Origin of the sequence: Aquibacillus sediminis (genome assembly GCF_005870085.1) — a bacterium.
In the GTDB taxonomy this organism is placed as follows: domain Bacteria; phylum Bacillota; class Bacilli; order Bacillales; family Amphibacillaceae; genus Aquibacillus_E; species Aquibacillus_E sediminis.
Genome location: NZ_SZNM01000025.1, coordinates 1 through 56,441, shown reverse-complemented (window position 1 = coordinate 56,441; position 56,441 = coordinate 1). Strand labels below are relative to the sequence as shown.

48 protein-coding genes and 2 riboswitches are annotated in these 56,441 nt (G+C 37.2%); of the genes, 43 read left to right on the top strand and 5 right to left on the bottom strand.

Annotation, left to right across the window (positions count from 1 at the left end; genetic code table 11):
• Together FCI53_RS17610 and FCI53_RS17605 are read right to left on the bottom strand one after the other, a co-directional pair.
• Positions 1-259: hypothetical protein (locus FCI53_RS17610; protein ID WP_138420357.1), on the bottom strand; the 259-nt coding region annotated here is incomplete at its 3' end.
• A 213-nt stretch (positions 260-472) separates the two neighbouring features.
• Entirely contained in the window at positions 473-2,635 is a 2,163-nt protein-coding gene (locus tag FCI53_RS17605) for a beta-glucosidase family protein (protein WP_138420356.1), read from the bottom strand.
• A 413-nt stretch (positions 2,636-3,048) separates the two neighbouring features.
• Here FCI53_RS17605 and FCI53_RS17600 point away from each other — a divergent pair, with 413 nt between their 5' ends.
• From FCI53_RS17600 to FCI53_RS17435, 34 genes are all read left to right on the top strand, one after another.
• Positions 3,049-3,789, top strand: a complete 741-nt coding sequence (locus FCI53_RS17600; RefSeq protein ID WP_138420355.1) for a ZIP family metal transporter — start codon at positions 3,049-3,051, stop codon at positions 3,787-3,789.
• Between the two features lie 724 nt (positions 3,790-4,513).
• A complete protein-coding gene (locus tag FCI53_RS17595) occupies positions 4,514-5,158 on the top strand; it encodes a CAP domain-containing protein (protein WP_138420354.1) in 645 nt (214 codons plus the stop codon).
• Between the two features lie 245 nt (positions 5,159-5,403).
• The gene (locus FCI53_RS17590) at positions 5,404-6,267 is read left to right on the top strand and encodes an ROK family protein (protein WP_138420353.1); all 864 of its coding nucleotides are present in this window, start codon (positions 5,404-5,406) and stop codon (positions 6,265-6,267) included.
• A 151-nt stretch (positions 6,268-6,418) separates the two neighbouring features.
• Positions 6,419-7,171 carry a threonine/serine exporter family protein gene (locus FCI53_RS17585; RefSeq protein WP_138420352.1) on the top strand — a complete coding sequence of 251 codons (753 nt, stop codon included), beginning with the start codon at positions 6,419-6,421 and terminating at the stop codon, positions 7,169-7,171.
• 19 nt (positions 7,172-7,190) lie between these two features.
• Positions 7,191-7,634, top strand: a complete 444-nt coding sequence (locus FCI53_RS17580) for a threonine/serine exporter family protein (RefSeq protein ID WP_138420361.1) — start codon at positions 7,191-7,193, stop codon at positions 7,632-7,634.
• Positions 7,635-7,669: 35 nt separating this feature from the next.
• On the top strand, positions 7,670-8,572 hold the full coding sequence (locus tag FCI53_RS17575) for an AEC family transporter (protein WP_138420351.1): 903 nt from the start codon (positions 7,670-7,672) through the stop codon (positions 8,570-8,572).
• 227 nt (positions 8,573-8,799) lie between these two features.
• A complete protein-coding gene (locus tag FCI53_RS17570) occupies positions 8,800-9,108 on the top strand; it encodes a PTS sugar transporter subunit IIB (RefSeq protein ID WP_138420350.1) in 309 nt (102 codons plus the stop codon).
• A gap of 25 nt (positions 9,109-9,133) precedes the next feature.
• Complete coding sequence (gene celB, locus FCI53_RS17565; RefSeq protein WP_138420349.1) at positions 9,134-10,474, top strand: PTS cellobiose transporter subunit IIC; 1,341 nt, start codon at positions 9,134-9,136, stop codon at positions 10,472-10,474.
• Between the two features lie 99 nt (positions 10,475-10,573).
• On the top strand, positions 10,574-10,879 hold the full coding sequence (locus FCI53_RS17560) for a PTS sugar transporter subunit IIA (RefSeq protein ID WP_138420348.1): 306 nt from the start codon (positions 10,574-10,576) through the stop codon (positions 10,877-10,879).
• A gap of 19 nt (positions 10,880-10,898) precedes the next feature.
• Positions 10,899-12,287: a glycoside hydrolase family 1 protein gene (locus tag FCI53_RS17555; RefSeq protein ID WP_138420347.1), complete on the top strand. Its 1,389-nt coding sequence runs from the start codon at positions 10,899-10,901 to the stop codon at positions 12,285-12,287.
• Positions 12,288-12,368: 81 nt separating this feature from the next.
• Positions 12,369-13,691, top strand: a complete 1,323-nt coding sequence (locus FCI53_RS17550; RefSeq protein ID WP_425457194.1) for a 6-phospho-beta-glucosidase — start codon at positions 12,369-12,371, stop codon at positions 13,689-13,691.
• A gap of 318 nt (positions 13,692-14,009) precedes the next feature.
• Positions 14,010-15,947 (top strand): BglG family transcription antiterminator, encoded by a 1,938-nt coding sequence (locus FCI53_RS17545; RefSeq protein WP_138420345.1) that lies wholly within the window; start codon positions 14,010-14,012, stop codon positions 15,945-15,947.
• Positions 15,948-16,596: 649 nt separating this feature from the next.
• The gene (gene argC, locus FCI53_RS17540) at positions 16,597-17,634 is read left to right on the top strand and encodes an N-acetyl-gamma-glutamyl-phosphate reductase (protein ID WP_138420344.1); all 1,038 of its coding nucleotides are present in this window, start codon (positions 16,597-16,599) and stop codon (positions 17,632-17,634) included.
• Positions 17,635-17,648: 14 nt separating this feature from the next.
• A complete protein-coding gene (gene argJ / locus FCI53_RS17535; protein ID WP_138420343.1) occupies positions 17,649-18,890 on the top strand; it encodes a bifunctional ornithine acetyltransferase/N-acetylglutamate synthase in 1,242 nt (413 codons plus the stop codon).
• Positions 18,891-18,902: 12 nt separating this feature from the next.
• Complete coding sequence (gene argB / locus FCI53_RS17530) at positions 18,903-19,706, top strand: acetylglutamate kinase (RefSeq protein WP_138420342.1); 804 nt, start codon at positions 18,903-18,905, stop codon at positions 19,704-19,706.
• Positions 19,699-20,880, top strand: a complete 1,182-nt coding sequence (locus tag FCI53_RS17525; RefSeq protein ID WP_138420341.1) for an acetylornithine transaminase — start codon at positions 19,699-19,701, stop codon at positions 20,878-20,880. The genes argB and FCI53_RS17525 overlap by 8 nt, the downstream gene beginning before the upstream one ends.
• Positions 20,881-20,923: 43 nt before the next feature.
• Entirely contained in the window at positions 20,924-21,823 is a 900-nt protein-coding gene (gene purU / locus FCI53_RS17520; protein ID WP_138420340.1) for a formyltetrahydrofolate deformylase, read from the top strand.
• A 451-nt stretch (positions 21,824-22,274) separates the two neighbouring features.
• Positions 22,275-22,320: riboswitch (PreQ1 riboswitch) on the top strand.
• Between the two features lie 84 nt (positions 22,321-22,404).
• A complete protein-coding gene (queF, locus tag FCI53_RS17515; protein WP_138420339.1) occupies positions 22,405-22,902 on the top strand; it encodes a preQ(1) synthase in 498 nt (165 codons plus the stop codon).
• Between the two features lie 48 nt (positions 22,903-22,950).
• Positions 22,951-23,586 carry a queuosine precursor transporter gene (locus FCI53_RS17510; RefSeq protein ID WP_138420338.1) on the top strand — a complete coding sequence of 212 codons (636 nt, stop codon included), beginning with the start codon at positions 22,951-22,953 and terminating at the stop codon, positions 23,584-23,586.
• A 597-nt stretch (positions 23,587-24,183) separates the two neighbouring features.
• Positions 24,184-24,819 carry a hypothetical protein gene (locus tag FCI53_RS17505; RefSeq protein WP_138420337.1) on the top strand — a complete coding sequence of 212 codons (636 nt, stop codon included), beginning with the start codon at positions 24,184-24,186 and terminating at the stop codon, positions 24,817-24,819.
• A gap of 61 nt (positions 24,820-24,880) precedes the next feature.
• Positions 24,881-25,645, top strand: a complete 765-nt coding sequence (locus FCI53_RS17500) for a C40 family peptidase (protein WP_138420336.1) — start codon at positions 24,881-24,883, stop codon at positions 25,643-25,645.
• Between the two features lie 50 nt (positions 25,646-25,695).
• On the top strand, positions 25,696-26,709 hold the full coding sequence (locus tag FCI53_RS17495) for an NADPH:quinone oxidoreductase family protein (protein WP_171038222.1): 1,014 nt from the start codon (positions 25,696-25,698) through the stop codon (positions 26,707-26,709).
• A gap of 60 nt (positions 26,710-26,769) precedes the next feature.
• Positions 26,770-27,111, top strand: coding sequence for a YckD family protein (locus FCI53_RS17490; protein ID WP_138420335.1), 342 nt, complete (start codon positions 26,770-26,772; stop codon positions 27,109-27,111).
• 1,021 nt (positions 27,112-28,132) lie between these two features.
• The gene (gene araD, locus FCI53_RS17485) at positions 28,133-28,825 is read left to right on the top strand and encodes an L-ribulose-5-phosphate 4-epimerase (RefSeq protein ID WP_138420334.1); all 693 of its coding nucleotides are present in this window, start codon (positions 28,133-28,135) and stop codon (positions 28,823-28,825) included.
• Between the two features lie 12 nt (positions 28,826-28,837).
• A complete protein-coding gene (locus FCI53_RS17480) occupies positions 28,838-30,529 on the top strand; it encodes a ribulokinase (protein WP_138420333.1) in 1,692 nt (563 codons plus the stop codon).
• Between the two features lie 13 nt (positions 30,530-30,542).
• Positions 30,543-32,027, top strand: a complete 1,485-nt coding sequence (gene araA / locus FCI53_RS17475; protein ID WP_138420332.1) for an L-arabinose isomerase — start codon at positions 30,543-30,545, stop codon at positions 32,025-32,027.
• A 109-nt stretch (positions 32,028-32,136) separates the two neighbouring features.
• Positions 32,137-33,261 carry a GntR family transcriptional regulator gene (locus tag FCI53_RS17470; RefSeq protein WP_138420331.1) on the top strand — a complete coding sequence of 375 codons (1,125 nt, stop codon included), beginning with the start codon at positions 32,137-32,139 and terminating at the stop codon, positions 33,259-33,261.
• Positions 33,262-33,599: 338 nt separating this feature from the next.
• Positions 33,600-35,108: an arabinosylfuranosidase ArfA gene (arfA, locus tag FCI53_RS17465; protein ID WP_138420330.1), complete on the top strand. Its 1,509-nt coding sequence runs from the start codon at positions 33,600-33,602 to the stop codon at positions 35,106-35,108.
• Positions 35,109-35,179: 71 nt separating this feature from the next.
• The gene (locus FCI53_RS17460) at positions 35,180-36,511 is read left to right on the top strand and encodes an ABC transporter substrate-binding protein (RefSeq protein WP_138420329.1); all 1,332 of its coding nucleotides are present in this window, start codon (positions 35,180-35,182) and stop codon (positions 36,509-36,511) included.
• 67 nt (positions 36,512-36,578) lie between these two features.
• On the top strand, positions 36,579-37,526 hold the full coding sequence (locus tag FCI53_RS17455) for a carbohydrate ABC transporter permease (RefSeq protein ID WP_138420328.1): 948 nt from the start codon (positions 36,579-36,581) through the stop codon (positions 37,524-37,526).
• Complete coding sequence (locus FCI53_RS17450) at positions 37,527-38,366, top strand: carbohydrate ABC transporter permease (RefSeq protein ID WP_138420327.1); 840 nt, start codon at positions 37,527-37,529, stop codon at positions 38,364-38,366. It abuts the gene before it with no gap.
• 32 nt (positions 38,367-38,398) lie between these two features.
• Positions 38,399-39,028 (top strand): YesL family protein, encoded by a 630-nt coding sequence (locus FCI53_RS17445; RefSeq protein ID WP_138420326.1) that lies wholly within the window; start codon positions 38,399-38,401, stop codon positions 39,026-39,028.
• A gap of 61 nt (positions 39,029-39,089) precedes the next feature.
• Positions 39,090-40,259 (top strand): sn-glycerol-1-phosphate dehydrogenase, encoded by a 1,170-nt coding sequence (locus FCI53_RS17440; protein WP_138420325.1) that lies wholly within the window; start codon positions 39,090-39,092, stop codon positions 40,257-40,259.
• A gap of 71 nt (positions 40,260-40,330) precedes the next feature.
• Positions 40,331-41,068, top strand: a complete 738-nt coding sequence (locus FCI53_RS17435) for an NAD-dependent protein deacylase (protein WP_138420324.1) — start codon at positions 40,331-40,333, stop codon at positions 41,066-41,068.
• 319 nt (positions 41,069-41,387) lie between these two features.
• Here FCI53_RS17435 and FCI53_RS17430 read toward each other — a convergent pair whose 3' ends face one another.
• Entirely contained in the window at positions 41,388-41,789 is a 402-nt protein-coding gene (locus FCI53_RS17430; protein WP_138420323.1) for a secondary thiamine-phosphate synthase enzyme YjbQ, read from the bottom strand.
• A 112-nt stretch (positions 41,790-41,901) separates the two neighbouring features.
• On the opposite strand from FCI53_RS17430, the gene FCI53_RS17425 reads away from it, so the two are divergent.
• The 3 genes from FCI53_RS17425 (at position 41,902) to FCI53_RS17415 (ending at position 44,804) form a co-directional block, all read left to right on the top strand.
• A complete protein-coding gene (locus tag FCI53_RS17425) occupies positions 41,902-42,276 on the top strand; it encodes a RidA family protein (protein WP_138420322.1) in 375 nt (124 codons plus the stop codon).
• Between the two features lie 121 nt (positions 42,277-42,397).
• Positions 42,398-43,735: a purine/pyrimidine permease gene (locus FCI53_RS17420; protein ID WP_246050143.1), complete on the top strand. Its 1,338-nt coding sequence runs from the start codon at positions 42,398-42,400 to the stop codon at positions 43,733-43,735.
• A gap of 514 nt (positions 43,736-44,249) precedes the next feature.
• Positions 44,250-44,804, top strand: coding sequence for a hypothetical protein (locus tag FCI53_RS17415; protein WP_138420321.1), 555 nt, complete (start codon positions 44,250-44,252; stop codon positions 44,802-44,804).
• Positions 44,805-45,110: 306 nt separating this feature from the next.
• On the opposite strand, the gene FCI53_RS17410 is transcribed toward FCI53_RS17415, so the two are convergent.
• Positions 45,111-46,301 (bottom strand): MFS transporter, encoded by a 1,191-nt coding sequence (locus tag FCI53_RS17410; protein ID WP_138420320.1) that lies wholly within the window; start codon positions 46,299-46,301, stop codon positions 45,111-45,113.
• 648 nt (positions 46,302-46,949) lie between these two features.
• On the opposite strand from FCI53_RS17410, the gene helD reads away from it, so the two are divergent.
• The 4 genes from helD (at position 46,950) to FCI53_RS17390 (ending at position 52,921) form a co-directional block, all read left to right on the top strand.
• On the top strand, positions 46,950-49,307 hold the full coding sequence (gene helD / locus FCI53_RS17405) for an RNA polymerase recycling motor HelD (protein WP_138420319.1): 2,358 nt from the start codon (positions 46,950-46,952) through the stop codon (positions 49,305-49,307).
• 393 nt (positions 49,308-49,700) lie between these two features.
• The gene (locus tag FCI53_RS17400) at positions 49,701-51,263 is read left to right on the top strand and encodes a BCCT family transporter (protein ID WP_171038221.1); all 1,563 of its coding nucleotides are present in this window, start codon (positions 49,701-49,703) and stop codon (positions 51,261-51,263) included.
• 152 nt (positions 51,264-51,415) lie between these two features.
• On the top strand, positions 51,416-52,255 hold the full coding sequence (locus FCI53_RS17395) for an aldo/keto reductase (RefSeq protein WP_138420318.1): 840 nt from the start codon (positions 51,416-51,418) through the stop codon (positions 52,253-52,255).
• 426 nt (positions 52,256-52,681) lie between these two features.
• Positions 52,682-52,921, top strand: a complete 240-nt coding sequence (locus FCI53_RS17390) for a ferredoxin family protein (RefSeq protein WP_138420317.1) — start codon at positions 52,682-52,684, stop codon at positions 52,919-52,921.
• 130 nt (positions 52,922-53,051) lie between these two features.
• Here the strand turns inward: FCI53_RS17390 and thiW are convergent, their stop codons facing one another.
• Positions 53,052-53,549, bottom strand: coding sequence for an energy coupling factor transporter S component ThiW (thiW, locus tag FCI53_RS17385; protein ID WP_138420316.1), 498 nt, complete (start codon positions 53,547-53,549; stop codon positions 53,052-53,054).
• Between the two features lie 67 nt (positions 53,550-53,616).
• Positions 53,617-53,733, bottom strand: a riboswitch (TPP riboswitch).
• Between the two features lie 122 nt (positions 53,734-53,855).
• Between thiW and FCI53_RS17380 the strand changes: the two genes are divergently transcribed.
• Complete coding sequence (locus FCI53_RS17380) at positions 53,856-54,824, top strand: ring-cleaving dioxygenase (protein ID WP_138420315.1); 969 nt, start codon at positions 53,856-53,858, stop codon at positions 54,822-54,824.
• Positions 54,825-55,262: 438 nt separating this feature from the next.
• Positions 55,263-56,051 (top strand): SDR family oxidoreductase, encoded by a 789-nt coding sequence (locus tag FCI53_RS17375; RefSeq protein WP_138420314.1) that lies wholly within the window; start codon positions 55,263-55,265, stop codon positions 56,049-56,051.
• Positions 56,052-56,441: the final 390 nt, after the last annotated feature.

Genomic DNA, 56,441 nt, shown 5'->3' with positions numbered 1-56,441 from the left:
ACATCATCCAGCGCATTTTCTCTAGATTCTGCGTATTTAGGGATTTTTCATACATCATCCAGCGCATTTTCTCTAGATTCTGCGCATTTAGGGATTTTTCATACATCATCCAGCGCATTTTCTCTAGATTCTGCGTATTTAGGGATTTTTCATACATCATCCAGCGCATTTTCTCTAGATTCTGCGCATTTAGGGATTTTTCATACATCATCCAGCGCATTTTCTCTAGGTTCTGCGTATTTACGACTTTCTCACGCATTATCCAGCGATTTTTCCCTTAATCCGTGTATTTTGGAAAATCACTGACTTCTGTAGTTAAATTAGTTAAGGATTTGTGCACATAATACAACTAATATGTAATAAATAATAGGTAATTCGTGTGCCGTTTTATTTATGATTTTATAAAAGACAAAAGGATTGAATCCTATACGGACTCAATCCTTTCTTGATGCTTTTATCCAGTTAGATGCAATTAGTCAACGACTACCGTCTCTTTATAAGGAGTGTCTTCGCTGGATGTACCAAGATATACTGTATACTCTCCAGGTTTCACAACAAAGTCGTGAGCGTAGTAATCCCAGACACCCATCGGATGGTTCGTGGCTTGTGGATCAATGGTTATGGTAACCTTACGTGACTCATTAGGCTCAAGAAATACTTTTTGGAATCCAACAAAACGCTTAGCTGGTTGTCCTTTTACAGGGATACCTAGATAAACTTGGACAACCTCAGCTCCAGCTACCTTACCTGTATTGGTCACAGTTACGTTAACCGTGATAGGAGACTTACCGTCTGACTGGTTAGGCGTCACTGAGAATCCAGAAAGTTCAAATGACGTGTAAGATAAGCCGAATCCAAACGGGAATAGTGGCTTGATATCCTGGGACTGGAACCAGCGGTACCCCATGTTAAGGCCCTCAGAGTAACGTATAACAGGGAAGCCATTGCCTTCGTCAGTACCAGGATAGCGTTCTGGATGCCCGGTGTACAAGAGATCATCTTCAGACGCTGCGTATGTGGTTGGTACTTTTCCGGATGGATTGACAACACCGAAAAGCAAGTCAGCAACAACGTGCCCGTCTTCCGTACCTTGGTTCCATGCTTCTAGAACCGCTGGGGCCTTGTTGATCCATGGCATCATGACCGGACTACTGTCTTTCATAACTAGAACTGTTTGCTGGTTAACTTCCAAGAGTTCGTCAACCATTTGATTTTGATCATGTAGCATGTTCGGATTAGGTAAATCAGCACCTTCAGTTGCAACCAATCCAGCCATTAGAATAACCAAGTCAGCTTTTGTGGCAACAGATTTCGCTTCTTCTAGGTTTGACAAGTCCTTGTCAACGGTGAACTTGCTGACCTCAGCATTGGATCCTAGGTCACGAAGAACATCCTGCATACCCTCTACAGGTGGAACAGTATAGAGCGGAGTAACCTTCGATGAACCACCACCTCCATTGCAGGCATCATCCACGAACTCAGATTGGCCAATTATCACGATAGAATCATGAGCTTTTGGATCAAGCGGCAATATCTCGCCATCGTTTTTCAGCAATACGGCTGTCTGGGAGCCGATTTCTCTAGAGATTGCACCATGTCTTTTTGCATCGATTGTACCTGGATTATAAGGGCGCTCAAACTGGCCGAAACGGAACATCTGAGTAAAGCGACGAACCAATGCCCGGACTACGGTCTGAATCTCAAGGCTGGTGTCCTCAAGCGCATTTTTGACGTTGGTCTCGTTAAGCCACTTAGCATCTGGCATTTCATGGTCCATGCCTGCGTTCAGCGACCCAGCGCAAGAGCGACAAGACCAAAAATCGGACTGCACATACCCTTCAAATCCCCACTCATCACGAAGGATATCATTCAATAGGTAGCGATTTTCGGTAGCGTAAACACCACGGACGCGGTTGTAGGCGCTCATGATTGCAGCGATGTTAGCGTCTTTGACCAACATTTCAAATGGCAATAGGTAAAGCTCACGTAGGACATGCTCGTCCAATTCAACATTGGTACGGAAACGTTCGTATTCTTGGTCATTGACTGCATAGTGTTTACCCATGGCAATAACACCATGTTCCTGAATTGCCTTGGTTACCTCAACACCCATCACACCAGAAAGGTATGGATCTTCTGAGAAATATTCGAAGTTACGGCCAGCAATTGGGGTTCGGTGTAGGCATACGCCAGGCCCCTCAAGTACATGTTGACCAAGTGTTGCGGTCTCGGAACCGATGATGTTGCCGTATTTACGAGCAATCTCAGGGTCAAAACCGGCAGCCAAACCAATGGTCATAGGTAATGCGGTCGCAGGTGGACTTGGATGCCCGTCGCCCATACCAACACCAACTGGGCCGTTTGTAATCCGAAAGCGTGGGATACCCAGCTCTTCCATTCCCTTTACATGACGCTCGACTTGAATCTGAGCCATGAGTTGTTCTTGATCTTCCTGACTCATAGCATTTATTTCTTCCATCGATGGCAGGGCATAAATGTTAATTGTCTCCATTGCACCGTGTAGTTGGGCAATTTTTTGTTCTAGGGTCATTGCAGCAACAAGCTTTTCGGCACGCTCACGGGGCGATAGCGATTGGTCAAACCATGGAAAATCTTTAGATTGTTCATTACTCATTTTAGAAACACCTCACACAATATTTTTATTAACAGAATAGTTACGAGTTCGTATACACTCCTATCTACTACTCTTTTCTTAAAAATTTAAATCGCTTACATATGTTATCGTGAAAAAAGTTCGAGCTTCTGTTATGAATCCATTATAGGATATTCTTTATCTTTTTTATCGTATTATTTTTACTAAGTTAGTATAAATTTGATTAATCCGTTCACTTATTATCTATCTTTAATGTGGAGTTTTTAAATTCCACTATATGAAAAATTAAAGCTTTCCTGGAAGTATTAGAAGTGATACTGATAAAAAAAGGAAATGCTTTACTACCGACTCTACCGGTGTTACTGAGTATATTTTTATTCGATTAGAGGACGCTTATATAAAGAAACCTTTTATAAAAAGGGAGGGCTCTTCACATGTGGAATGCTATTCTGTGGGGTACTATTGCAGCTTCCGCAACGATGCTAGGTGCACTAATTGTACTTAAATTTTCCATTCCCAAACGAATCATTGGTTTTATTATGGCATTAGGTACAGGTGCGTTAATTGGTGCAACAACATATGAATTGCTAGAGGATGCCTTAGAGTATAGTGGCTTTAAAGATATAGCCCTTGGTTTCCTTGGTGGTGCTTTAATTTTTACTATCTTAGATATGTTGGTTTCCCGTAAAGGTGGTCAGCAAAGAAAAAAATCGACTGATAGAAATAAATCAGAAAAATCATCTGAATCGACGTCTGGTTTAGGCATATTTATAGGAACAGTTATGGATACATTGCCTGAGTCGGCAATGATTGGTATGAGCCTGATAGGCGGCGAATCGGTTAGTTTGGCGCTTGTTATTTCTATTTTTATTAGTAACTTACCCGAAGGCATTTCAAGTACTGTTGGGTTGCAAGATAGTGGTTATTCAAAAAAGAAAATTATCATCCTGTGGGCATTCGTTGTGTTTTTTTCTGCATTAAGCTCTTGGGGTGGCGTTCTACTAGAATCAGCTTCAGATAGTATTAAAGCCATTATGAGTTCTTTTGCAGGTGGCGCCATTATTTCCATGATTGCTTCGACTATGATGCCTGAAGCGTATAAAGAAGGAGGGCCAACGGTTGGCTTTATAACATCTATAGGGGTATTCCTTTCATTGTGGCTACATCACCTATGAGCAGTGGATCATCGTTTCTAGCGATGTTCATTTTTTTTTGCTGGGTTTATAAAGTTATGGTGTTTTCTAAAAGATTGTTGTTTTGTCACAATAACTATAGAATCCGACTAGATCAAAATCATTACTCATATTCACCGAAATTTTAAGCAGATGTGTACAATTAACTAGTGTCCGTCTATATTTGAGGCGAAATCCCCTTCTAATGTGCACGTTTCTTTCGTTTTCGTGTACATTGAGGTCAATTTTCAAGCTAGATGTGCACGTTTCTTTCGTTTTCGTGTACATTGAGGTCAATTTTCAAGCTAGATGTGCACGTTTCTTTCGTTTTCGTGTACATTGAGGTCAATTTTCAAGCTAGATGTGCACGTTTCTTAAGTTTTCGTGTACATTAAGGTCATATTTCAAGCTAGATGTGCACGTTTCTTAAGTTTTCGTGTACATTAAGGTCAAATTTTAAGCTAAATGTGCACGTTTCTTAAGTTTTCGTGTACATTAAGATCAATTTTCAAGCTAAATGTGCACGTTTCTTAGGCTTTCGTGTACACTAAGGTCAATTTTCAAGTTAGATGTGCACGTTTCTTGAGTTTTTGTCTTGTATCTACGTCGGAGTTTCTATCAACTCCGACACAAAAATGCAACAAATATATAAAAAGAATCGAAGTTTTGAATAACAATCGTCCAAATAGAGGAAAGTAAGAGTAATTAAACTACTCGAGGTGAGACCATGAAAAAATATCTAGTTTTATTCCTTTTATTGACAGGTTTCTTAGTAGCTTGTAATACGAATGATCCAGAACAAGCAGGTTCAGAAGAAGGTGTACTCAATACAGTTCGAAATGGACCTGTTGCCCATCAAGGTGGTCAGATACATGGTCAAGAAGAGGATGAAATACCAGTCAACCCTGGCCGTGAACAGAATATTTTTGAAGATGAACAAGGCACCATTCATCTATCTACCAATCAAGGCAATCGAACGGAAATGAATGGGGATCAGTCAATGGAAGAACTTAAAATACAACTTGTAGGATTAACAAATCAAGTGAGAAAGCAGCATGGTTTAAACTATTTAAAGCTTGATTCAAATTTATCAAGTGTCGCACAATTGAAATCAGAGGATATGGCAGTCAATCAACATGTTTCACATGATTCTCCACATGAAATGCTTCAAAAATTTGGAATAGATTATTCGGATGCCGCCGCTGAGAATATTGCCAATGGAGTTGACACACCTAAAAGAGTTTTGCAAAGTTGGATGGAGCAACCGTCCCAACGTCGTAATGTGTTAAATAAAGATGTTACACATATTGGTGTTGGTTATGAGGCGGATGGTCATTATTGGACACAGTTATTTATACGAAAGGATCAGTAAGTCCCGTAGTGGGGCTTATTTTTCATTACAGATAAGCTGTGTTGGAGTTGCTCAAGATGATAATTAAAGTAACCCCTTGCTTAATTCAGGTGGATCCTCATTCTGTTATAACATAGAATTGTCGATAAATTGCTCTTCCTATTTATGGTAAGTGACCTTATAATATGTGAGAAAGCAGGTTATGCAGGATATAAGTGTGTAATATAGGAAGTAGTTGTCCAATCCATCAACAAGGAGGAATTCAAATGTACTACGGAGCAATTGAAGCGGGCGGGACTAAGTTCGTTTGTGCTATAAGTAATGACCAATTAGAAATTATCGAAAGAGTTAGTATTCCTACTACCAAACCTGAAGAAACCATGGAGCAAGTTTTTGCGTTTTTTGACCAATACTCTCTACATTCTATTGGTATTGGCTCATTTGGTCCAATTGACGTTAATAAAAATTCTGATACATACGGCTATATCACAACAACTCCAAAATCTGGGTGGAAACAGTTTGATTTTGTTGGCACAGTTAAACAACGGTATGATATTCCGGTTGCTTGGACCACGGATGTGAATGCAGCTGCTTATGGAGAATATAAAAAAGGAAATGCCCAACATTCAAACAGTTGTATCTATCTAACGGTAGGAACTGGTATCGGTGGCGGTGCTGTTGTTGATGGTAAAATTCAACAAGGGTATGGGCATCCAGAAATGGGACACTTACTAGTTCGCCCACATCCGAATGATGATTATCAAGGCTTTTGTCCTTATCACCAAGGCTGCTTAGAGGGACTTGCAGCTGGTCCGGCTATTGAAAATAGATACAATAAGAAAGGACAAGAACTTGAGGAAGTAGATGAGGTTTGGGAGATGGAGGCTTTTTATTTAGCCCAAGCATTGGTGAACTATACGTTAATTTTGCGCCCTGAGAAAATCATTTTAGGTGGCGGTGTGATGAAACAAAAGCAACTGTTCCCGTTGATTCGAGAAGAATTTGCAAATCAGATGAAACAATATGTTGAAACTCCTGATCTAAATCAATACATTATTGATCCAGGCCTCGGTGATAATGCTGGAATTACTGGATGTCTTATTTTAGCAACGGAAGTTAGTGAATCGTAATAATCTAAACGGAAAAATAAATAGTAAGTTAGCGTATAATTAGGTGACTCTAGTTATACGCTTTTTTGCTAGGATATGGTTTTAATTATTTATTTTAAGGATGAAAGCCTTTATAATGACGTTATTAATGTAATATATCGGAGAGAGCGTAATGGATACAAGAAACAAAACAAATGACATTATAAAAGTCTGTATGTTGGCAGGGAAAGTGATGCTACAAAGTGGTGCTGAGACCTATCGTGTGGAAGATACGATGTTACGGATTGCCGCCTCTTTTGATTTAGAAAGTGCACAAAGTTATGTGACGCCGACAGGAATAATGTTTTCAACGAATGAAACGGAGATAACACACTTCGTTAGAATTGTTAAACGATCAACAGATTTACATAAAGTCGATATGGTGAATAGCATTTCTCGAAAAATAACAGCTAATGAATTAACATTAGAGGCAGCAAGTAATGAATTAAAAAGAATTGAAACGGAAGTCCATACATATACAATTGCCGTTCAAATCTTTGCAGCTGCCCTTGCAAGTGGCTGCTTTACGATTATGTTTCAAGGGACATGGCAAGATTTTCTTCCAGCATTTGTTATCGGTGGAATTGGGTTTTCTGCCATGATTTATTTCCATCGTATTGTAGAAATTCAATTTTTTGCGGAATTTTTAGCCTCTCTTATTATAGGTTTATTGGCCGTTTTGTCGATATGGCTTGGAATTGGTTATCAGCTAGATAAAATTATTATAGGTTCTGTTATGCCATTGGTACCGGGACTGTTAATTACAAATGCGGTCCGCGATTTAATGGCGGGTCATTTGGTGTCAGGACTATCAAAAGGAGCAGAGGCTTTCTTAACCGCATTTGCGATTGGAGCGGGTATTGCTAGCGTATTCTCATTTCTGTAGGAAAGGAAAATAGCCAGTGATTATAGAACAACTAGTTACTAGTTTTTTTGCTGCAGCGGGATTTGGTGTGATTTTTAATGCACCAAAAAAGTCACTCATTCAGTGTGGAACAGTTGGGATGCTTGGGTGGTTAGTATATACATTGTTAGTGAATCAAGGGGTTGATGCGGTTCCATCGACAGTTATGGCTGCAATGCTTGTAGCTATTTTAAGCCAAGTTTGTGCGAAATTTTTTAAAACACCAATCATCATTTTTAATGTATCAGGTATTATACCATTAGTCCCCGGTGGCCTTGCTTATGATGCAATGAGAAATTTTGTCCTAAATGATTATAATGTAGCACTTCAGTTAGCAGCAAAAGCATTTCTGATTTCAGGCGCTATTGCAATTGGTCTTGTATTCTCTGAAATTATTAATCAAGTAATAAGGAAAACAAAGTTAAATCGTCAATCAGTTCGATAGAGTCTTGTCTTAGGTTATATATTAAGGTGGTGCTTATGAATTTTTTTGAAGTTCTAATTCCAATCTTTGGTGTGTTTCTTATTGGGTATCTGGGTGTAAAGTTATTAAAGGTTGAGGTAAAACCAATTGCCACAATGGCACTTTATCTAATGTCGCCTTTTTTAGCTTTTCAAACGTTTTATCAACATGCAATCAACCTCGATTATGTTTATTTAGGAATCTATTTATTGTTATTGTGTATTATATCCTTAGCAGTCTGTTATGTGATAGCCTATTTCAACAAGTGGGATCGTTCAAATACAAGCGGGTTTATGTTAGCTACTTCCTTTATGAATAATGGGAATTATGGAGCGCCTCTAATACTATTAGTGTTTGGGGAAACAGGCTTTCAATATGCAGTGATTCTAATGGTATTACAACAGTTGATTATGTGTACGATTGGGATCTATATTGCAGCTAAAGGAAGTGAAACGAAAGGTATTAAGGTTTCACCACTTAAGGAAGTGGTGAAGGTCCCAATAGTCTATGGTGCTATTTTAGGAATAGTGTTCAACCTGTTTCAATGGAATATTAATGAACAGTGGATGGTTGGTATTAATATGGTAGCAGATGCGACAATCCCAACCGTGATGATTATTTTGGGGATGCAATTAGCTAGTATATCAGTAAAAAAACTAGAAGTAGGGAAGCTATCTATTGCGCTAGTGATTCGCCTTGCGATCGCACCAGTAGTTACGTATTTTGTTACCCTTCCTCTACCGTTAGATGAAATGGTAAAAGATATAATGGTAGTCATCGCTGCGATGCCCACAGCTGCAAATACAACGATGTATGCCTTGCAATTTAATGCAAAACCATCTTTTGTATCAAGTGCTACATTAACGAGTACATTGCTAAGTGTGATCACGCTCCCTATTATACTAGCACTTATTCTTTAGAAAGCTGCTATCTACAGTTTATTGTTTTTTATCGTAAACGCTCAGATTAGTCTGAGCGTTTTTTGTTTGATTAATGCACTTCTCCGTTAAATTTAGGGGCATGTAATTAACTATTTCCGTTATGCAACGGAAAAACAATGCGTTTAGTTGTAAGCGCTTTTACCATACAATGAAATTAGATCAAATAAACAGATCAAAAATTCATCACTACCAAGGAGGAATTATAAATGAAACGTATTTTATTAGCTTGTTCAGCAGGAATGTCAACTAGTCTTTTGGTATCAAAAATGAAGGAAGCGGCACAGGCGAGAGGCGTAGATGTAGAAATCTGGGCAGTTGCGCAAGATAAAGCACCAAAAGATATGGAAAAGGCTGATGTTCTTCTAATTGGTCCTCAGATGAGATTTATGAAGAAGAAATTTTCAAAAACAGCAGAAGAAGTAGGCATCCCATTAGATGTAATTGACCCAATGGCATACGGACGTGTGGATGGTGAAGCTGTTTTAAATAAAGCTTTAGAACTAATAGGTGACTAAAATTTAAAAGAAAGTAGGGGAAGTCATGGATAAGTTTATGGAAACATTAGAAAATGTGCTGATGCCTATAGCTGATAAGTTAAATAACAACCGTTATTTAACAGCACTTCGTAACGGTTTTATGGTGGCGTTACCATTCATTATTTTTGGATCCATTTTTGTAGTACTTGCTAACCTTCCGTTTATTGATCAGTGGGTTGGCGAGGAAGCTTGGGCAACTTACCAAGATGCACTTGGACCGGCCTCGGCTGCAACGTTAAGTATTATGGGTTTGTTTGTTATTATAGGTATAGGTTATAAGCTGATAGAAGGATATGGTGGCGAATCCATTTATGGTGGTGCTGTAGCCATTGCATCGTTTCTAATTTTAACACCGCAAGTGACAAATTTTGACCTTGATGGTACTGTCCATGAAGTTGGTGGAGTTATTCCAACCAATGTAATGGGTGCAGAAGGTATGTTCTTAGGAATTTTCACAGCATTTTTTGCAGCAGAACTTTATAATTACTTTGTAAAAAAAGACTTAACAATTAAAATGCCAGCCGGTGTACCGGATGCAGTATCAAGGTCGTTTAGTGCACTTATTCCAATTGCTTTAACACTTACAATATTTTTAGTTGTTCGTATAATCTTTAGTTTCACGCCATTTGATACGGTGCAAAACTTTATTTATACATTGATTCAAGAACCATTAACAGCATTAGGTAGTGGATTGCCAGCAACCATTATTGCTGTACTATTAATTCAATTATTCTGGTTCTTCGGTTTACATGGACAAATTATTGTAAACTCTGTATTTGACCCAATTTGGTATGCATTAAATGACCAAAACCTAGCAGCATTCCAGGCTGGAGAAGAACTGCCTAACATTGTTACAAAACAATTTATGGATACCTTTATCGTAGGTATCGGTGGATCTGGTATGACATTGGCAGTTATTCTTGGGATCTTCCTAATTGGGCGAAGTAGACAATTAAAAGAGTTAGGTAAATTAGGTGCTCCAGCAGGTATCTTTAACGTAAACGAACCAATTATCTTTGGGCTACCAATTATCATGAACCCGTTAGCACTTATTCCTTGGTTATTAGCGCCAGTGATTGTTGCATTGGTAACCTACTTCTCTATGGCGGCAGGAATTGTGCCAAAACCAGCAGGTATCATTGTTCCTTGGACAACACCGGCTATACTGAGTGGGTTCTTGGCGACAGGTAATAGTATAATGGGTGGTTTATTACAACTAGTAAACATTGGAATCGTATTTATAATATGGTGGCCATTCCTAAAAATTATGGATAACCAATATTACAGTAATGAAAAAAAGGCAGATAAAGAAACGAGTAACACTGGGAATCGTAACGTAAATTAACACTTACATTCATGGGTATCCGTATCTTTCAACTAATGAGTAAAGATACGGGTTCCTTTTCACTCATACTTTAGTTCACTATCAGGGGGTACAATCATTATGGACAACATGACAGAAGTAGCTTTTCAAATAATTCTATATGCTGGTAATGGTAAATCAAGTGCAATGGAAGCGATACAGGAAGCAAAAGAAGGAAACTTTGAGGCGGCTGATAAAAAAATAGAAGAGGCTAGCGAAGAGTTAGGCAAAGCTCATGGGTATCAAACCCAATTATTACAACAAGAAGCAAGCGGAGAGGGACAATCTGTTAATGTAATTCTTGTACATTCGCAGGATCATTTAATGACTTCCATGACGGTTAGAGATTTAGCAGTAGAGATTATTGAAATATATAGAAATAAATAGCAACAGGAGGTTGTTTGACATGGCAATTCAATACAAATTTCCAGAAGGTTTTTGGTGGGGAAGTGCAACATCAGCTACACAAATGGAAGGAGCAGCCTCTGAAGGTGGTAAAGGCCTTAATATTTGGGATTACTGGTATTCTCAAGAACCTAACCGTTTTTTTGAGGGGGTTGGACCAGAATCTACTTCTGATTTCTATCATACTTATAAACAGGATATAAAAAGAATGAAAGAAATTGGGCATAATACTTTCAGGTTATCAATCTCATGGTCACGTTTTATTCCCGGTGGAGAAGGGGAAGTGAATCAAGAGGCTGTTACATTTTATAATAATGTAATCGATGAACTTATAGCAAATGACATCGAACCATTCGTGAACTTATTTCACTTTGATATGCCACTTGAAATGCAAGAAAAAGGTGGTTGGGAAAGTAGAGAAGTCGTAGAAGCGTACACGACTTATGCCAAAAAAGCGTATGAATTTTTCGGAGATCGCGTTAAAAAATGGTTTACTTTTAATGAGCCAATTGTACCGGTGGAGGGTGGATATTTATATGATTTCCATTATCCTAATGTAGTCGATGCAAAACGTGCATTTCAAGTAGCATATAATACGATGATTGCCCATGCAAAAGCAGTAGAGGCATTTCGTACCTTTGATTATCCTGATAGCAAGATCGGTATTATTCTAAACTTAACGCCATCCTATCCGAGAAGTCAAAACCCTGCAGATTTAAAAGCGTCCAATATTTGTGATTTATTCTTTAATAGAAGCTTTTTAGATCCTGCAGTAAAAGGAGAGTACCCGAAAGAACTAGTTGACCTGTTAGAAGAGCACGGACAATTGCCAGAAATGGAAAAAGGCGATGCACAGTTATTAAAAAATAATACCGTAGATATTTTAGGAGTTAATTATTACCAACCTCGTCGAGTGAAGGCGAAGGAACATTTACCAAACCCGTATAGTCCATTTATGCCGGATTGGTTCTTTGATAATTATGAAATGCCAGGACGTAAAATGAACCCTTACCGTGGATGGGAAATTTATGAAAAAGGTATTTATGACATCATGATCAATCTTAAAGAAAACTACGGAAATATTGAGTCGTTTATTTCTGAAAATGGTATGGGTGTACAAAATGAGGAACGGTTTATTAAAGATGGACGAATTGAAGATGATTATCGGATTGAATTCATTCAGGGACATTTAGAATGGTTGCATAAAGCCATTCAAGAAGGGTGTAATGCGAAAGGGTATCATTTATGGACATTCTTAGATAACTGGTCATGGATGAATGCTTATAAAAATAGATATGGTTTCTTCTCTGTTGATCTCGAAACAAAAGAACGAACAGCGAAGAAGAGCGCCTATTGGTTTACAGAAGTATCTAAGAATAATGGATTTTAATAGAGTCCGACTAAAAGGTGTTTGTAGTAGGATCTACTACATTACACCTTTTCTGTTATACATCAGGAGAGGAGAATGACATTGTCCAAGCTTAAAGTTGTTACGATTGGTGGGGGTTCTAGTTATACCCCAGAGCTTGTTGAAGGGTTTATAAAGCGCTATCAAGAGTTTCCGGTTAAAGAGTTATGGCTAGTAGATATTGCAGAAGGAAAAGAAAAATTAGAGGCAGTTGGTGCACTTGCAAAACGAATGGTGAAAAAAGCAGGTGTTCCGATTGATATTCATTTAACACTTGATCGTGAAGAAGCACTAGTAGATGCTGATTTTGTTACGACGCAAATTCGAGTAGGTTTATTGGAAGCGCGCGCAAAGGATGAAAGAATCCCATTAAAGTATGGGGTAATTGGACAAGAAACGAATGGACCAGGTGGTTTATTTAAAGGATTGCGGACAATTCCTGTTATTTTGGATATTTGTAAAGATATGGAACGATTATGTCCTAATGCATGGCTAATTAACTTCTCCAACCCAGCGGGAATGGTGACAGAAGCAGTATTACGCTACAGTAACATAAAAAAAACGGTTGGGTTATGTAACGTCCCTGTAGGTATGCGAATGGGAGTTGCGGAAATGCTGGACGTGGATGCGGACCGTGTACAGATTGACTTCGCTGGTTTAAATCATATGGTGTTCGGTCTTGAAGTGTATTTAGATGGAGAAAAGATTACAGCTCAAGTAATAGATAAATTGTCTAGTGGTGAAAGTTATACAATGAAAAATATTGTTGACCAAGGGTGGGAACCAGACTTCATAAAAGGTTTAAAAGTTCTACCATGCCCATACCACCGCTACTATTTTCAAACTAATAAAATGCTAGAACAAGAAAAGACTGACTATAAAGATCAAGGAACACGAGCAGAAGTGGTTATGAATCTAGAAAAGGAACTGTTTAACTTATATGCGAATCCAGACTTGGATATCAAACCACCACAATTGGAAGAACGAGGAGGTGCCTATTATAGTGATGCAGCATGTAATCTAATGAACTCTATTTATAATGACAAGCGTGATATTCAACCTGTAAATACAAGAAATAATGGCGCGATTGCAAGTATTCCAAATGACTCAGCGGTTGAGGTTAATTGCGTTATTACAAAGGATGGGCCAAAACCAGTTAGTGTCGGTGATTTACCTGTTGCGGTACGTGGCCTTGTACAACAAATAAAATCGTTTGAACGTGTTTCCGCTGAAGCCGCAGTTACAGGTGACTATCAGCAAGCATTATTAGCCATGACGATCAACCCATTAATCCCTTCAGATACGATTGCAAAAGAAATACTTGATGAAATGTTAGAAGCGCATAAATATTATTTACCAAATTTCTTTACATCTGTTCAATCGTAATGTGATTGTGCATTTATTAACCTAAAGATTTAAAGGTTCTGGTTATGTGATCAGGACCTTTCTACTTTATTAACATGTATAGTGTCCTTTATGAAATTATCGAAAAATGTACATACTAATAAATTGATAAAGTGTAGTATAATTTTAGTAGTTTTTAAAAGTTAGAAAGAATAAAAAAGTTTGAAATAGATAAGTCATAACTAATAGTATAATAATTCACCTTTGTTTAAAAGGCTGTCCAGTTAATCAAGTTTTTAGTAGAACTTAAATTTTATAAAATGAGTTGTTTTGTTTTTAACAACAAGAGGTGATCCAAAAATGAACTTCCGGCATAAGCAAATTTTGCGTGAACTGATGTCATTAGAAGAGACATTGACAAGTACGTATCTGGCAAACATCGTTCAAGTAACTTCAAGAACAATTAGAGAAGATATTAAAGCACTTGACACCTTCCTGCAAACAAATGGAGCTGAGATAAAGTCAATAAGAGGAAAAGGATATCAATTAAATGTGTATGATGATCAAGCATTTCGACAATTATTAAATCAAGAATTCCAAAAGGACTCTTCATTTGAACAAGCATCACCAAGTTCACCAGAAGATCGTGTTAACTATTTGATCAAACGTTTATTATTGTCAAATGGTTATTTGAAGTTGGACGGTCTAGCGGATGAGATGTACATCAGCAAATCAACGATCCAGAATGATATGAAACAAGTAAAGAATATTCTAAAAAAGTATGATATTTGTCTTGAAAAGCGGCCAAATTATGGGTTGAAAGTAAAAGGCAGTGAAGTGAAAGTACGATTTGCAATGTCAGAGTATATTTTTGACCGAAGTTTAAATTCGGTTAATCCTGTCATTAATGAGCAACTGTCTGCGCTAATGGACAAGAAACAGTTAAACCAAATTTGGTCGATAATATTAGAGCAAATTAAACAAAATAGCCTAACTTTATCGGATATTGCCATTAATAATCTATTCGTACATATTGCAATTGGTTATAATCGCATAATGAATGGTTATCATGTTTCTCTTTATAAAAAAGAATTAAAAGACATTGAAGATCAAAAGGAATATCGAGTTGCTGAAAAAATAGTCGATCAAGTTGAAGAAGTACTTGCTATTAAATTCCCAAAAACAGAAATTGCTTATATAGCTATTCACTTATTAGGGACAAAGATGATTGAGCAAACGAATATGAGTGAGGAGCAAATAGAAGAGGTTATTGACGATGGTATCTATCAATTAACCTTTGCTATTATGGAAAAGATTGAGGATAAATTAAACTTAAAGTTAAAGCATGATCATGAATTAATCATTGGGATGGCCCTTCATTTGAAGCCCGCAATTAACCGTTATCGCTATGGGATGAATGTTAGAAATCCAATGTTAGAGGATATTAAGGCAAATTACCCTTTAGCGTTTGAGGCTGGTATTATTGCAGGTCTTGTATTAGAAGAAAGTGTGGGAGCTGCAATCGATGAAAATGAAATTGGTTATTTGGCGCTTCATATAGGTGCAGCGATTGAACGTAATAAACTACATGCTAGACCGAAGCGCTGTCTTATTGTTTGTGCTTCTGGACAAGGAAGTGCTCAATTATTAAAGTATCGAATTCAAGCTAAGATCGGAGAAAAATTACAAGTAGTTGATACAACAGAGTACTATAAATTAAGTCAAAAATCTTTTAATGGAATTGATTTTATCATAAGCTCCATCCCAATCACAATTCACCTTCCTGTACCGGTTATTGAGGTGAACACGATATTGAGTGAACGTGATTTAGACAAAATTGAAAACTTTTTAAATGGAAATACAAATGGATTATTAGACTATATAAGAGAGGATCTGTTCTTTCCTAAACATAATTTTTCAAGTAAAGAAGAAGTGCTAAAATTCCTTGCTCAACAGTTAAAGAACAAAGGACTGGTGGATGACAACTTCTTAAAAGCAGTCTATGAACGAGAAGAATTAGCACCAACTGATTTTGGGAATTTAGTAGCCATTCCACATCCTATTACTCCACAAACGACAACCACATTGTTAGCTATTTGTACGCTAGACAAACCGATTATTTGGAAAAATAAGCGTGTACAATTTGTTTGTTTATTATGTGTAAAGAAGGAGAGTAGTGAGGATCTTCAAATGATGTATAAGGTCCTAGGTGAAATCATTGAAGATTCAAGTCTTATCCATCAGTTAGTTAAAAGTGAATCCTATAGTATGTTTATGAAGCATTTATTACGGTATTAAACAAGCAGACTTCCCTATATAGGGACAGTCTGTTTTTTTGATAGGCATATATGTTAATTAGGTAGCGGAGGTGTGTTAAAAGATGAAGGATATGTAATGCGTAACTATTTGGTGCATGCATTTATAGGATGTTGTTTTTATGGTATTATTGTCCATAAATTCTCCTTATAGTTAGGGATATATAAAGCGTTACTAGTCCCTAATTATAAGTTTTTTTATCCTGGTGTAATCGTCTGTGAGACTCTCACTTCAAAACATGATATGTAACGGAAATGTATAAGTGGAAGTAAACTTTCAGTAACACCCCGATTGGTTCACCTAACATTCATTGTGGGAGATCAACAAATTCCCCACAATGAAGTTTCATTTATAAAGATGTATATGTATGTGTTTAGTTACAAAAGGTGGTACAATATTTAGTGTCCAATATTGAAAATTAGGCTGGTGTTATGTGCTTTTTTTATAAAATATACCAAAGTATGAATGGAAATTAATAATAAATAAACCCAATGATATAGAGGGTTGTATGGCAGGGGAATTAAGGAATTTATTTTTGAATAACCATTGTATAAAAATGCGCATTAATGTATAATAATGAATTAATTGAAAATAAAGAATTGATCGAACGACAAGGTTAGGGGTGAATGGTATGAAAGTAGCTATTGTTGGCGGTACAGGTTATGGTGCTTTAGAACTTATTCGTTTTTTAAATAATCATCCATATGCTGAATTAACAACTATTGTTTCTCATTCGCAAAGTGGAAGTAAATTATCTTCTATATATCCTCATGTGAGTCAAATTGTAGAACATACAATGGAATCTTTGGATATACCATCTTTAAGTGAAACGATAGACATTGTGTTTTTTGCAACACCGTCTAATATTAGTAAAGATTTAATTCCGAATTTTTTAGAAAATGATGTTCCATGTATTGATTTATCTGGTGACTTCCGTTTAAAATCACCCGTTGATTATGAGCAATGGTATCAGTCGACACCCGCAGATCAAACGTATGTTGATCAAGCGGTTTATGGTCTAAGTGAGATCTATCAAGAGGAAATTAAACATGCAAAGCTAATTGCAAATCCGGGTTGTTATCCGACAGCAACTTTATTAGCATTAATACCGTTAATGAAAAAGAATATAGCAAACAAGAAATCGATTGTTATTGATGCAAAAACAGGGGTATCTGGAGCAGGTAGAGGTTTATCGTTAAATGCCCATTTTTCAGAGATGAATGATAACTTAAAGGCCTATAAATTAGGAGAACATAAACATATTCCTGAAATTGAACAAGTATTGAAAGAAGAGAGTGGAGAAGACTTAGCGGTAACCTTCACCACACACCTTGCACCGATGACAAGGGGGATTATGAGTTCTATTTATGTAGATCTAAATGAAAATGTACGTATAGAGGACATTATTCAAATGTATGAACGTTTCTATGCAGATCACCCATTCGTAAGGATCCGACCAAAGGGTCAATTCCCAGCAACAAAAGAAGTGTATGGGAGTAATTTTTGTGATATCGGCTTCCACTATAATGAACGAACAGGAAAGCTTATTATCATTTCGGTAATCGATAATCTTGTGAAGGGTGCTTCGGGTCAAGCGATTCAGAACATGAATTTGTTAAATGGATGGGATGTTTCTACAGGACTAAATGTTATCCCAACTTATCCTTAGGAGGTATTGGTAAAATGGCAAAAGGTAAAGCGGATATAGCAATAGAAGAAAAGGTTCAGTTAGTACCAGAAGGGAGTGTAACAACGCCACAGGGCTTCGCTGCTGGCGGCTTACATTGTGGGATTCGGAAACGCAAATTAGACTTAGGTTGGGTGTATTCAGAATTTCCTGCCCAAGCGGCTGCGGTCTATACAACGAACCTTTTTCAAGCGCCTCCATTGAAGGTGACCCAAGCTAGTATAGCCGAAGAGAATAAACTTCAAGGAGTTGTGGTTAACTCAGGAGTTGCAAATTCCTGCACAGGAGACCAAGGATTACAAGATGCCTATGAAATGAGACGTCTATTTGCAGACAAAATGGGTATACCTGAACACTATGCAGCAGTAGTTTCAACCGGGTTAATTGGAGAACCTCTTCCAATGCAAAAGATTGACCAAGGAATTAAAGTCTTTGATGCACAAGAGAATCAAGGGGCTAATCGTTTTGAATCCGCAATATTAACGACAGATACGAAGGAAAAAGCAGTTGCTGTGCAAATGGAGATCGACGGTAAGACGGTATCCATTGGTGGCGCTGCAAAAGGGTCCGGAATGATCGATCCGAATATGGCAACAATGCTAAGTTTTATAACGACGGATGCAAATGTAGAGCAACAGGCGCTATCGAAAGCATTAAAAGATATAACGAACAAGTCTTTTAATATGATTACAGTTGATGGCGATACAAGTACAAACGACATGGTACTCGTTATGGCGAATGGTGCTAGCAATAACCAACAATTAAATGAATCGCACCCAGAGTGGAGTGTGTTTTTAGGCGGATTAAAAATTGTTAGTGAAATGCTAGCAAAAGAGATTGCAAGAGATGGAGAAGGCGCAACTAAATTAATTGAAGTACAAGTAGAAGGTGCTGAGACGAATCAAGCAGCTCAAATGATAAGTAAAGCAATTATTTCATCAAATCTTGTCAAAACAGCAGTTCATGGTGCGGATGCAAACTGGGGAAGAATTATTACGGCAATTGGTTATAGTAAACAAAACCTTGATCCTGACCAAGTGAGTATTTTAATAGGAGCAATACCAGTTGTGAAAAATGGTGTGCCTGTTTCTTTTGATGAAGAGGAAGCAAAAGCATATTTACAAAAGGATGAAGTAACTATTTTTGCATCTGTCGGTGACGGCCAGGGGTCTGCGACTGCCTGGGGATGCGATCTATCCTATGAGTATGTACGAATTAACGCTTCTTATCGAACATAAGGAGGAGTAATAATGAATTATGTTGTGTTTAAGTGTGGCGGGAGTGTGTTGGACCAGTTACCTGAATCTTTTTATAAAAGTATTGTAGAAATTCAACAGGCAGAAGATTGGCAACCTGTTATTGTTCATGGTGGTGGTCCTTTAATATCTACGTTACTTGATAAAACGGGCGTAGAAACCAGCTTCGTTAATGGGTTGCGTAAAACGACAAATGAAGTCTTAGATATAGTTGAAATGGCTCTAAGTGGAGCTGTTAATAAGCAAATTGTTCGCAACATCATGAAAGCAAGTGGAAGTGCATACGGAATTAGCGGTGTTGATGGTTGCTTGTTATCTGCGAAACCAGCTGGTGATACAACTACATTAGGATTTGTTGGAGAAGTTACTCATGTTCAGCAATCCATTATTCATCAAATTGCTGAACAAGGATACATTCCAGTCATTTCACCATTAGGTATTGACCAAAGTGGACAAAGATATAATATAAATGCTGACATGGCAGCTTCATCGGTTGCGCAAGCACTTGAAGCAAAGCTCTGTTTCGTTAGTGATATACCAGGAATTTATATAGAAGAGGATGGGGACAAGAAAGTGCTTCATCAAGCAGGGAGTAACAGGATTGAGCAGCTAATCGAGGATGGCACCATCCAAGGTGGAATGATTCCTAAGGTCCAATCAGCATTAAAAGCCTTAGCCAATAACGTACCAGAAGTCTCTATTGTTAGTGGAGTAGATGACAATAGCTTACTTGATTTCATACAAGGAAAGAAAATCGGAACTAGAATTTTGTTAGATAAGGAGATTCCTCATGTCTGAAAATAAAAGCGCAATGACTACAGAACCGATTATGCAAACATATAATCGATTTCCAATAACAATCACCAAAGGAAAAGGCAGCTATGTGTGGGATGACAAAGGTGAGAAATATCTAGACTATTCATCAGGTATTGCCACATGTAATTTAGGACATGTGCCAGATGTAGTAAAGCAGTCGGTGGAGGAACAGCTTCAGAATTTATGGCACTGCTCTAACCTTTATCATATTCCGCAGCAACAAAGTCTTGCACAGTTATTGGTAGATCATAGTTTCGGTGACCAAGTATTCTTTTGTAATAGTGGGGCAGAAGCGAATGAAGCTGCAATTAAGCTGGCGAGAAAATATGCAAGTAACCAAAACAAAAAGGAAGCATTTGAAGTTGTAACGTTTACGAATTCCTTTCATGGTAGAACACTCGCTACACTGTCAGCAACAGGGCAGGAAAAAATTCAACATGGATTCGATCCATTGATGCCTGGTTTTAGATATCTACCTTTTAATGACCATGAAGCCTTGGATCAGTTGGTGCAATCTAATACATGTGCGGTTCTTTTAGAGCTTGTTCAAGGTGAAGGTGGCGTAATTCCTGCTGACCAAGAATGGGTGAATAAAATTGTTGAGATTTGTAAACAACACAACCTTGTATTAATGGTAGATGAAATACAGACGGGGATGGGACGTACAGGTTCATTGTTTGCTTATGAACAATACGGTATTGAACCAGATGTGATGACGTTAGCAAAAGGATTAGGAAGTGGTTTCCCTATCGGTGCTGTTGTGGCTAAAGAACATGTGGCAAAAGCATTTGGCCCTGGTACACATGGAAGTACGTTTGGAGGCAATCCAGTCGTTACGACTGCGGGATATGCTACTCTTAATCATATGGTTACGAGTGATATCCTACCTAAAGCCAATGAATTAAGCTCCTATATCGTAGAAAAGTTACAACAGTTTGTCGATCGCAATGATGATTTACTTTCTATTAGAGGAAAAGGTCTTCTTATTGGCATTGAAGTAAAAGGTAAAGCAATCGAATATGTCGAAAAGGCGAGAGAAAACCATGTCTTAATTTTGGTTGCTGGTCCAAATGTGGTAAGAATTTTACCGCCATTAACAACAACAAAACAAGAAATAGACCATTTTATTGAAAAGATGGAAAAGGTTTTTAACTAGCAAAGAGCAACGAATAATTGTAATATAATTTGAGGGATCATAAATGAAAACATATATTCAAGAAAAAATAGAAGTATTTCAACAAAAGAATCTTAATCGAGCTCGTTTATTAATAAATTGTCCGGATCAACCTGGTATTGTGGCAAAAGTGTCTAAATTCCTATATGATCACGATGCCAATATCATAGAGTCAAGCCAATACTCCGCAGACCCAGAAGGTGGAGAGTTTTTTATTCGAATTGAGTTTGAACTTCCAAATCTAAAGGAAAAAGCAACTCAACTTGAAGAAGATTTCCTTCCAATTGCAGAAGCCTTTCAAATGGATTGGAAGTTTACGTATGTGTCTGAAATGAAGAAGGTGGCTATTTTTGTATCAAAGGAACTTCATTGCTTATTGGAGTTATTATGGGAGTGGCAAAGTGGCGATTTAATAGCAGATATTTCTGTGGTTATTAGTAATCATGAGACGGCAAGAGATATTGTGGAACCATTAGGCATTCCATATTATTGCATACCGGCTAACAAGGAAATACGTCAACAAGCAGAACAGGAACAACTCATGTTATTGGAAGAGTATAATGTGGATGTGATTGTGCTTGCACGTTACATGCAAATCTTGACTCCAAATTTTGTAGAGGCACATAAAAACCGTATTATCAACATCCATCATTCCTTTTTACCAGCATTTATTGGTGCAAATCCATATAAACAAGCGCATGACCGTGGAGTGAAACTAATAGGTGCGACTTCCCATTACGTTACGAATGATTTAGATGAAGGGCCTATTATTGAGCAAGATATTAGTCGAGTTGACCATCGAGATGATGTAGAAGATATGAAGAAAATAGGGCAATCAGTTGAGCGGAGTGTTCTAGCAAGAGCAATTAAATGGCACCTACAAGACCGTATTATTGTACACGGGAATAAAACGATTGTTTTTTAATTAGGCTGTATTATAAACGGTTGATGTTTTGTCAAAGTAAACGTAAAATTTGGTGAAGGAAGACGAAGTAAAGCCCCAGAATGGGATGATTTGCTAAATAACGGAATGAGGATCCGCATCGTAGGATGAACCGGTTCATGATTTCGCTATTTCGTGAAATATGCCTTAAATACAGGGGGAAGCGGTTTGTGAATCCGCTATAAGGTCTAAAAGTGGTGAAAATCGTTAAGGAAACAGCATATAGCGGAATGTAGAACCGTTTCGCACCACAAAATGAGGGAATTTAACGAATTAGCGGAATGAGGATCCGCATCCATCTCACCCAAGAAAATTATGTCGGTGTTCCTATCAAAAGGCACCAACCTTTACCAAAGTAGCCTTTGATTAAAAGTATTGACAGTTGCTAGGCTGGACTATATAATAAGTCGAGTAACTAAATACCGCATTTCAAGCGGAAGAGGTTCTTAGCTTCACCCTCTATAAAAAACTAAGGACATATGACGTGATAAATTCAGCCATGTCCCTTAGAGGGGCATGGCTTTTTGATTGAATGAAAATCTAACAACAAGGAGGTAAACAACATGGCAGGTAGAAGAGATGAGGATTTACCAGATTTAACATTGCTAGGTAATCAAAATACAAATTATGCATTTGATTACACACCAGAAGTATTAGAAACATTTGATAATAAACATCCAAACCGTGATTATTTTGTTAAATTTAATTGTCCAGAATTTACGACACTATGTCCAAAGACAGGGCAGCCGGACTTTGGAACAGTATATATTAGTTATATACCTGGTGAAAAAATGGTGGAGAGTAAGTCGCTAAAACTGTATTTGTTTAGTTTCCGTAATCATGGCGATTTCCACGAAGATAGTATGAATATCATTATGAATGACTTAATTGACTTGATGAATCCGAGATACATTGAAGTTTGGGGTAAGTTTACACCACGTGGAGGTATTTCGATTGATCCATATTGCAATTATGGAAAACCTGGTACGAAGTTTGAACAAATGGCTGAGCACCGCATGATGAATCACGATATGTATCCTGAAAAAATTGATAATCGCTAAAGAGGGTTAGCTTAGATTCCTCCAATTTCATAAAGGGAGAGGAATTATATGTTTATTTATTTAAATGCTTTATTTGTCGGATTATTAGTTCTCTCTAATATTCTTGGGGTTAAAACATTTAGTGTAGGTACGTTTGTTTTGCCGGCAGCGGTAATTGTATATGTGGTGACCTATATTATTACAGATGTTATAGGGGAAGTATATGGAAAAGAGGCTGCTAGAAAGACTGTTCAAGCAGGTTTCTTTACTCAAGTGCTTGCATTAGTATTTATATTTATTGCCATTCAACTTCCATCTTCTCCTATATTTGATGCACAAACAGAATTCGCAACGATTTTAGGTGGAAGCTTTCAAGTAATGTTAGCTAGTTTGATCGCCTATGTATCTAGTCAAAATTTTGACGTATTTTTATTCCATCGCTTAAAAGCAAAGCATGGTAGTAAAAAACTTTGGTTGCGTAATAATGTATCAACAGGATTAAGTCAGCTAATTGATACGACGTTATTTATTACAATTGCATTTTGGGGAACACCAACGTCAATTTTGTTAGGCATGATCGCTACCCAATACGTAGCAAAATTATTAATTGCATTGGTAGATACACCAATTGTTTATTTGTTGGTAAACTTTGCTAAAAAGGAAAAAGCAACACAAGCTTATCCAACACAAGCAAATGTGTCATAGTGTACGTTAAGTAGTCCAGTAAGGGAGTGCCGTTTATTTGCATCCTTGGCTGGACTATTTTTTATAGGTATAGGCTTTTTAATGATTGCTGTTTTGTCACAATGACTATAGAATCCGACGTAGCTCAAAATAATTACTCATATTCACCGAAATTTTAAGCCAGATGTGTACAATTAAATAGTGGCGTCTATATTTGAGGCGAAATTTCCTCTTAATGTGCACGTTTCTTGAGTTTTCGTGTACATTAAGATCAATTTTTAAGCTAGATGTGCACGTTTCTTGAGTTTTCGTGTACATTAAGGTCAATTTTTAAGCTAAATGTGCACGCTTCTTTCGTTTTTGTCTTGTTTGTCTTGTTCTACGTCGGAGTTTCTATCAACTCCGACACAAAAAAGCAACAAACCTTTATAAATAATTCCTTCTTTTATACCCCAACATAGCGGCATCCGATTAATATAAAATACAATAGTTTGTTTTAATTGTATGTTACGGTAAATCGATTCCTCCATGGCATGTATCACAAGCAAAGAATAAAATGGTACTATATTATTGTAAGCAATAATTAACGGAAATTTAAATGCTGGAGCGAGACAAACTATGCGAGATTTTAAACAATTCATCTATGAAGCTGGTATGGTTTTGTTAGCTACGCTTTCTGTGGCGACCATATGGAATACGACGCCCTATAATAGTTTCATTATTTGGGTTACATGGGGGATTTTTTTTACTGACTTTATCTATCGTTTTTATAAAAGTGAAAACAAGTGGAACTTTATTAAATCAAATCCATTTTTAGTAATTGCTATTATACCACTTGATGCCATCTTTCAACTTGCTCGTTTTGCAAGAATCTTACACTTACTACGTTTAAAGACGATTACAAAATACTATACAAAGCCGTTTATTCAATTTTTGAAACGTCAACATATTAGTGTCGTTTTTTCCATCCCTTTTTTGGTGATGTTTTTATCGGTTATTCCGTTATATAAATGGGAACCAGAGATAGTAAGTTATCGGGAAGCGTTTATTAGTAGTATTGTAGCATTAGTGTTTTTTGGTCAAACAGATTTCGAACCAACCACGATGCCAGGTCATATTATTATCGTTTTACTAACTGTTTTAGGGGTTGTTTTTCACGGGTTAATCATAAGTGCTGCTGTTGATGTCATTTTCCAATCGGATTGGTTTCAGACATGTAAACAAAAAATTAAAAAAGAAAAGGATGCAGAATAAGAAACTATGTAGGAACATTCGCTACTGCCAATGAATAGGTTAGTTTTAGGCGGTGGTTAATATGGGTAAACATTTTAATGTTGAAAGAGGTGGACGTTGGTTAAAGATCAATAGAGTATCCAATGTTCCGATTTATTATTATGAAGTATATGTCGATAATTATCTTGCAACAATCGTTTATTATGGTGCAAGTGCTTATGTGGATGTAGGGTACCAAAAACCTAGACATGTTTTCGTTGTTGCCTATTATCAAAGTGGCGGAATACCGTCATCGCTAACAGAATCCTTTATATTAACAAATTTCAACAATCCTCTGACAAGGGACAGAACATTTCAATCTGGTGATATACTAGTGGCAAGTGATAATGTAAACCAATTAATGACAGGTTATGTGGGACATTCTGCTATTGTTGTTGATGAGGGCCATCTGATTGAATCACCTGGAGGACATCCAGCAATTCAAAAAGATACCATTCAACAATTTTTAGATAAACATCCAGAACACGCCCATTTTCGCCCAAAGTCAGCTCAAATGGGAAAAAAAGCTGCTAATTATGCAGAAGAGTATATAAAAGAGTATCAACAAAATGGTAAGGACAAACCGGTCTTTTCGTTTACCTTAAGTCAAGAACTTGATGATCCATGGGAATATGTGTATTGTTCTAAACTTATCTACTTGTGTTATACGAAGGGTGCCGACTATGAGGCTTTAGAGAACGATTTTCTTTGGTATTCTCCAGAAGATTTATATTCAGATTTAATTGATAATGATGACTTTGAGTTGGTTTATGAGCATGATGATGTTGGTTTTCACATTAACACGTAGCACTGGTCTCGGTGCTACGTGACTCTAAATAATGGAAGGGGTACATAACTATGATAGGTTCATTTAAAGCGTTTGTAGTAAATCAAACAGAGGAGCATTTCACAGCAAAATTGGACGAGGTGTCGATTCAAGATTTACCTGATTCTGAGGTATTAATTGAGGTGTATTATTCAAGTGTCAACTATAAAGACGGGCTTGCAAGTGTACCAAACAGTACGATTGTAAAACAATACCCGTTTGTACCAGGAATTGATTTAGCGGGTGTAGTCATCGAATCAAAAGATAATCGATTTAAAGCTGGTGACAAAGTGATTGCAACAAGTTATGAAATTGGGGTTACACATTATGGTGGCTATAGTGAGTATGCAAGCGTCCCAGCAGACTGGATTGTCCCGTTACCAACAGGTTTAACATTAGAAGAAGCGATGGTCTACGGGACTGCAGGGTTTACCGCAGCGTTATCAGTCCATCGTTTAGAGGAAAATGGCTTAACCCCTGAAGATGGAAAGGTACTAGTAACAGGCGCAACTGGTGGGGTAGGTAGTATAGCTGTCGCGATGTTAAGTAAACGAGGATATGAGGTAGTAGCTAGTACCGGTAAAACATCAGCACATGATTATTTAAAACAACTTGGTGCTAGTGAGGTTATTTCAAGGGAAGATGTTTATAACGAAAAAATACGAGCGCTTGACAAACAACAATGGGCTGCAGCAGTTGATCCTGTTGGTGGCGATACATTGGCTGCTATTCTTAGTAAACTAAACTACGGTGGTGCTGTTGCGGTAAGTGGTCTAACAGGTGGAACAAAGGTGCCAACAGCAGTATTTCCATTTATTTTGAGAGGTGTAAGTTTATTAGGGGTAGATTCTGTATACTGCCCTATGACAATACGAGCAGAGCTATGGAAACGGATGGCTACAGACTTAAAACCTGATGGGTTGTCAGATTTTATTTCAACAAAAGTACCTTTTAATGAATTATCTCAAGCACTTCAAACTATTTTGGCTGGAAATGCACAAGGGCGAATGGTTGTAGCTATCAAAGGCGATAAAAACAATTTTTGACGTATATAAATCTTTCCAATTGTAAAAAGTAAAAACAAATAATTGGAAAGGAGCATTGTGATGCGAAACTTGATAAAAACTCTGTTAACCGTAGCATTGATGGCAACAGTAGTTGGAGTGGGCAGCATGCAGGTTAATGCTGAGGAAGAACAAGATCATAAGTCCTATTTTAATGATGTCGAATTGACCGAACAACAAAAGACAGAATTGGAGGCACTTTACCAAGATGTCATTAATCGAAGAAAAGGGATCATCAATAAGTACGAGGAATTCGGTGTTATTGACGAAGATAAAGCAGAAAAAATGAAAGCACACTTAGATGAGTTTTATGAAAAATTAAAAGAAGATGAGTTTGTCCCAAAATGGGATAAGAAACATAAAGGGAAACATAAGCACGATTAAGATAACACACTAAAGCTGTCTACAGTATGAACAATTTCCAAGATTGTATTGGTTACTCATACTTGTATGGACAGCTTTTTGTTTTGGGCTGTTTCCTAAAAAATGTTGTTAGTACACATAAGCTGTATTATGTGTAGTAGCACTACCATCCTATATAAGTTTAGTGCTAATAAATCGCTGCGGAAATACACTACGCTTTCCACGGGCGGCTGATGAGCCTCCTCGCTCGTCCCTCGCTGCGGGGTCTCTTCTAGGCCTTTCCTCCCGTAGGAGTCTCCGTGTATTTCCTCCGCTTTTCAAGTACTTTGAAGTTTTATAGAGTATTACTTAATAAAAACAATAAAATGTACCTTTTTATTGTTAATTGAATGTTGTAACACAATACTGCAATAAATTTACTACTTTTGAATTTATTGCGTATTACATCTACCACTAATCACAAAACCTAATCTAGTGGAGGCAGAATACGGAGACTCCTCGAAAATAAAGACCGATTTTCTTCGTGCGAAGTATCGCTGCCGAAGCCTTCCTTGTCCTATGGGAACAGCACGAGCCGAAGATCGACTTGGTAAAGTGGTCTTCATTACCAAGTTAGCTAAGGCCGTGCCCATGGAAAGCGTAGTATTCTGCCGGAACGATTGTATAATACACATTAAAATCAGCAGAAGGAACACAAATTTAATTAAATTTATGTCGTATAATACAGCTTACATGTAATTTGTAACATGAAGTTTTGAAACAACTTTTGGTTGGGTTTCATACTCCATACTACTTCACAAATTTCTCCTAATTTAGTTGTAATCTAGCAAATTACAACTAGGTTTTCTCCCTCATTTTGTCACTTATAAATAGATTCCACCGATACTTGTCGAACAAAAAACCATACAAATTTATTATTTTTAACAAGTAAAAACATATTTCTGTTGATTGTACGTACAAATTACATTAATATAAAATAATAAGTTATTAATATACGTACAAGATGTTATAAAAAGGTACATGAAGAAAGGTGCGGATACAAATGTTGAATGAATTGAAACAACAGGTGTTAGAAGCAAACCTTGCCCTACCTAAACATCATTTAGTGACGTTTACTTGGGGCAATGTAAGCGGTTTCGATGAAAAGAGCGGTTTAATGGTTATTAAGCCTAGTGGAGTCCCGTATGAGGATTTGAAAAAAGAAGACCTTGTCGTTTTGGATTTAGATGGGAATGTAGTAGAAGGAGATTTAAAACCTTCGTCAGACACTCCAACACATCTAGTACTCTATAAAAAATTTCCTAATATTGGAGGAGTTGTACATACGCACTCCCCATGGGCAACAAGTTGGGCGCAAGCAGGTAAAGGAATACCAGCTTTAGGAACAACACAAGCTGATTACTTTTATGGAACTGTTCCATGTACACGACGAATGACAGAACAAGAAATTCAAGGGGAATATGAGTTGGAAACAGGAAATGTGATTGTGGAAACATTTAAAGAGCTTGATCCTTCTCAAGTCCCCAGTGTATTGGTTCATAGCCATGCTCCGTTTAATTGGGGGAAAGATCCGAATGAAGCAGTACACAATGCTGTGGTGTTAGAAGAAGTTGCAAAGATGGCATATCGTGCTTATCAACTTAATCCAGACACACCACCAATGGATCAAGCATTACTAGATAAACATTATTTAAGAAAACATGGCGCAAATGCCTATTATGGTCAAAACAATTAAGGAGGTATTAGGATGACGAAAAAATATGCAATAGGTGTTGATTATGGAACAGAATCAGGTCGTGCAGTATTAGTATCACTTGCAGATGGCGCTGAAGTGGCAGATCATGTTACGCCATACCCACACGGTGTTATGGATGAAAAGTTACCAGAGTCAGGAGTGGAATTAGACTTTGAATGGGCACTCCAACATCCTAATGATTATTTAGAAGTGTTAAAACAATCTATTCCTGCTGTTTTAGAAGAATCAAGCATAGATCCAAGTGATGTAATTGGTGTAGGGATTGATTTCACAGCATGTACCATGCTTCCTGTCGATGAAAACGGATTACCGCTTTCGTTTGAAGATAAATGGAAGGAAAATCCACACAGCTGGGTGAAATTGTGGAAGCACCATGCAGCCCAAGATGAAGCAAATCTTATTAATGAAATCGCAGAAAAAAGAGGCGAAGAGTTCTTACCTCGGTATGGTGGAAAAATTTCCTCTGAGTGGATGATTGCTAAAGTGTGGCAAATTCTTGATGAAGCACCTGAAGTGTATGAAGCAACAGATAAGTTTGTGGAGGCTACAGATTGGGTTATTTCGCAAATGACAGACAATCTTGTTCGCAATAGTTGTACGGCTGGGTACAAAGCAGTTTGGCATAAGCGAGACGGGTACCCGAGTAATGATTTCTTTAAATCATTAGACCCTCGTTTAGAAAATCTAACAGAAACGAAATTACGTGGTGATGTACTACCATTAGGTACAAAAGCTGGAGAATTAACAGATGAGATGGCGAAACTAACGGGCTTAAATACAGGAACTGCAATAGCTGTAGGGAACGTTGATGCGCATGCGGCTGTACCTGCTATGGGCGTTACCTCTTCAGGGAAACTAGTAATGGCGATGGGTACATCTATTTGTCATATGGTACTAGGATCAGAGGAGAAACAAGTTGAAGGTATGTGTGGTGTTGTTGAAGATGGTATTATCCCAGGTTTTTACGGGTATGAGGCAGGACAATCAGCTGTTGGGGATATCTTTGCTTGGTATGTGGATCAAGCGGTTCCAGCATATGTAAAAGAGGCTGCTGCACAAGAAGGAATTAATGTTCACCAATGGTTAGAAAAACAAGCTAAGGGTTATAAACCAGGAGAATCAGGTTTACTAGCATTAGACTGGTGGAATGGAAATCGCTCTGTGTTAGTGGATACAGAATTAAGCGGGTTATTACTAGGTGCAACTTTACAGACGAAACCAGAGGAAATATACCGGGCATTATTAGAAGCAACTGCATTTGGTACAAGAAAAATTGTCGATGCGTTCCATGGTAATGGTGTGTTTGTTGATGAATTGTATGCATGTGGTGGCTTACCGCAAAAGAACCAGTTGTTAATGCAAATCTATGCAGATGTAACGAACAGAAGAATTCGCATCGCAGACTCTAAACAAACACCAGCGCTTGGTGCGGCTATGTTTGGCGCTGTAGCGGCAGGAGCAGACAAAGGTGGGTTTGATACTATTGTTGATGCATCTGAGCAAATGGCTCGAATTAAAGACGAAGTTATTGAACCAATTCCAGAAAATGTAGAAATCTATGAAAAACTTTACCAAGAATATTCAAGATTACATGACTATTTTGGTCGTGGAGAAAACGATGTCATGAAACGATTAAAAGCAATTCGTACAGAAGGAACAAAAGTCGAAGCAGATATTAACTAGAGGAGGAACCATCATGTTAAAAGTGAAACCTTATGAATTTTGGTTTGTTACAGGAAGTCAACACTTGTACGGAGAAGATGCGTTAAAAGAGGTTGAAGCACATTCAAAGGAATTAGTAGAAGGCATGAATGCCAAGGGAGACCTTCCACACCAAATTGTATTTAAAGCTGTGTTAACAACTGCTGCGGATATTCGTAAGTTGGCTTTGCAGGCTAATGCAGATGAAAACTGTGCTGGTTTAATTACTTGGATGCACACCTTTTCACCTGCAAAGATGTGGATTTCAGGTTTAACAGCTTTACAAAAGCCGTTACTACATTTACACACGCAATATAATCGTGATATCCCGTGGGATAAGATTGATATGGACTTTATGAACCTGAACCAGTCTGCCCATGGAGATCGGGAGTATGGCTTTATTGGTACACGCATGAATATACCAAGAAAAGTTGTGGTTGGTTACTGGGAAAATCCAGAAGTAGCAGGTCGAGTTGCAGGTTGGATGAAAACAGCTGTCGCCTATACGGAAGGTACAAATATCCGAGTAGCTCGTTTTGGTGATAACATGCGTAATGTTGCTGTTACCGATGGGGATAAAGTCGAAGCGCAAATTAAATTTGGTTGGACTGTTGATTACTATGGTATCGGTGATTTAGTGGAAGAAATGGAAGAAATAACAGAACAACAAGTTACTGACCTATATAAAGAATATAGTGAGTTATATGAGTTACCTGCAGAGGCATCTGAACCAGGCCCAATTAGAGACTCAATCATGGAACAGGCGCGTATTGAATTAGGGTTAAAAGCCTTTTTATCAAAACGTAACTATAATGCCTTTACGACCAACTTTGAAGATTTACATGGTATGAAGCAGTTACCAGGCTTAGCTGCACAACGTTTAATGGCAGAAGGATATGGTTTTGCTGGTGAAGGGGACTGGCGTACAGCTGCCTTACTTCGCTTGATGAAAGTTATTTCTGGTAACCAAGGGACTTCATTCATGGAAGATTATACGTACCACCTAGAACCAGGAAATGAAATGATTCTAGGTTCCCATATGCTTGAAATTTGTCCGACGGTTTCAGCAACAAAGCCTAAAATTGTCGTAAACCCATTAAGTATGGGTGACCGAGAAGATCCTGCTCGACTTGTATTCGATGGGCGTGGTGGGGATGCTGTCAATGTTTCACTAGTTGAACTAGGTGGAAGATTCCGTCTCGTAATCAATGAAGTGAAAGCAGAACAGCCACAAATTGACACACCAAATCTACCGGTAGCAAAGGTACTTTGGAAACCAGAGCCTTCACTAAGTGAAGCGACCGAATCATGGATCTATGCAGGTGGCGCACATCACACTGTATTCTCGTTTGATGTCACAACAGAACAGTTATTAGATTTTGCTGATATGACACAAATAGAATGTGTTGTTATTGATAAGGATACCAATGTAAGACAATTTAGGAATGAATTGAAGTGGAATGAGTTGGTTTGGAAGTAAGGCCTAGCTAGTACTTGTAATAATGTAGAGGTTTAATGCTAAACCTCTACATTTATTTTTAAATATGATATGCTACTTGTACGAATAAGAAGCGTAGAGGTGTAAATATATGGAGACAAAATATAATACGGTTAAACAAGCGATAAAATCAAAGATATTGGATGGAACATTTCAGCCAAACCAAAAAATAAGTTCTGAAAGTGAATTGATGAAACAATTCAGTGTCAGCCGCCATACAGTGAGACTAGCCATTGGTGAACTAGTAAATCAGGGGTGGTTATACAGGGAGCAAGGGGCAGGGACATTTTGTGCCGATCGTTCAAAAGCTGATACGGTGCCCGTAAACACTCAAAAAAACATAGCGATTATCTCGACGTATATATCTGATTACATCTTTCCCTCTATTATTAGAGGAGCAGAATCCTATTTAAGTGAACAAGGGTACCATGTGAGTTTATTTAGTACTAATAATGATCATGAAAATGAGAGGAAATTTTTAGAAAAGATACTTACGCAACAATTTGATGGTGTAATTGTGGAACCAACGAAAAGTTCTATGTCCAATCCTAATATTAACTATTATCTTAACATGGAGCAAAATGGTATTCCTTATATTATGATTAACGCATTTTATGACGAACTTGAACCACTACACATCGTACTTAACGATGAAAAAGGAGGATACATACAGACAGAACATCTTATAGAATTGGGGCACAAAAATATAATGGGCTTTTTTAAAACGGATGATATGCAGGGGACTAAAAGGATGAAAGGGTATCTAAAAGCTCATAGGGATTCTAATGTACCAATTAACCCTAATAATATTGTAACATATACGACTGAGGAGAAGCAGACTAAAACAATAAAAGAGTTTGATAGAATTTTATCAATGTCAGATAATAGACCATCTGCAATTGTTTGTTATAATGATGAACTCGCTATTGCACTTTTAGATGTAATACGTGAGAAAAGGTTATCTGTTCCCTCAGATATTTCAATTGTAGGATATGATAATTCATTTCTTGCGGAGGTATCAGAAGTGAAGCTTACGACGATCGAACACCCACAGGACAAACTAGGGAGAAAGGCTGCTGAGCTTATTTTAGATTTAGTGAAAGTTAATGGTGAAACAAACAATTCTAAAGAAAAAGTGGGTTCAGTAGAGTTTGAACCAAAACTTGTTAAGAGAAGTTCTACTAAGGAGTTAAAAAGTGATTTTATTCAGGAATAAATAGTATGACGTGAGTTTGGATATTGTGTTTGTGGTTTACTCATTAGTTAAACCACAAGCATATGGAAAAAAGTAATAAATTTATGGTATTATCCAATAATTGTATTGAAATATGTACTTACATATTATATAATTTAAACATACCAACTTGTACGAACCTGTTGGTCAATGTGTATTAAAATTAAGCGCTGTAAATATGTTGCGTTGAAGAAGGTATAAGCTACTATCATCCTATATATGTAAGCGCTTGCCAACATCTCCTGAAGTGTAATTTGCTTACCTAGTGAAAAAGGGGGTGTTATCGAAGAGTAAGTACAAAATGGAAGAGAGGTAATAATGTGTCTGACAGATTAAAAGCAAATTTAGTACTTGATAAGGAATATAAGATCGCTAACATAGATGAACGCATCTATGGTTCCTTTATCGAACATCTAGGAAGAGCGGTGTATGGTGGTGTTTATGAGCCAAGTCACTCAGAAGCTGATGATCAAGGATTTCGCAAAGATGTTATGAAGTTGGTAAGAGACCTTCAAGTTCCAATTATCCGTTATCCGGGTGGGAATTTTGTTTCAGGTTACAGATGGGAGGATGGAGTTGGGCCGAAGGAAGACCGACCTCGTCGAACGGAGTTGGCATGGCGAACTATTGAAACGAACCAAATAGGAACAAATGAATTCTTTGATTGGACAAAAAAAGTTAATTCTAACATCATGATGGCGGTTAATTTAGGTACTAGAGGTATCGATGCGGCTAGGAATTTTATTGAATATTGTAATCTTCCAGGTGGAACCTACTGGAGTGATTTAAGGAAGTCGCATGGGTATAATCAGCCACATAATATTAAGACTTGGTGCTTAGGAAATGAAATGGATGGCGATTGGCAGGTTGGCCAAAAAACTGCAACTGAATATGGGAGAATTGCTAGAGAAACAGCTAAAGCAATGCGTTTAGTAGATCCGACTATTGAGTTGGTTGCTTGTGGAAGTTCAGGTTCGGGAATGCCAACATTTCCAGAATGGGAAGCAACTGTATTGGACCATACGTATAATGAAGTCGATTACATTTCATTGCATCAGTACTATGGGAACCAAGAAAATGATCCTGCAAACTATTTGGCTAAAAATATAGATATGGATCATTTTATTAAAACAGTTATTTCAACATGTGATTACATAAAAGCTAAACACCGTAGTAAGAAAACAATTAATTTAAGTTTTGATGAATGGAATGTTTGGTATCATTCGAATGATGCGGATAAGAAAATTGAACCTTGGTCTATTGCTCCTCCTCAACTAGAAGACCATTATAATTTTGAGGATGCTTTACTAGTGGGGAGCATGTTAATTACTTTCTTGAAACATGCTGATCGTGTGAAAATGGCATGTCTCGCTCAGTTAGTGAATGTAATAGCTCCAATTATGACTGAAAATAATGGTCGTTCTTGGAAACAAACTATTTATTACCCATATATGCATGCTTCTGTATTTGGGCGTGGGGTATCGTTAGAGCCAGTACTGTCATCACCGAAGTATGATAGTAAAGATTATACTGATGTCCCTTATGTAGATTGCGCAGCAGTCTATAATGAAGAGAATGAAGAAGTTACGCTATTTATAGTAAACAAACATTTAGAAGAATCTATCAGTCTTTCAGCGGATATAAGAAGTTTTGAAGGTTATCGTTTAATAGAACATATTGTTTTAGAAAATGATGATCTGAAGGCTGTAAATACTCCAGCCGAGCAAGTTGTTGCCCCGCATACGAATGGTGATTCTAAATTAGAAAATGGACACTTAGAAGTGAATTTGTCAAAGACATCATGGAATGTTTTGCGTTTGAAAAGGTAAAATGACCACTTAAAAACTACTGAATAGCTATTTAATTATTTTTAAGATAAAAAGGCTAAGGAGGAGAACTAATGAAAAAAATCTTATTACTTGGTATGGTTATTTTTTTACTAGGATTATTAGCTGCGTGTGGAGGCGGAGAGGAATCATCTGGAGGAAGTGCGGATGAAACCCTCGAAGCTGGATCAGATATTGAGGATGCAACAGAATTAACATTTTGGACATTTGCTGGTACACATGCTGAATTCTTTAATGATGCAGCTGAAAGATGGAATGAAGAAAATCCGGATCGTGCTATTAAGTTAATATCTGAAACGTACCCATTTGATCAAATGCATAACAATTTATTGTTAGCGCTTCAATCAGGAGAAGGGGCTCCGGACTTGGTTGATATAGAAATTGCTAAATTCCCTAATTTCTTACAAGGAGATATACAACTTGAATCCTTGAATGATCAACTTGATCCAATAATAGATAACTTTGTTACTGAAAGGTTAGATATGTATAGTAAAGAGGATCAGTATTATGGTGCACCAACACATCTAGGGGCAACAGTAGTTTATTATAACATGGATATTATGGATGAAGCTGGAGTTGATATTGATTCAATTGATACTTGGGATGACTATGTAGAAGCTGGTAAACAAGTTCTTGAAAGCACTGGAAAGCCAATGTCAGTAATACCTACTAACTGGTATGGATTCTGGCCTTATATAAGTCAAAAAGGTTCAGGTTTTTTTGATGATAATGGTGAGTTGACACTTGCAAATGAGGATAATATTGAAACATTGAAATTTATTGATGAAATGGTTAATGAACACGAGATTGCAGTAGTACCGCCAGGGGCTGACTTCCACACTGAAGAATTCTATGGCTTTATGAATGACGGTGGGGCTGCTTCAATGACGGTACCGATGTATTATATGAAAGACTTTACTGAATATATGCCAGACTTAAATGGAAAAATTCAGATTCGCCCAATGCCAGTATGGTCAGATTCTGATATAAGGTCAGTTGCAATGGGAGGAACAGGTACCGCTGTTACTAGTCAATCAGCTGATGTTGAACTAGCTAAGGAGTTTTTGAGTTTCACAAAGCTATCAGAGGAAGGTAATATTCAGTTATGGAAACAATTAGGTTTTGACCCTCCAAGATGGGACGTTTGGGACGACCCAGAAGTGAGAGCAGATAACGAGTTTTATGAATATTTCCATGATGATATATTTGATATTTTACTAGATATCCGTGATGATATTTCTGGTGTGAATATGACAGAATATACACCAGATGTGCTTGAAGAGCTTGGTGCGAATGTATTGCATGGTGTAATTCGCGAAGATAACAGAGAACCAGAAGATGCGCTAAAAGAAACAGCAGAAACTTTAAAAGGCCAAATGCAATAGTCAATAGGAATGAATTTGAGGATAGGCGTGATGCCTGTCCTTGAATTCACAGTTGAGGAGGGAAATTATGTTAGAAACACCTACAAAAACAAATGTAGAGGTAAATAGAGAAAGTTCACGGTTAAAAAGAATGCTGAACTTTCTAAATTCAAAAAAAGTAGTACCTTACGTTTTTATATTACCCTTTGTTATTTCATTTTTACTTCTTACATTTATCCCTGCTGTGCAAGCTTTTGTAATGAGCTTTCAGAAAGTATTACCTGGACAGACAACATTTATTGGATGGCAGAATTATGAAAGAATACTTAATCCAACATTTTATAAAGCGCTATCTAACACAACTATTTATGTGATCTTAACAGTTTTAATTTTAGTAATAGTACCAATTATTCTATCTGTTTTTTTAGACTCTAAATTAGTCCGGTTTAAAACTTTTTTTAGAGCATCATTATTTATACCTTCTCTAGCATCTATTATCGTGGCTGGTACTATATTTAGAATGGTATTTGGCGAATCTGAAGTAGCGGTAGCCAATCAGGTCGTAACATTTTTTGGGTTTGAACCAGTTGATTGGCGTTATAATTCATGGTCAGCTATGTTATTAATGGTTTTGCTTTGCTCATGGAGATGGATGGGAGTAAATGTTTTATACTTCTTAGCAGCTTTACAAAATGTTCCTAAAGAGCTATATGAAGCTGCGGATATCGATGGAGCTAATGTAATTCAAAAGTTTTTGTATGTAACATTACCGCACTTAAAGCCGATTGTTATATTTGTATCCACTATTTCTATTATAAATGGCTTTAGAATGTTTGAAGAAAGTTATGTCTTCTGGGAAACCAATTCACCAGGTAACATTGGGTTAACTGTAGTTGGTTACATGTATCAACAAGGTATTCAGCAAAATGATATGGGATTTGGTGCAGCTGTTGGAGTTGTTTTAATACTTATAATATTTGTAATTAGCTTTGTACAACTTCTACTAACCGGAGCATTTAAAAGGGGAGATGAATAGATGAAATCAAAAAAACAAACTGCGCTAAAATGGACAATTAATCTCTCGTTTGTGTTCATTTCGTTTATCGCATTATTCCCGATCCTCAGTTTGTTAGTCTCTTCATTTAGGCCAGCATCTGATTTAATGCGAAACGGTATAAGCCTAACATTTAGTTTAAGCGAACTAACGGTTGAAAATTATACATATATTTTCACCCAAGCTAGCGAATACTGGCAATGGTATGGAAATAGTTTAATTATATCATCATTAACCATAGTTTTATCATTATTTTTCTCATCAATGGTCGGTTATTCACTTGCTGTGTATGATTTTAAAGGTAACAATTTTATATTTCTACTAGTATTATTTATTATTATGGTTCCGTTTGAAATACTAATGTTACCATTGTTCCAGCTATTTATTGACTTACGGTTAATGGACACTTATCTAGCTGTAATGCTTCCGTTAATTGTGGCTCCTATTGCAGTATTCTTTTTTAGACAATATGCACTTGGGCTTCCTAAGGAACTAATGGATGCTGCTAGAATAGATGGGACAACAGAGTATGGAATATTCTTTAAAATAATGATGCCACTTATGTTGCCATCTTTTGCAGCAATGGCAATTTTGCAAGGGCTAGCTAGTTGGAACAACTTCTTATGGCCATTACTAGTACTTAGATCAAATGATATGTTTACTTTACCTATTGGATTAGCATCATTACTCACGCCATACGGAAATAACTATGATATATTAATTTCAGGTTCAGTAATGACGATTATTCCAATAATAATACTATTTATTTTTTTCCAACGTTATTTCATATCAGGGCTTTCAGTTGGTGGAGTTAAAGGGTAAGTTAGAAAAAGAATTGAGAAGGTGAAACAAAAATGAATGGCAAACAAACTGTATCATCATTAGATTTAATTTTAAGGTGGTTTACACGTGTTGCAACTGTTAATATCTTATGGATTGTATTCTCCTTATTTGGGTTATTAATAGGAGGGGTATTTCCTGCAACGATAGCGGCATTAGGTATTTGTAGAAAATGGTTAAGGGGAGAACACGACATAAAAATTTGGCAGGTGTTTAAGCGTGTTTACCGTCAAGAATTTTATGTATCTAATATGGTTGGTTGGTTATTAACGATAATAGGGATAGTATTATATGTTAATTATCGATTAATAGGACTATCAGCAGGTGAATTTTCGTTTGTTGTACCGTTTGCCTTTTACTTTATTCTTTTCTTTTACACAATTATTGTTATTTGGATCTTCCCGTTATTAGTGCATTATCAAACATCTTGGTTGCAACAAATTAAAAATGCACTAATTATAGGTTTAACAAAAATTCATTATACTCTAGCCAATGGTATAATTCTAATGTTAGTAATCTACTTTTCCCTAAAGTTTCCAGGAATTATACCATTCTTTTCTTTTAGTCTAATTACATTGGGGATTATGTATGTTTCAATACAAGTTTTTAATAAAATTGATAATAATAAAAATGTATCAATCTAATGAGGGCATATTACATATTATATGTCCTTTTTATATCTATGATAAATAGGGATTGAAGTAAATGATGACAAAAGAAATTAGTAAGTTACTAAAACAGCATCAATTATTGCAAATGAGTCTAGCCAAAATAGTTGTAAAAAAAGACGTTTTAGAAAATATAGCTGATTATATTAACTATAGACAATTTAATAATGTAACAATTGTATGTGATAAAAACACGAACTTAATATTAGGGGAAGGTATGAATTCATCTTTAACTACTAAAGTGGAAAAAGTTAGTAAGTTACTTTTACACCCAAATAAACACAACCAAGTCCTAGCTGATGAACAAGCTATTGTCCAATTATTGGTAGAAGTGCCAAGTGATACAGATGTGTTAATAGCGGTAGGCTCTGGTACGATTCATGATATTGTTCGATTTGCAGCCCATAAAATGAAAATTCCTTTTATATCGGTACCAACTGCAGCCTCTGTTGATGGATTTACATCGAAAGGTGCGCCGTTAATTTTGAGAGGGTTTAAACAAACGATTCAAACAACGGCACCGATTGCTGTGTTCGCAGATATAGATATTATTAAAGAGGCGCCAAAGGAGATGACTGCAGCAGGGTTTGGGGATATTTTGGGAAAATATACATCATTACTAGATTGGAAGATATCTGAATGTATTGGCAACGAGCCTTATAATCAGTTGGCAGCATCCATCACACGAAATGCATTAGATACTTGTGTAGAACATGTAGATTTGATTGCAAGTGGTGATGATAAAGGAATGCAAGTGTTGATGGAAGCTTTAATTGACTCTGGTTTAGTAATGTTAATACTGAATCACTCAAAGCCTGCTTCAGGTGGTGAGCATCATCTTTCCCATTATTGGGAAATGGAGTTGTTAAAACAAGACAAAGTCCAATTGCTCCATGGCGCCAAGGTAGGAGTTGCAACAGCCATTTTATCTGATCGTTACAAGGAATGGAAACAGCAATTACAGAATAATCAGGTGGCCGTTCACTCGAAATTTCAACAGGAATGGTCTCGTTATGGTGATGAAATAAAGGAACTTATTGATGAACTTCCATCGTCACAGCAAATTAGGAAGCTATTAGCGACAGTTGGTGGTCCGACGACAACTGAAGAGTTAGGTATACCGAACAGTCTATTAGAAGAGAGTTTGCATGAAGCCCATCATTTAAGACCAAGATGTACAGGATTGTTTTTAATGAATCAAGTGTAACGAAGGGGGTTCAGATGCTTTGACATGGAAACAATACTAAAGATATGTTATCCATGAAGGAGTGATAGCAATTGGAACAACTACGTGAACTCACGCAGAAAATAAAACAAGCAAACAACATTGTTGTCTTAACAGGTGCTGGTGTTTCAACAGCAAGTGGGATCCCGGATTTTCGTTCAACAAAAGGAATTTGGTCACAAGATCATTCCCGAGAATATTATATGTCACGGGAGTACTTTTTTACAAATCCAGAAGATTTTTGGGTGAAGTATAAAGATATATTTCAAATAAAATTGTTGAAAGACTATCAACCGAATCGCGTACATTATTTTCTTAAAGAACTAGAGAATGAGGGAAAGAAACTATCTATTGTGACACAAAATGTCGATGGATTACACCGCGAAGCAGGCAGTAGTCGTGTGATAGAGTATCACGGCAACTTAAATACGGCAATTTGTCCGAGTTGCGGTACTGTTTACGATTTAGACTATGTGATGAAAGAGGCGGTTCCATATTGTAATCAGTCAGGTTGTGGAGATGTACTGAAACCAAATATTGTGTTGTTTGGAGACCCAATCACTAAGCATACAGAAGCTGAGGCGGTTATTGACTCAAGTCAAATGTTACTTGTGTTAGGAACTTCCCTTACTGTTACGCCGTTTAGCCTTTTGCCTAATTATGCTAGTCACCTAAAAATGCCAATGGTAATTATTAATCGTGAACCTACAGCAGCAGATGGTTTGTTTGATTATGTCATTCATGCTGATCTAACAGAGACCATTCATAAACTAGAAGATATTGTTTTTTGAATGGAGTATTCATTGTCCTAGTATGTAAGCTAAGCAGTCATTACTACTTGGTCAGTTTTTATGAAATAGCGGAATCTGGAAGCTCTTTGTCTAAGGAAGTTAAGGAAGCGGGCTCTCATTCCGCTATTTCATTATAAAAGTATCCTTCCTGAGGGATGAAGCGGTTCCTTATTCCGTTATGTATCAATTTTTAAGTTGTTTAGCCCTGTTTAGTGCCAAATAACGGAATGAACCGGATGGATCTGTCTTTAGCCCCTTTTTCACGAAGTAGCGGAATATAGAACCGTTATGCCTTGTCTACTGATTCTCACGCTGATAGTTACCCTTCCATTATTTTTGCTACATACTTTCTGTGTCTAGGCCCATCAAACTCACAAAAGTAGACTCCCTGCCAAGTTCCTAGCATTAATCGACCTTTGGAAATGATCAATGTTTGTGCATGGCCGACTGTGCTCGTTTTCATATGTGACGCTGTGTTTCCTTCCATATGCTTATCTTTTGCGTGATCCCATGGATAAACCTCATCGAATCGTCGTAACATATCTGTTTTGACATCTGGATCGGCATTTTCATTAACCGTTATGCCTGCAGTCGTATGCATGGAGGAGACAACCAATATCCCCTCTTGAACGCCTGTTTCTGAAATCCAGTTTTCAAGTTGATCCGTAATCTCGATCATTTGTGAGTGAGAATGTGTTTGTAATGGAAACATTTTTTTCATTAAAAGCATCCTTTCAAAATATATTTTAAATATATTCTACTAAAAATCCGATAGTATGTTAAAATTAATAGAGTTGATTAAATATTCTTACATATTGAAAGGGTGGATATCTATGGCGAAGGCAATTCAAACCAAAAAAGCGCCACAAGCAATTGGTCCATATTCACAAGCGATTGACTTAGGTGATTTAGTATTTGTTTCTGGGCAAATTCCAATTAATCCAGAAACTGGTGAAATCGCTTCAGGCATTGAAGATCAAACCGCACAAGTAATGAAGAATATTGAAGCTATTCTTCATGAAGCAAGTATAACATTTACTGATGTAGTCAAATTTACCATTTATATTACCAATATGGATGACTTTGCAACGGTAAACCAAGTTTATTCTGCCTACTTAACCGAGCCATATCCAGCTAGAGCGACAGTTGAAGTGAGTCGTTTACCTAAAGGAGTTAATATCGAAATGGATGTTATTGCCAAGCGTTAGTGTTGGTATACCTCAAGTTCTATAAGCATTTATACAATTTTAATAAAGTTTTAATGATAAAATAAGAAAAGCCATTAATAGTAGTGGCTTTTCTTATTTTACGTTCTAAGGAGAGGAAAATGTGAATAATCAACAACACTCCATTACACAAACGGCAATGGAGACAGTGCAATGGTTTATTTTCTTTCTAGCGACTACGGTTGCAATGCCAATCGTAATTGGGGCTATTTTTGAGTTGAGTTTTATTGAAATCTCTGGCTTAATGCAACGAACATTATTTGTTGCGGGTGTTGCCACCTTGCTTCAAGGGGTGCTAGGGCATCGTTTGCCAATTATGGAGGGGCCGGCAGGGATTTGGATTAGTATTTTCTCTGTGATGGCGATAACAGGTGTGCAAAGCGGCATTAGTTTAACGGAGTCGCTTCAGCAATTAGAAGCAACCATGATTCTGACGGGGGCATTTCTATTATTATTTGGCGTGTTTAAAATTGCTGCGAAAATATTGCCGATTTTTACTCCGTTAGTGATTGGGACGTTTTTCTTGTTGCTTACCGTGCAATTGAGTGGGACATTTCTACAAGGAATGTTAGGGCTTCAGCAGGGTGTGGAATCAATCCAGTTAGCAGAAGCTATAATTGCCTTTGCTACATTTTTTATTGTATTGGGTTTATCTACGTTTGCACGTGGTTGGTTAAGTAATTACGCAGTATTAATTGGAATTGTGATTGGTTGGATGGTTTTTGCATTAGTGGTAGGAAACCAGGCAGTGACGAACCAAGCTTCATTATTTTCTGTACCAGAGGTGTTTGCCTTTGGAATGCCTGACTTTGATATCAGTTTAATTCCGATTGCTTTTGTTACAGCCATTATTTTATTGTCAAACATTGTTGCATCAATTGTTGCTATTAGTCAAATACTTAATGGAAAAGCAGATTATGATCATGGCCAAGTAAATCGAGGCAGTGCCTTTTCCGGGATAAATCACGGACTTGCTGGTGGCTTTGCAGCAGTTGCAAATGTTCCGCTAGCAACATCAGCTGGTTTTATCGGTTTAACAGGTCAAAAGAGGAAAGCGCCATTTATCTATGCATCAATTGTATTAATACTTGTTTCGCTCTTTCCACCATTGGTACAATTTGTGGCGGCAATTCCAGCACCAGTTGCTAATGCTGCCTTACTAGCAACTTTTGTTCAACTAGTAGGTTTAGCGCTTCGAAATGTTTCCTATGATGGACTAGATAGTCAAAAGGTAATGATTATTGGAATTTCTTATTTGATTGGAATGGGGACAATGTTTTTACCACCTGAAGTCTTCATTGATCTCCCCACAATCGTACAAAACTTTGCTAGTAACGGATTGTTGGTCGGTACAACATTGGTGATTGCGCTAGAACAAATGTGGAAGTTAAAAGACAAAAAAGACTATAATCAACATAGCAAACAAAAAAGCTCAGCTTAAAAGTAACGGGTTTTAGTTGTAGGGGGAGAAAATAATAAATAACACACTATTTAGGAGTACAAAACGCATAACGTTTCGTACTCCTCCTGTTTTTACGGATATAACAACATCTATTGATTTTAACACCTTAATTAACATGGTAAATAGCAACCTTTTTACCATGTGTACATAAATCTTTACTGCTGAATTTAAGGTGCTAAAGCGAATGGTTAATTTTTATGTTATTTCTAATGTCATTTGTGATGTTAATAGTGAGTTGTTTCTGTTTTCCAACGTTTTTTTGGGGTTTTAAGTTTTATAAAATTATTTAGTAGGCTATGGAGAATTTAACCGAGGTATTACCACAACAAGTGGAACGTCAAATTATTGGAGACGTTCCTCTCTTTTTAAATTAATTGTTGGAATTTTATGATAAAATCATTATGACTAGCTGTACATAAAGTAAAGAGCAGTAATCTTCAACAAGGATTTTGGTTTATGTAAAGTGGAACTAAAGAGAACAAGGAGGAGAACATTGAAAGAAATTATAGTTTTGTTTTTACTTATAATGCTTGTAGCTTGTCAAGAAAATAATAAAACATTAGATATTGAAAACCTTGAAGCTGATCAAGTGATTCAAAATGCGAATGATCTCGAAGGGAAGCAATACAAAGCGCCATCTTTAGATGTAGCGATTAATGCAATGCCATTCAATTTAAACGTTCCCAACTTACCAAAAACATTTGAGCCCTTCAAACCAACAACCATCATTGATTGGATAGATACCGAAGATGGTAAAGATATTTCCATTGAGCTTTTAGCAACCTCAGATGATAAGTACAGAAATACCTTAACGATTTATGCAAGGGATTTTGAAGTAAACTATCTAAACGAAGATTCAGAAAAGATCACCTTAGACAATAATAAAGAGATTTATTTTATACCAGATAGACCTCCGAATGACGGTTATTCCGTTTCTGTGGAGTGGAAACAAAATGGCGTTTATTATTCCCTTAATTTTAGTGGGGAAACGGATAATCCTAATAAAGTGAAAGAAATGCTAATTGATTTGGCGCAACAAATGCAATAGTGGCAAAAGATGCTGTTATTCAACAAACCCGGGTCTTTAGTTGAAGAAGAAAAATTAAATATACAATAAAAAACGCTCAGGTTCTGAGCGTTTTAGTTTGCTATTTATACTGCTAAATAGGGTTAGGAGAATGTATGTTAATTATTATGTTATTTCTAATGTTATTAGCATTTTTCTCTCGATCGCGTAAGTTTGACTGGTCACTAAATAGTCTGGCTAGTTAAAGACTTATAGCGTATAATGAAATAAGTTTTAATAGATTTCACAAGAGTTTTGTCAGTCCTGCACATTACGCCCCTGCTTCTTTTAGACAGAATGCGAGTGCTCTTTAATGGCTGCGGGCTTTCGTTGAGCAGCAGCCCATAGTGCGATTGCACTGAGTAATAACAAGAAACTCGTGACGAAGAATACAGCAGAAAAGCCAAAGTAACCTGCAAGAAATCCACCTAGTAATGGACCAATTGTATTTCCTAGGAAACGAATGCTTGTGTTATACCCTAATACTTCCCCTTGCATGGCAATTGGTGCTTCTTGGCGGATGTAAGCAACGCGAACAGGGATCACGCCACCAATCGAAACGCCTAATAAAAAACGTAAAACAACGAGTTGCCAAATGTTCGTAACAAAAGCACCTGGGAAATAAACGATTGCGGCCATAAATAGTAAAACAATTAATATTTTAATATAACCGACACGGTCCGCAATTTTACCCCAGTTTCTAGACATCAATAGGTTACCTGCCCCGGCAGCTGAAAAAGCAATCCCAGCATATAAGGCAAGGTTTTCAGGGCCATGCAATTCCCCTACATATAAAGAGAGGATCGGTTGAATACTAAAGTGTGCAATTTGAATAAACATGGAAATCAACATGACAATCAACAGTAGACGGTTTTGAATAATGTGTTGAAGGACTTCTTTACTAGAATAACTTGTTTTGGTGTTTGGCTCTGAATCTTCTAGTTTAAACTCTTTCACACCAATCCAAACAAGAATACCTGATAACAGTAGTAGTGTAGAGATAGACTTAAATGTTGCGGCATAGCCAAACGTATCTGCGATTACCCCTCCGATTAGTGGCCCCATTAAACTACCTGTCACACTTCCTGTTTGTAATACACCTAGAACTTGGCCAGCAATATGTTTTGGGGTTTGTGTGGAGATGAACGCCTGTGACATCGATACAAAGCCTGTGAATACGCCCATTAATAAACGTAATAAAAATAATTGCCAAACAGAAGTGGTAAACCCCATCAATAAAACAGATAAACCAAGGCCGATTCCAGAAATGACTAAGATGGGCTTTCTTCCGTGACGGTCCCCTATTTTACCCCAAATAGGTGAACAAATAAAAGCTGCTACAAATGTAACAGCAAATGTGATGCCTGACCAATTTTGTACATATTGGTCACTAAAGTCTCCTAATGTTTCAATATATAATGACAAAAATGGTAATACCATGGTGATGCTTCCTGCTATAAAGAAGTTGGCAAACCACATGATGAACAAATTCCTCTTAACGGTTTGTTCTTGGGTAATAGTGATCACTTCTTTCTATCAATATAATTCGTATTACTAAATACATATGTTACATCACACGTGTAAAAAAATGAAGTGATTCGAATGTAGGTATACAGTATCTTTTTCCTGCGTCGAGAACCATAATAAAAAATGGTGCTGACTAACGATTATAATCATGTAATTGGTGGTAGATTCTATATAGAATACACTTATGAAGGTTTAATTTGTCCTATGAACAGATTCAAAGGGCTTGGATAGCATGAATGAGCAATTCGCGTCGTAAACTAAGGTAATAATCACCGTACAGTAGGCAAGATAACGTGGATCGAATAATTATTTTTGGATCAAGCAAGGAAAGCTTTAACATTACATCGAATAAGTAAGATGAACTTTGTGTGTGTTTGGTCAGTACTTTTCTATAAATGGTTGGAAGAAAGGTCGTATCACCATACTTCTTAGAATAAATTGGCAAAATATAACAAACAGTTACATCAACATGGTTTTCCGTTTTACTTGTGTATATAATAATATAGATTTAAGGTTTAACATAGAAATAATTCGCTAACGATAACTACTATTAAGAAGTATCTATATAGCTGTTCGTGTATTTTATTGGGGGTGTTAGAAATGAATGAAAATGATAAAGAGTGGATGGAAGAACAAGAACGTGTTGATCAAGTGGTTGATGAGATAAATAATAAAATTGAAAAGTTAAGTGATCGTGAAGGTGGCTTAAAAGAAGGGGTCATCGATATAAGGAAAAACTTCTGGGAAGATGTTACCGTAAACTTGGATGAAATGGATGATGTGATTGAGACACAGGCAAGTTTAAAACAACAAGCAGAATTTCTATCGGAACGCGAGAGAAGCTATGGGCAAGTAAATGAACACCTAAAAACGTTATATCGATTGGAGGATTCGCCATATTTCGGTAGGATTGATTTTAAAGAGGATGGAGAGGCCTACGAGGAACCAATTTATATTGGGATTTCATCATTAATGGATGAAAACGATGATGATTTTTTAATCTATGATTGGCGAGCGCCTATTTCAAGTTTGTACTACGACTACCCACCAGGTGAGGCGGAGTATGAAACAATTGACGGAACGATTGAAGGGGAAATCACGCTTAAGCGACAGTTTATCATTCGCAATGGAAAACTGAAAGGGATGTTTAATACAGGTTTAACGATTGGGGATCACTTGCTGCAAGCGGTACTTGGAGGCAACGCGGATACGAATATGAAAAGCATTGTTGCCACGATTCAACGTGAGCAAAACCAAATTATTCGTAATGAAAAAAGTAATTTGTTGATTGTCCAAGGGGTAGCTGGTAGTGGAAAAACATCTGCAGCCTTACAACGAGTCGCCTATTTATTGTATCGATACCGAGAAGTGTTAAACTCAGAAAATATTGTTTTATTTTCTCCTAATCCATTATTTAATAGTTATGTTGCAACAGTTTTACCTGAATTAGGAGAAGAAAATATGCAGCAAACGACGTTCTCCGATTATGTGAATGGGCAGTTAGATAAGCAGTTTACGATTGAATCACCGTTCGATCAAATGGAATATTACTTAAATGGAACTGGTAAGAACTATGATACAAGGGTAGAAGCGATTCGTTTTAAAGCAAGCCTTGAATATAAGCGAATGATCGATACGTTTGTTAATAAATTAGAACAAAAAGGCGTCGTATTTACCAATATTACATTCCGGGGACAAACCTTGGTAACTAAGGAAGAAATCGAATCCTATTTTTATGGCTTAGATGCCTCAATGGCTATCCCAAACCGGATTGAAGCTGTATCAGAATGGCTACTGACTAAACTAAAACAATTTGCACGAAAAGAGAAAAATCAAGATTGGGTATTAGATGAAATTCAACTATTGGATAAGGAAGATTACCTGAAAGTTCATCAACAATTACAAGAAGAAAACCCTTTTTCTGAAGATACTTTTGATGACTTTGATCGTGAAGAGGAATTACTAAGGAGAAAGGTGATCGCTAATAAACTGAAACCTTTAAGGCAAAAGGTTAAGTTATTTTACTTTGTAGATGTTAAAAATACATTTATTAAGTTATTTCTTGATCAAGAGTTGGCAGATATTTACTCACAACAATTACCACTTAATTGGGATGCGATTTGTAAACGAACGATCGAGTATATAAAAAATAACCAGCTAACATGGGAGGATGCTACGCCATATCTCTATTTCAAGAAACTGTTGACTGGATTCCAATCAAACCTATCGATTCAGCATGTATTTATTGATGAAGCACAGGATTATTCGCCATTTCAATTTGCTTATTTAAAGCGCCTCTTTCCAAATAGTCGCATGACGTTACTTGGAGATATTAGTCAAGCAATTTATGCGCATGCACTACATGAAGAAACCTTGTTATCGGATAAAATGAAAGAAAAGCACGAAAAGATTACTTTAAGAAGAAGTTATCGTTCAACAAAACAGATTGTGGATTTCACAAAATCTTTTATGCCTGAAGGGGATCAAATTGAGCCTTTTAACCGTGATGGAGTGAAACCAGTTCTTACTGAAGTAGGGAATTATGAAATACTATACGAAAAATTAGTCGAACAAATCGAGGACATGGAAGAACGAGGCCATCAGACAATTGCGGTCATTTGTAAGACAATGAGGGAAAGCACGATTGTTTATCGGAACTTGCAGCACCGTCTGGATGTGAAATTAATGAACCATGACACACATACGTTTAGTAAAGGAATTGTCGTGATTCCAGCATATTTGGCTAAAGGAATTGAATTTGATGCGGTGATCATTCATAATGCATCTGAACAACTATACAATCGAGACTTAGAGAGAAATTTATTTTATACGGCCGGAACTAGAGCCATGCATGAGCTAAAAATGTTTTCGTTAGGGAAACCAAGTCCTTTCATTGAACAAGTTCCAAATGATTACTATACACATTATAAGATTTATGAAGTGAACAAAGGTCAATAAGCTAATGCTATTGACCTTTTCCTATTCTTGTATAAATCCAAATAATTGACAATTTAGTGAAATGTCTATATAATTAATGGCTATGTTATAAACAATAGTTGGGAGTGATTTAGCCTTCAGCTTTTTTAAGTAATATGACAAAGTAAATATGTAGTACAAAAATAAAGCAAGCTGATGGTTATGAAGCTAATTTAGACGAATACTATAAAATGTCTATAGTGTTGTATTTATACTAAGCAGTTGGTGCAAACTGATAGTATAAATGAAAAGGTGGCGTCAACGGCCAACCAACATATTTTAAAAAAATTCCCATCCAACGGTCTGCAATGACAGATATAGAGAGAGAAGGGAAGTTATTGTGGGTACTTGCTTCTAAAAATTAGGAGGAAAAGAGTGCATCAAAAAGAAAGTATTACGTCAAAGAAAGAATTAGATAAGCCCGTTTTTATTATTAGTGGAGGATTATTAATCCTATTTGTTATTATAGCGATGTTTGACTTAGAAATGGTGGAGTCGTGGATTAACACGTCATTTGACTTTAGTGCCACCTATTTTGGATCTTACTGGGAAGTATTACTTCTAGCGAATTTTGTAATTGGATTAATATTAGCCTTCAGTAAATATGGAAAAATTCGTTTAGGTGGAAAGTCGCAACCAGAAAATGGTTATTATCGTTGGGTCGCGATGATCCTTTGTACGTTGCTTGCAGCAGGTGGGGTATTCTGGGCTGCATCGGAGCCATTAAGTCACTTTCTTGAAACACCACCATTATTTGAAGATCAATCTTTAACCGAAGCTGGTATTGAACCGGCACTAGCTCAAAGCTTCTTGCATTGGGGCTTTCTAGCTTGGGCAATTTTAGGGACATTGGCAACGATTGTTCTTATGTATGGTCATTATCATAAAGGATATCCAATGAAGCCAAGAGCGTTTCTTTATCCAGTTTTTGGCAAAAGGATTTTCCGTAAATCGAGTATTACAGGTGCTGCTGCCGATGTTATCTCTATTGTAGCAGTTGCTGCTGGTACAATGGGGCCAATTGGTTTTCTAGGTTTACAACTAGGATATGGTTTGAACTGGGTATTTGGTATCCCCAATACATTAACAACCAATATTATTATTGTCATTGGTCTAGTTGTAATTGCAGCAATCTCTGTTGCAACTGGAGTCGATCGAGGCATTCAGTTCTTGAGTCGAATGAATGTTGGATTAACTGTATTTTTAGCAGCAGCTATTTTAGTTTTAGGTCCAACGATGTTTATTCTTAATAAATTTGTGTCAGCAGAGGGTTTCCATTTTCAACACATGCTGACAATGGCTTTATATCAAGGTGATAAAGGATGGCTTGGTTGGTGGACCGTATTCTTCTGGGGCTGGTTCCTTGGATACGCCCCAATGATGGCAATTTTTATTGCAAGAATTTCTCGTGGAAGAACAATCCGTGAACTAATTATCGCGGTATCGATTGTTGCTCCATTAGTAACGAATTTCTGGTTCACTGTTGTCGGTGGTACTGGGATAAAGATCGAGTTAGACAAACCTGGCTCTATCTCAGAACCTTTTGCTGAAGGTGGTATGCCTGCGGCGGTTATGTCGATTATGGGGCAACTTCCATTAGGTATATTTTTAGCAATCGGCTTTTTAATTGTGACATTAGTCTTTGTTACGACAACAGTGGACTCCATTTCCTACACGGTTGCGGTAACGTTGACTGGTGATGATAAACCAAAACGATGGATCCGAGTTTTTTGGGTGATTATTTTTGGTGCAATGTCTGCGATGTTACTGGCAATTGGAGAAAATAGTATTTCAGCTATTCAAAATTCGATCGTTGTCACAGCCGTACCCGTTTCGATCATTATGCTGCCAACTTTATGGGGGGCAGTGCGGGTCGCGCAAAAACTAGGTGTGGAACAAGGAATTGTTACCAAACCTAAAAATGCAAAATCCAAATAATATTATATTTTATTTTGAGGTCAATCCTAAGTAGGGTGGCCTCCTTTTTTTATGTGAAAAATGGGTTGTGGTAAACATAACGTGCAAATTAATTCATTTTTTTCTAATCCTGTGGGAGAATAAAGAATGTATGAACAGAAGGAGGAATAGTTATGCCAACGCAATTACAGGACACAACAACATTACATAACGGGGTGAAAATGCCCTGGTTAGGTTTAGGTGTTTTTTTAGTGGAAGATGGAGACGAAGTGATTCATTCAGTAAAATCTGCATTAAAACATGGGTATAAAAGTATTGATACTGCTGCTGTTTATAAAAATGAAAAAGGCGTTGGGCAAGCAATTAAAGAATCCGGGGTACCTCGTGAAGAATTGTTTATAACGTCCAAGGTCTGGAATGCAGATCAAGGGTATGAATCAACCTTACAGGCATTTGAAACAAGCCTAGACAAACTTGGACTTGAGTATTTGGATTTATACTTAATCCACTGGCCTGTACCAGAACAAGCAAAATACAAAGAGACCTGGAAGGCAATGGAAAAATTATATAAAGACGGTAAAATTCGTGCGATTGGGGTAAGTAATTTTAAAGAGCATCACTTAGAAGATTTGATTCAAGATGCTGAAGTAAAGCCGATGGTAAACCAAGTGGAATTCCATCCGCATTTAGCACAGGTAGAACTGCATGAATACTGCAAAAAGCATGGGATTCAATTGGAAGCATGGTCTCCATTAAAACAAGGGCAATTACTTGATGACCCAACTTTAACGAAGATTGCTGAAAAACACGGCAAAAGTACAGCACAAGTAATTATTCGCTGGGACTTACAAAGTGAAGTAGTTACTATTCCGAAATCGGTTAAAGAGCAACGAATTGTTGCGAATGCAGACGTGTTTGACTTTGAATTATCTGAAGAAGATATGAAGGCAATAAATGAATTAAATAAAGAAGAACGTGTTGGGCCAGACCCAGATGAAATGAATCGAGTATAATAGATAAACTGGACAGCTTAGGTTGTCCAGTTTTGTTATGCTCTGATTTTTGTGTATGGGTGGGGTGGTTGTTGTACTTTTTAGCTCTCTCTCGACAGTTAAAGTCACAGATTTTAGCAGAAAGTGTCGTGACGGGCCTTCTCTCGACAGTCAAGGTCTCAAGTTTTAGCAGAAAGTGTCATGACAGGCTCTATATCGACAGATTCAAACTCCCACCCAATTTTGCTGACCTATCTTTGCACCCTATTCAGATTGAAAGAAGGTCACCTCTCGTAAAACTTACGTCGGAATACTATACTTTTTACGTCAAAGCAATCCCTTTTAAAGAGGTCTTTAATAACCGGTTAATTAAAAGCGCATTTCTTGCAACGAGTCGCCATCCTGTTATTAAATAAATATAGGTAATTAAATAAGGGGGGAACATAAATGGCGTTTGTCATCACGGCACCATGTTCAACAGAGAAAGCGGGCGAATGTGTTACCGTTTGTCCTGTAGATTGTATCGAGGAAGGAAAAGATCAATTTTATATAGATCCAGATATTTGTATTGACTGTGGCGCATGTAAGGCAGTCTGCCCTGTTGATGCTATTGAAGAAGAGTACGATTTACTGCCTGATCAAGAAGTTTATTTAGAAAAAGCTGAGGCGTTTTTTGGGAATAAATAGGATTAGGAACGCTGCTATCCTAATGAGGAAAGCAGCGTTTTTACTGTTGAAAATTGTATTTAGGAAGCATGATTCTTTTTAAGAGGTTCGAGTTCTCTAAAATACGGAATAAGGAACCAAATTATAAATTTTAGGATTGTAATTGTTTCGGTATCAAATTCTGCTGCTTCACCCGCGATAATACAAATAAGCCAATCAATGCACCAGTACAACTGCTAACGACAAAACCTGGTATGAATGCTATTGCTCCTACAGATTGCCCCATCAATATATTCGCAAAGGGAACTGATAATAACGAGCCTATAATTCCAGTTCCGATCATTTCACCGGTTGCTGCTAGATACTTTTTCTTGGTCCAATGATAGAGATAACCAGCTAGTAGTGCGCCAACCATACCACCTGGAAATGCTAGTAATGTACCAAGCCCTAATAAATTACGTATTAAACCAATCATGAAGGCAATGACAACTGCTGGTACAGGTCCTAACGTAACAGCGGCCATTACATTGACTGCATGTTGAACAGGATACGCTTTGGCAATTCCAGTTGGAAACCAAAGAAATGATGATCCAATCACACCAATGGCAACAAATACAGCCATGGTAGTTAATAATCGAGTATTTTTCATTGTTCTCTCCCCTTTAATTAAAAATAAAAATGCCAGACCCTTAAACAATAAGGACCTGGCATATACCATCTTTAAACAGCTACTTCCCTCCGCTAGTATAAACTAGATCAGGTCCTTAAGAGTTAAAGAACTTTATCGCGTTCTTCTCTCAGCCTATGCATTATAGGCACCCCTAGTAGAAACTATGTAATTATAAACTAATTTTTCCACACTATAATAAATAAGTCAACATTTAAAATGGATATCTTGAATTTGAGATAGTGTTCTAGTTAAACTAAAAGTAATAAAATGAAAGGGATGACCGTAATGGAATTGAAAGGGATTCACCATGTATCAGCAATTACCGCAAATGCGAAGGATAATTATGATTTTTATACAAAAGTCCTTGGGATGAGACTCGTCAAAAAAACTGTTAATCAAGATGATACAAGTATGTATCACTTATTTTACGCGGATGAAGTGGGTAATCCTGGAACAGATTTTACCTTTTTTGAAATACCGATGGCTGGACATACGTATCAAGGAAATAATAGTATTTCTGCAACTTCACTGCGTGTCGCCAATGATGAAGTTCTAACGTATTGGAAAAGTCGTTTTGAAGAGTATGATGTGGAACATGAAGAAATCACAGAGCAATTTGGTCGATCTGTCCTTTTCTTTCAAGACCATGAAGAACAACGATTAGTTCTCGTTTCAGATGAAACCAATCAAGGGGTAGCAGCAGGAACGCCGTGGGATCGAAGTCCTGTCTCGAAAGAAAATGGGATTCTTGGACTTGGACCAGCTAAATTAACGGTACCAAATCCTGAACCAACCGTGAAGGTACTCACAGAACTATTAGGATTTCGACATGTTGGGACCTATCCTTCAGCATTAGCAGGTCAGCCAGATATACAAGTATACCAAACTGGGCAGGGCGGTTCTGGCGCAGAAGTACAGGTGGAACATCGACCAGAACTACAACGTGAACGTCCTGGACGAGGAAGTGTCCACCATGTTGCATTTCGTGTGGACAATGAAGAGGAATTAGCCGACTGGAAAAAACGAGTTACCAAACACAGGCTGCCAAACTCTGGCTTGGTGGATCGCTATTATTTTAAATCTTTATATTTTCGAGAACCCAATGGGATTCTTTTTGAGTTAGCGACAGATGGACCGGGCTTTGCAACGGATGAACATGTGGAGCACCTAGGTGAAAGTATTGCACTGCCCCCGTTTTTTGAAGATCAACGTGAAGAAATTGAGGCAAATTTAAAACCGTTAGATACAAAATAATGCACTAAGTGACACGTCTTTTGACAATGTGGGAACAATATAAAAGTAAGTCAAAAAAGCTCAGATTCATTTCTGAGCTTTTTAAAGTTGAAGCTGTGTTTGTTTTGTTGAAGGTTGGAGAATATGCGTGTTACTTTACTTCAGTGGACATTTAGTTCCTTTTTTTCAACAAAACAAAAACTGCTTATTCAAGGGGGGAACGGATATTGAGTGCTTTATTTTATGAAAACGGCGTGAATTTGACTCCTTTTTTAAAAATAACGGAACAGATGTCCGGGGAAGCTCAAATCAAGGTCTTTTTCCAAAAATAGCGGAATAAATGTCCCGTTTACTGTTTTCTACATGAGATCTGAATCCCTTCTATCATAAAATTTACACTCTTGGGTTACATAGCCAAGCTACTTCTGGAAATTCTAATGAATGATTAGGAGGGTGAAAATGAACAAGCAAACACTTTCGGGAAAAGTAGCACTCGTAACAGGTGCTAGCTCGGGGATTGGGGAGGCCTCTGCCATTCGTTTGGCGAAAGAGGGCGTGAAAGTAGGGTTAGTTGACCTTAAAGAAGACAATGCAGAGAAAGTGAAAAAGGAGATTGAGAAAATAGGAAGTGAGGCAATTATAACTGATACGGATGTGTCTGATCCTAATCGTGTGAAAGAGAGTGTCAAACAAATTGTTGATAGGTGGGGCAGGTTAGACATTGTGTTTGCAAATGCTGGGATTAATGGAACCGTTGCACCAATTGAAGACTTAACCCCAGATGATTGGGATCAAACATTAACGACCAATTTAAAAAGCGCCTTTTTGACCGTCAAATATGCTGTGCCTCATCTAAAACAACATGGTGGTAGTGTGATTATAACAAGCTCTATTAATGGAAATCGGACCTTTTCTGGCTTTGGTATGTCCGCATATAGTACAAGTAAAGCTGGTCAAATGGCGTTTGGTAAAATGGCTGCACTGGAATTGGCGCAATACAATATTCGTGTAAATATCATTTGTCCAGGTGCAATTGATACAAACATAAATGAAAATACGTTTCCGGAAGAAAAGAAATTGAAGAAAATTAAAATACCGGTTAACTATCCGAAAGGTAACCAACCATTAGAACATCAAGCAGGCAAGCCGGAACAAGTAGCTGACCTGGTTCACTTTTTAGCATCTGACGCATCAAGTCATATCACAGGAACGGAATTATTTATTGATGGTGCGGAGTCATTGTTGTAAGTATGAGAATTAATCGTGCCAGATAAGCTGATCAGGCACGATTAATTTTTTGTATTGAGATTGTCGCAAGAGCTATAGTATATGACGTAACAGCCTGTATTTTACTTAATAACGGAATGTGCAACCGCAACCGTAGGTGAACCGGTCCGTGGATCCGCTATTTCAAGAAAAAGAGCCAAAAAGTAAATGCGATAGGTTGTGATTCCGCTATTAGGTTCAAAAGAGGGGAAAATAGCTAGAATAATAGCAAATAGCGGAATGAGTGAAGCTAGAATAAAAAGTGGATACCCCGTTAACGAAAGTCATATTTGGATATGATGATAATAACTAGGAGGGTTTCCATGGGTGAACATAGGCAAAGATATAGTGAGCAGTTTAAGCAAGAAACAG

Coding starts and splice junctions, on each gene's coding strand:
- FCI53_RS17605 (WP_138420356.1), bottom strand. CDS start 2,635: ATGAGTAATGAACAATCTAAAGATTTTCCATGGTTTGACCAATCGCTA.
- FCI53_RS17600 (WP_138420355.1), top strand. CDS start 3,049: ATGTGGAATGCTATTCTGTGGGGTACTATTGCAGCTTCCGCAACGATG.
- FCI53_RS17595 (WP_138420354.1), top strand. CDS start 4,514: ATGAAAAAATATCTAGTTTTATTCCTTTTATTGACAGGTTTCTTAGTA.
- FCI53_RS17590 (WP_138420353.1), top strand. CDS start 5,404: ATGTACTACGGAGCAATTGAAGCGGGCGGGACTAAGTTCGTTTGTGCT.
- FCI53_RS17585 (WP_138420352.1), top strand. CDS start 6,419: ATGGATACAAGAAACAAAACAAATGACATTATAAAAGTCTGTATGTTG.
- FCI53_RS17575 (WP_138420351.1), top strand. CDS start 7,670: ATGAATTTTTTTGAAGTTCTAATTCCAATCTTTGGTGTGTTTCTTATT.
- FCI53_RS17570 (WP_138420350.1), top strand. CDS start 8,800: ATGAAACGTATTTTATTAGCTTGTTCAGCAGGAATGTCAACTAGTCTT.
- celB (WP_138420349.1), top strand. CDS start 9,134: ATGGATAAGTTTATGGAAACATTAGAAAATGTGCTGATGCCTATAGCT.
- FCI53_RS17560 (WP_138420348.1), top strand. CDS start 10,574: ATGGACAACATGACAGAAGTAGCTTTTCAAATAATTCTATATGCTGGT.
- FCI53_RS17555 (WP_138420347.1), top strand. CDS start 10,899: ATGGCAATTCAATACAAATTTCCAGAAGGTTTTTGGTGGGGAAGTGCA.
- FCI53_RS17545 (WP_138420345.1), top strand. CDS start 14,010: ATGAACTTCCGGCATAAGCAAATTTTGCGTGAACTGATGTCATTAGAA.
- argC (WP_138420344.1), top strand. CDS start 16,597: ATGAAAGTAGCTATTGTTGGCGGTACAGGTTATGGTGCTTTAGAACTT.
- argJ (WP_138420343.1), top strand. CDS start 17,649: ATGGCAAAAGGTAAAGCGGATATAGCAATAGAAGAAAAGGTTCAGTTA.
- argB (WP_138420342.1), top strand. CDS start 18,903: ATGAATTATGTTGTGTTTAAGTGTGGCGGGAGTGTGTTGGACCAGTTA.
- FCI53_RS17525 (WP_138420341.1), top strand. CDS start 19,699: ATGTCTGAAAATAAAAGCGCAATGACTACAGAACCGATTATGCAAACA.
- purU (WP_138420340.1), top strand. CDS start 20,924: ATGAAAACATATATTCAAGAAAAAATAGAAGTATTTCAACAAAAGAAT.
- queF (WP_138420339.1), top strand. CDS start 22,405: ATGGCAGGTAGAAGAGATGAGGATTTACCAGATTTAACATTGCTAGGT.
- FCI53_RS17510 (WP_138420338.1), top strand. CDS start 22,951: ATGTTTATTTATTTAAATGCTTTATTTGTCGGATTATTAGTTCTCTCT.
- FCI53_RS17505 (WP_138420337.1), top strand. CDS start 24,184: ATGCGAGATTTTAAACAATTCATCTATGAAGCTGGTATGGTTTTGTTA.
- FCI53_RS17500 (WP_138420336.1), top strand. CDS start 24,881: ATGGGTAAACATTTTAATGTTGAAAGAGGTGGACGTTGGTTAAAGATC.
- FCI53_RS17495 (WP_171038222.1), top strand. CDS start 25,696: ATGATAGGTTCATTTAAAGCGTTTGTAGTAAATCAAACAGAGGAGCAT.
- FCI53_RS17490 (WP_138420335.1), top strand. CDS start 26,770: ATGCGAAACTTGATAAAAACTCTGTTAACCGTAGCATTGATGGCAACA.
- araD (WP_138420334.1), top strand. CDS start 28,133: ATGTTGAATGAATTGAAACAACAGGTGTTAGAAGCAAACCTTGCCCTA.
- FCI53_RS17480 (WP_138420333.1), top strand. CDS start 28,838: ATGACGAAAAAATATGCAATAGGTGTTGATTATGGAACAGAATCAGGT.
- araA (WP_138420332.1), top strand. CDS start 30,543: ATGTTAAAAGTGAAACCTTATGAATTTTGGTTTGTTACAGGAAGTCAA.
- FCI53_RS17470 (WP_138420331.1), top strand. CDS start 32,137: ATGGAGACAAAATATAATACGGTTAAACAAGCGATAAAATCAAAGATA.
- FCI53_RS17460 (WP_138420329.1), top strand. CDS start 35,180: ATGAAAAAAATCTTATTACTTGGTATGGTTATTTTTTTACTAGGATTA.
- FCI53_RS17455 (WP_138420328.1), top strand. CDS start 36,579: ATGTTAGAAACACCTACAAAAACAAATGTAGAGGTAAATAGAGAAAGT.
- FCI53_RS17450 (WP_138420327.1), top strand. CDS start 37,527: ATGAAATCAAAAAAACAAACTGCGCTAAAATGGACAATTAATCTCTCG.
- FCI53_RS17445 (WP_138420326.1), top strand. CDS start 38,399: ATGAATGGCAAACAAACTGTATCATCATTAGATTTAATTTTAAGGTGG.
- FCI53_RS17440 (WP_138420325.1), top strand. CDS start 39,090: ATGATGACAAAAGAAATTAGTAAGTTACTAAAACAGCATCAATTATTG.
- FCI53_RS17430 (WP_138420323.1), bottom strand. CDS start 41,789: ATGAAAAAAATGTTTCCATTACAAACACATTCTCACTCACAAATGATC.
- FCI53_RS17425 (WP_138420322.1), top strand. CDS start 41,902: ATGGCGAAGGCAATTCAAACCAAAAAAGCGCCACAAGCAATTGGTCCA.
- FCI53_RS17410 (WP_138420320.1), bottom strand. CDS start 46,301: ATGTGGTTTGCCAACTTCTTTATAGCAGGAAGCATCACCATGGTATTA.
- helD (WP_138420319.1), top strand. CDS start 46,950: ATGAATGAAAATGATAAAGAGTGGATGGAAGAACAAGAACGTGTTGAT.
- FCI53_RS17395 (WP_138420318.1), top strand. CDS start 51,416: ATGCCAACGCAATTACAGGACACAACAACATTACATAACGGGGTGAAA.
- FCI53_RS17390 (WP_138420317.1), top strand. CDS start 52,682: ATGGCGTTTGTCATCACGGCACCATGTTCAACAGAGAAAGCGGGCGAA.
- thiW (WP_138420316.1), bottom strand. CDS start 53,549: ATGAAAAATACTCGATTATTAACTACCATGGCTGTATTTGTTGCCATT.
- FCI53_RS17380 (WP_138420315.1), top strand. CDS start 53,856: ATGGAATTGAAAGGGATTCACCATGTATCAGCAATTACCGCAAATGCG.
- FCI53_RS17375 (WP_138420314.1), top strand. CDS start 55,263: ATGAACAAGCAAACACTTTCGGGAAAAGTAGCACTCGTAACAGGTGCT.